The 56584-nt window shown below is 65.1% G+C and carries 55 protein-coding genes and 1 tRNA gene (1 of these 56 cut by a window edge); 33 read left to right on the forward strand and 23 right to left on the reverse strand.

What is annotated here, in order from left to right:
- The first annotated feature begins 178 nt into the window (after positions 1–178).
- The 9 genes from AX729_RS09640 to AX729_RS09680 all read left to right on the forward strand — a co-directional run bounded on the left by AX729_RS09640 (position 179) and on the right by AX729_RS09680 (position 12400).
- Positions 179–1618 carry a sigma-54 interaction domain-containing protein gene (locus tag AX729_RS09640; protein ID WP_061022346.1) on the forward strand — a complete coding sequence of 480 codons (1440 nt, stop codon included), beginning with the start codon at positions 179–181 and terminating at the stop codon, positions 1616–1618.
- Between the two features lie 242 nt (positions 1619–1860).
- Positions 1861–3879: an acyl CoA:acetate/3-ketoacid CoA transferase gene (locus AX729_RS09645; RefSeq protein WP_061022349.1), complete on the forward strand. Its 2019-nt coding sequence runs from the start codon at positions 1861–1863 to the stop codon at positions 3877–3879.
- Positions 3880–3992: 113 nt separating this feature from the next.
- Positions 3993–5177 (forward strand): substrate-binding domain-containing protein, encoded by a 1185-nt coding sequence (locus AX729_RS09650; RefSeq protein ID WP_061022350.1) that lies wholly within the window; start codon positions 3993–3995, stop codon positions 5175–5177.
- Positions 5178–5345: 168 nt separating this feature from the next.
- Complete coding sequence (locus AX729_RS09655; protein WP_061022352.1) at positions 5346–6122, forward strand: ABC transporter ATP-binding protein; 777 nt, start codon at positions 5346–5348, stop codon at positions 6120–6122.
- A complete protein-coding gene (locus AX729_RS09660; RefSeq protein ID WP_061022354.1) occupies positions 6119–6841 on the forward strand; it encodes an ABC transporter ATP-binding protein in 723 nt (240 codons plus the stop codon). The genes AX729_RS09655 and AX729_RS09660 overlap by 4 nt, the downstream gene beginning before the upstream one ends.
- The gene (locus tag AX729_RS09665) at positions 6838–7848 is read left to right on the forward strand and encodes a branched-chain amino acid ABC transporter permease (RefSeq protein ID WP_061022356.1); all 1011 of its coding nucleotides are present in this window, start codon (positions 6838–6840) and stop codon (positions 7846–7848) included. The genes AX729_RS09660 and AX729_RS09665 overlap by 4 nt, the downstream gene beginning before the upstream one ends.
- On the forward strand, positions 7845–8930 hold the full coding sequence (locus tag AX729_RS09670; RefSeq protein WP_197433567.1) for a branched-chain amino acid ABC transporter permease: 1086 nt from the start codon (positions 7845–7847) through the stop codon (positions 8928–8930). Before AX729_RS09665 ends, AX729_RS09670 begins: the two co-directional genes overlap by 4 nt.
- A 147-nt stretch (positions 8931–9077) precedes the next feature.
- Entirely contained in the window at positions 9078–12188 is a 3111-nt protein-coding gene (locus tag AX729_RS09675) for a bifunctional diguanylate cyclase/phosphodiesterase (protein WP_061022360.1), read from the forward strand.
- A gap of 135 nt (positions 12189–12323) precedes the next feature.
- A tRNA-Arg gene (locus AX729_RS09680) sits at positions 12324–12400 on the forward strand.
- Positions 12401–12428: 28 nt separating this feature from the next.
- Here the strand turns inward: AX729_RS09680 and AX729_RS09685 are convergent.
- Positions 12429–12638 carry a hypothetical protein gene (locus AX729_RS09685; protein ID WP_061022362.1) on the reverse strand — a complete coding sequence of 70 codons (210 nt, stop codon included), beginning with the start codon at positions 12636–12638 and terminating at the stop codon, positions 12429–12431.
- A gap of 95 nt (positions 12639–12733) precedes the next feature.
- Positions 12734–13177: a TspO/MBR family protein gene (locus AX729_RS09690; RefSeq protein ID WP_082770398.1), complete on the reverse strand. Its 444-nt coding sequence runs from the start codon at positions 13175–13177 to the stop codon at positions 12734–12736.
- A gap of 44 nt (positions 13178–13221) precedes the next feature.
- On the opposite strand from AX729_RS09690, the gene dinB reads away from it, so the two are divergent.
- On the forward strand, positions 13222–14322 hold the full coding sequence (dinB, locus tag AX729_RS09695; protein WP_061022364.1) for a DNA polymerase IV: 1101 nt from the start codon (positions 13222–13224) through the stop codon (positions 14320–14322).
- Between the two features lie 106 nt (positions 14323–14428).
- Positions 14429–15841 (forward strand): sensor histidine kinase, encoded by a 1413-nt coding sequence (locus tag AX729_RS09700; protein WP_061022366.1) that lies wholly within the window; start codon positions 14429–14431, stop codon positions 15839–15841.
- Positions 15842–15958: 117 nt separating this feature from the next.
- Here the strand turns inward: AX729_RS09700 and AX729_RS09705 are convergent, their stop codons facing one another.
- The 3 genes from AX729_RS09705 to AX729_RS09715 all read right to left on the reverse strand — a co-directional run bounded on the left by AX729_RS09705 (position 15959) and on the right by AX729_RS09715 (position 17463).
- Complete coding sequence (locus tag AX729_RS09705; RefSeq protein WP_061022368.1) at positions 15959–16252, reverse strand: hypothetical protein; 294 nt, start codon at positions 16250–16252, stop codon at positions 15959–15961.
- A gap of 203 nt (positions 16253–16455) precedes the next feature.
- Entirely contained in the window at positions 16456–16749 is a 294-nt protein-coding gene (locus tag AX729_RS09710) for a DUF1330 domain-containing protein (protein WP_061022370.1), read from the reverse strand.
- Positions 16750–16773: 24 nt separating this feature from the next.
- On the reverse strand, positions 16774–17463 hold the full coding sequence (locus AX729_RS09715) for a DNA-3-methyladenine glycosylase I (RefSeq protein ID WP_061022372.1): 690 nt from the start codon (positions 17461–17463) through the stop codon (positions 16774–16776).
- 158 nt (positions 17464–17621) lie between these two features.
- Between AX729_RS09715 and AX729_RS09720 the strand changes: the two genes are divergently transcribed.
- Complete coding sequence (locus AX729_RS09720) at positions 17622–18449, forward strand: metallophosphoesterase family protein (RefSeq protein ID WP_061022374.1); 828 nt, start codon at positions 17622–17624, stop codon at positions 18447–18449.
- Here AX729_RS09720 and AX729_RS09725 read toward each other — a convergent pair.
- From AX729_RS09725 to AX729_RS09740, 4 genes are all read right to left on the reverse strand, one after another.
- A complete protein-coding gene (locus AX729_RS09725; protein ID WP_061022376.1) occupies positions 18388–18873 on the reverse strand; it encodes a Crp/Fnr family transcriptional regulator in 486 nt (161 codons plus the stop codon). The genes AX729_RS09720 and AX729_RS09725 overlap by 62 nt on opposite strands.
- Positions 18874–19045: 172 nt before the next feature.
- Positions 19046–19786, reverse strand: a complete 741-nt coding sequence (locus AX729_RS09730; protein ID WP_061022378.1) for a di-trans,poly-cis-decaprenylcistransferase — start codon at positions 19784–19786, stop codon at positions 19046–19048.
- Between the two features lie 30 nt (positions 19787–19816).
- Positions 19817–20191 carry a transcriptional regulator gene (locus AX729_RS09735; protein WP_061022466.1) on the reverse strand — a complete coding sequence of 125 codons (375 nt, stop codon included), beginning with the start codon at positions 20189–20191 and terminating at the stop codon, positions 19817–19819.
- Positions 20178–20795, reverse strand: a complete 618-nt coding sequence (locus AX729_RS09740) for a hypothetical protein (protein ID WP_061022379.1) — start codon at positions 20793–20795, stop codon at positions 20178–20180. Before AX729_RS09740 ends, AX729_RS09735 begins: the two co-directional genes overlap by 14 nt.
- 198 nt (positions 20796–20993) lie before the next feature.
- Between AX729_RS09740 and AX729_RS09745 the strand changes: the two genes are divergently transcribed.
- Positions 20994–22238 carry a S1C family serine protease gene (locus AX729_RS09745; protein WP_061022381.1) on the forward strand — a complete coding sequence of 415 codons (1245 nt, stop codon included), beginning with the start codon at positions 20994–20996 and terminating at the stop codon, positions 22236–22238.
- 36 nt (positions 22239–22274) lie between these two features.
- Here the strand turns inward: AX729_RS09745 and AX729_RS09750 are convergent, their stop codons facing one another.
- The 3 genes from AX729_RS09750 to AX729_RS09760 form a co-directional block, all read right to left on the reverse strand.
- Positions 22275–22553, reverse strand: a complete 279-nt coding sequence (locus AX729_RS09750) for a DUF3551 domain-containing protein (protein WP_061022384.1) — start codon at positions 22551–22553, stop codon at positions 22275–22277.
- A gap of 90 nt (positions 22554–22643) precedes the next feature.
- A complete protein-coding gene (locus AX729_RS09755) occupies positions 22644–22913 on the reverse strand; it encodes a DUF3551 domain-containing protein (protein WP_061022386.1) in 270 nt (89 codons plus the stop codon).
- Between the two features lie 80 nt (positions 22914–22993).
- Positions 22994–23968 (reverse strand): Bug family tripartite tricarboxylate transporter substrate binding protein, encoded by a 975-nt coding sequence (locus tag AX729_RS09760; RefSeq protein ID WP_061022388.1) that lies wholly within the window; start codon positions 23966–23968, stop codon positions 22994–22996.
- Between the two features lie 122 nt (positions 23969–24090).
- On the opposite strand from AX729_RS09760, the gene AX729_RS09765 reads away from it, so the two are divergent.
- A complete protein-coding gene (locus AX729_RS09765; protein ID WP_061022390.1) occupies positions 24091–24501 on the forward strand; it encodes a VOC family protein in 411 nt (136 codons plus the stop codon).
- Positions 24502–24719: 218 nt separating this feature from the next.
- Positions 24720–26300 carry an AMP-binding protein gene (locus AX729_RS09770; RefSeq protein WP_061022391.1) on the forward strand — a complete coding sequence of 527 codons (1581 nt, stop codon included), beginning with the start codon at positions 24720–24722 and terminating at the stop codon, positions 26298–26300.
- 156 nt (positions 26301–26456) lie between these two features.
- On the opposite strand, the gene AX729_RS09775 is transcribed toward AX729_RS09770, so the two are convergent.
- Positions 26457–27551: an HD-GYP domain-containing protein gene (locus tag AX729_RS09775; protein WP_061022393.1), complete on the reverse strand. Its 1095-nt coding sequence runs from the start codon at positions 27549–27551 to the stop codon at positions 26457–26459.
- A 330-nt stretch (positions 27552–27881) separates the two neighbouring features.
- Between AX729_RS09775 and AX729_RS09780 the strand changes: the two genes are divergently transcribed.
- The 3 genes from AX729_RS09780 to AX729_RS09790 all read left to right on the forward strand — a co-directional run bounded on the left by AX729_RS09780 (position 27882) and on the right by AX729_RS09790 (position 29838).
- Positions 27882–28646 (forward strand): alpha/beta fold hydrolase, encoded by a 765-nt coding sequence (locus AX729_RS09780; protein ID WP_061022395.1) that lies wholly within the window; start codon positions 27882–27884, stop codon positions 28644–28646.
- Between the two features lie 24 nt (positions 28647–28670).
- Positions 28671–29006: a hypothetical protein gene (locus AX729_RS09785; protein WP_061022397.1), complete on the forward strand. Its 336-nt coding sequence runs from the start codon at positions 28671–28673 to the stop codon at positions 29004–29006.
- Positions 29007–29166: 160 nt separating this feature from the next.
- Entirely contained in the window at positions 29167–29838 is a 672-nt protein-coding gene (locus AX729_RS09790; RefSeq protein WP_061022400.1) for a dienelactone hydrolase family protein, read from the forward strand.
- A gap of 147 nt (positions 29839–29985) precedes the next feature.
- On the opposite strand, the gene AX729_RS09795 is transcribed toward AX729_RS09790, so the two are convergent.
- The 3 genes from AX729_RS09795 to AX729_RS09805 all read right to left on the reverse strand — a co-directional run bounded on the left by AX729_RS09795 (position 29986) and on the right by AX729_RS09805 (position 32090).
- Complete coding sequence (locus AX729_RS09795) at positions 29986–30726, reverse strand: polysaccharide biosynthesis/export family protein (RefSeq protein WP_061022401.1); 741 nt, start codon at positions 30724–30726, stop codon at positions 29986–29988.
- 248 nt (positions 30727–30974) lie between these two features.
- Entirely contained in the window at positions 30975–31631 is a 657-nt protein-coding gene (gene msrA / locus AX729_RS09800) for a peptide-methionine (S)-S-oxide reductase MsrA (protein WP_061022403.1), read from the reverse strand.
- A gap of 141 nt (positions 31632–31772) precedes the next feature.
- Positions 31773–32090 carry a hypothetical protein gene (locus tag AX729_RS09805; RefSeq protein WP_061022404.1) on the reverse strand — a complete coding sequence of 106 codons (318 nt, stop codon included), beginning with the start codon at positions 32088–32090 and terminating at the stop codon, positions 31773–31775.
- 421 nt (positions 32091–32511) lie between these two features.
- Between AX729_RS09805 and rpsT the strand changes: the two genes are divergently transcribed.
- The 10 genes from rpsT to murA all read left to right on the forward strand — a co-directional run bounded on the left by rpsT (position 32512) and on the right by murA (position 46703).
- The gene (gene rpsT / locus AX729_RS09810; protein WP_035704405.1) at positions 32512–32778 is read left to right on the forward strand and encodes a 30S ribosomal protein S20; all 267 of its coding nucleotides are present in this window, start codon (positions 32512–32514) and stop codon (positions 32776–32778) included.
- Positions 32779–34008: 1230 nt separating this feature from the next.
- Entirely contained in the window at positions 34009–35418 is a 1410-nt protein-coding gene (gene dnaA, locus AX729_RS09815; protein ID WP_061022406.1) for a chromosomal replication initiator protein DnaA, read from the forward strand.
- Between the two features lie 370 nt (positions 35419–35788).
- A complete protein-coding gene (gene dnaN, locus AX729_RS09820; protein ID WP_061022408.1) occupies positions 35789–36907 on the forward strand; it encodes a DNA polymerase III subunit beta in 1119 nt (372 codons plus the stop codon).
- A gap of 210 nt (positions 36908–37117) precedes the next feature.
- Positions 37118–37483 carry an endonuclease domain-containing protein gene (locus AX729_RS09825; protein WP_061022467.1) on the forward strand — a complete coding sequence of 122 codons (366 nt, stop codon included), beginning with the start codon at positions 37118–37120 and terminating at the stop codon, positions 37481–37483.
- An 85-nt stretch (positions 37484–37568) separates the two neighbouring features.
- A complete protein-coding gene (gene recF, locus AX729_RS09830) occupies positions 37569–38705 on the forward strand; it encodes a DNA replication/repair protein RecF (RefSeq protein WP_061022410.1) in 1137 nt (378 codons plus the stop codon).
- A gap of 109 nt (positions 38706–38814) precedes the next feature.
- Complete coding sequence (locus AX729_RS09835) at positions 38815–39558, forward strand: hypothetical protein (protein ID WP_061022412.1); 744 nt, start codon at positions 38815–38817, stop codon at positions 39556–39558.
- Positions 39559–39694: 136 nt separating this feature from the next.
- Complete coding sequence (locus AX729_RS09840) at positions 39695–41851, forward strand: hypothetical protein (RefSeq protein WP_061022414.1); 2157 nt, start codon at positions 39695–39697, stop codon at positions 41849–41851.
- A gap of 363 nt (positions 41852–42214) precedes the next feature.
- Complete coding sequence (gene gyrB / locus AX729_RS09845) at positions 42215–44650, forward strand: DNA topoisomerase (ATP-hydrolyzing) subunit B (protein WP_061022416.1); 2436 nt, start codon at positions 42215–42217, stop codon at positions 44648–44650.
- 152 nt (positions 44651–44802) lie between these two features.
- Positions 44803–45270, forward strand: a complete 468-nt coding sequence (gene yidI / locus AX729_RS09850; protein WP_061022417.1) for an inner membrane protein YidI — start codon at positions 44803–44805, stop codon at positions 45268–45270.
- A gap of 140 nt (positions 45271–45410) precedes the next feature.
- Positions 45411–46703: a UDP-N-acetylglucosamine 1-carboxyvinyltransferase gene (murA, locus tag AX729_RS09855; protein WP_061022420.1), complete on the forward strand. Its 1293-nt coding sequence runs from the start codon at positions 45411–45413 to the stop codon at positions 46701–46703.
- A gap of 111 nt (positions 46704–46814) precedes the next feature.
- On the opposite strand, the gene AX729_RS09860 is transcribed toward murA, so the two are convergent.
- The 5 genes from AX729_RS09860 to AX729_RS09880 form a co-directional block, all read right to left on the reverse strand.
- Complete coding sequence (locus AX729_RS09860; RefSeq protein ID WP_061022422.1) at positions 46815–47117, reverse strand: hypothetical protein; 303 nt, start codon at positions 47115–47117, stop codon at positions 46815–46817.
- A 78-nt stretch (positions 47118–47195) separates the two neighbouring features.
- Positions 47196–47639: a periplasmic heavy metal sensor gene (locus tag AX729_RS09865; RefSeq protein ID WP_061022424.1), complete on the reverse strand. Its 444-nt coding sequence runs from the start codon at positions 47637–47639 to the stop codon at positions 47196–47198.
- On the reverse strand, positions 47636–48061 hold the full coding sequence (locus AX729_RS09870; protein ID WP_061022425.1) for a hypothetical protein: 426 nt from the start codon (positions 48059–48061) through the stop codon (positions 47636–47638). Before AX729_RS09870 ends, AX729_RS09865 begins: the two co-directional genes overlap by 4 nt.
- The gene (locus tag AX729_RS09875) at positions 48058–48696 is read right to left on the reverse strand and encodes an RNA polymerase sigma factor (protein WP_082770399.1); all 639 of its coding nucleotides are present in this window, start codon (positions 48694–48696) and stop codon (positions 48058–48060) included. The genes AX729_RS09870 and AX729_RS09875 overlap by 4 nt, the downstream gene beginning before the upstream one ends.
- Positions 48697–48757: 61 nt before the next feature.
- Entirely contained in the window at positions 48758–49489 is a 732-nt protein-coding gene (locus AX729_RS09880) for an outer membrane protein (RefSeq protein WP_061022429.1), read from the reverse strand.
- Between the two features lie 159 nt (positions 49490–49648).
- On the opposite strand from AX729_RS09880, the gene AX729_RS09885 reads away from it, so the two are divergent.
- From AX729_RS09885 to AX729_RS09900, 4 genes are all read left to right on the forward strand, one after another.
- Positions 49649–51049 carry an MATE family efflux transporter gene (locus AX729_RS09885; protein ID WP_061022431.1) on the forward strand — a complete coding sequence of 467 codons (1401 nt, stop codon included), beginning with the start codon at positions 49649–49651 and terminating at the stop codon, positions 51047–51049.
- Positions 51046–51534 carry a DUF2867 domain-containing protein gene (locus AX729_RS09890; protein ID WP_061022433.1) on the forward strand — a complete coding sequence of 163 codons (489 nt, stop codon included), beginning with the start codon at positions 51046–51048 and terminating at the stop codon, positions 51532–51534. The genes AX729_RS09885 and AX729_RS09890 overlap by 4 nt, the downstream gene beginning before the upstream one ends.
- A complete protein-coding gene (locus AX729_RS09895) occupies positions 51531–52187 on the forward strand; it encodes a 2-hydroxychromene-2-carboxylate isomerase (RefSeq protein WP_061022437.1) in 657 nt (218 codons plus the stop codon). Before AX729_RS09890 ends, AX729_RS09895 begins: the two co-directional genes overlap by 4 nt.
- A 76-nt stretch (positions 52188–52263) precedes the next feature.
- Entirely contained in the window at positions 52264–53574 is a 1311-nt protein-coding gene (locus tag AX729_RS09900) for an SMI1/KNR4 family protein (protein WP_061022439.1), read from the forward strand.
- 5 nt (positions 53575–53579) lie between these two features.
- Here AX729_RS09900 and AX729_RS09905 read toward each other — a convergent pair whose 3' ends face one another.
- Positions 53580–54695: an FUSC family protein gene (locus tag AX729_RS09905; RefSeq protein ID WP_061022468.1), complete on the reverse strand. Its 1116-nt coding sequence runs from the start codon at positions 54693–54695 to the stop codon at positions 53580–53582.
- 117 nt (positions 54696–54812) lie between these two features.
- Between AX729_RS09905 and AX729_RS09910 the strand changes: the two genes are divergently transcribed.
- Positions 54813–56180, forward strand: a complete 1368-nt coding sequence (locus AX729_RS09910) for an MmgE/PrpD family protein (RefSeq protein WP_061022440.1) — start codon at positions 54813–54815, stop codon at positions 56178–56180.
- 149 nt (positions 56181–56329) lie between these two features.
- On the opposite strand, the gene AX729_RS09915 is transcribed toward AX729_RS09910, so the two are convergent.
- Positions 56330–56584 carry the 3' end of a serine hydrolase domain-containing protein gene (locus AX729_RS09915; RefSeq protein WP_061022441.1) on the reverse strand. It continues 1158 nt past the right edge of the window, so 255 of the gene's 1413 nt are visible here — the last part of the coding sequence; its start codon lies off the right edge, out of view; its stop codon occupies positions 56330–56332.

Consider the following 56584-nt stretch of genomic DNA (forward strand, 5'->3'; position numbering starts at 1 on the left):
CTCGCCATCGCAACCTCCTTCGCTGAAGTGTTGCGACGAACGGTTGAATCCGCCCTGGATGCCCCGGTCAAGCCGGGGCATGACAGTGGCGGGTTTGGCCCGCACCTCAGCCCTCAATTCCCCCTTTGAAATTGCTGACCTTTTGCTAATACACGGGCGGACCTCCCCGAGGCATGTCATGTCCGCTTCCTCCTCGATCAGCGATCCCGCCTATCTCCGCGCCCGCGCGATGGAGACGCTGTTCGAGCGGCTGGAGAAGCTCTGCGAAGGAGCGATTGCGATCGATCGCGGCGGACGCGTCGTGTACGTCAACGAGAAATATCTTGCCGCGCTCGGCCTCGGCCATACCAGCGAGGCGATCGGCCGGCCGATCGAGGAGGTCATCCCGAACAGCCTGATGCGGAAGGTGGCCGAGACCGGCGAGCCGATCCTGCTCGACATCATGGAGCTCGGCGGCGAGCAGCTCGTCGTCACCCGCATGCCGATCGAGGACGAGAACGGGACGGTGATCGGCGCGATCGGATTCGTGCTCTATGATCATCTCGACAGCCTGAAGCCGTTGCTCGCCCGCGTCACCCAGCTCGAGAGCGATCTACGGCTGGCGCGGCGGCAATTGTCCAACGCCCGCGCGGCGCGTTTCACTTTCGCCGATTTCGTCGGCACGACGCCGGCAATCGCGCGGGCCAAGGAGATCGCAAGCCGAGCCGCGCGGCAGAGCGTCACGGTTCTGCTCACCGGCGAGACCGGCACGGGAAAGGAGATGCTGGCCCAGGCGATTCACAACGCCTCCTCCCGTGCGGAGAAGCCGTTCGTCAGCGTCAATGTCGCTGCGATCCCGGACACGCTGATCGAGTCGGAATTCTTCGGCACGGCGCCGGGCGCCTATACCGGCGCCGACCGCAGGGGGCGCGAGGGCAAATTCCGCATTGCCGACGGCGGCACGCTGTTCCTCGACGAGATCGGCGAAATGCCGCTGCAGCTCCAGGCAAAGCTGCTGCGGGTGCTCCAGGAGCGCGAGATCGAGCCGCTCGGCTCGGACAAGGTCACCAGGGTCGACGTCCGCGTCATCGCCGCAACCAATATGGACCTGCGCAAGCGCGTCAGCGACGGCACATTCCGCGCCGATCTCTACTACCGTCTGAACGTGCTTTCAGTCGACCTGCCGCCCCTCCGTCATTGCCTGGACGATCTCCCTGACATCTGCGCCCGGCTGCTCGAGGACATCAGCGCGTCGGGCGACTACGTCAAGGCGAAGATCACGCCGAGCGCACTCAGCGCACTCGCCCGGTATGATTGGCCGGGTAACGTTCGCGAGCTCCGCAACATCCTCGAGCGCGCACTGATCCTCAGCGATTCCGGGCGGCTGACCGGCGAGGATGTCGCGCGCATCCTCCCCGTCGACACCGAGGTCAGGCTCGCACCGCCCGCGCGCCCGGCCGGAATCGTGGTGCCCTATGCCGAAGCCGAGGCCGAGTTCGAGAAGCACACGCTCGAACAGGCGCTCGCCGCCAGCAAGGGCCAGATCACCGAGGCCGCCAGAATGCTGCGGATCTCGCGCGCGACCTTTTACAAGAAGCTTGCCAAGTTCGGCCTCGCTTCGGGATCGGCTCCCGTCTGAGTTTCGAGACATTGGACTGTCCGGAGTCTCGGAATCCGGACACCGCGCCCGGCTGCGCTTCCCGCCGCCGATGCGGTAATTGCCGCGAGTTTCAGCCGCTTTGCGCGATGCGGCGGTATCTGGCGCAGACCTTGCTCTCCGCTGTGCTGTCTTTCATCGCGAGGAGCAGCCTGTTCCGGGACTGCTCCCCGCGCTAAGATCAAGCCCAACAAGGCATCGGTCCAGGGAGCGGGAGGAACGCCGTGAGCCATCACCCAGCTCTGCCCTACCTGCGCAATTCCGAGAAGGGAAAGGTCGTCTCGGCGTCCGAAGCCGTCATGCTGATCCGCGACGGCGACACGGTGGCGACTGGCGGCTTCGTCGGCATCGGCTTTGCCGAGGAGATCGCGATCGCGCTGGAGGAGCTCTATCTGTCCCACGAGGACGATGCGCCCTATACGCAGGGCAAGCCGCGCAATCTGACGCTGGTCTATGCGGCCGGACAAGGCGACGGCAAGCAGCGCGGCCTCAATCATCTCGGTCATGAAGGGCTGGTCCGGCGGGTGATCGGCGGACATTGGGGCCTTGCGCCCAAATTGCAGCAGCTCGCGATCGCGAACCGGATCGAGGCCTACAACCTGCCGCAGGGCGTGATCACGCATCTGTTCCGCGACATTGCCGCGCATCGGCCGGGCCACATCACCCGCGTCGGCCTTGGCACCTTCGTCGACCCCAGGCACGGCGGCGGCAAGCTGAACGCACGCACCACCGAGGACATGGTGGAGCTGATCAAGATCGGCGGCGAAGACTGCCTGCTCTACAAGACATTCCCGATTCAGGTCGGGATCATCCGCGCCACCACGGGCGATCCAGACGGCAATCTCACCATGGAGAAGGAGGCGCTGACGCTGGAGGCGCTCGCCATCGCCATGGCGGCGCATAATTCCGGCGGCATCGTCATCGCGCAGGTCGAACGCGTCGCCGAGGCGGGCAGCCTCAATCCGCGCCAGGTCAAGATTCCCGGCATTCTCGTCGACTGCGTCGTGGTGGCGAGGCCCGAGAACCACTGGCAGACGTTCGGCACGCAATACAATCCGGCCTTCTCGAGCGAGATCCGCGTCCGCGCCGCCTCGCTGCCGGTGATGCCGACCAGCGAGCGGAAGATCATCGCGCGGCGCGCCGCCCTCGAGCTGAAGGCCAACAGCGTCGTCAATCTCGGCATCGGCATGCCCGAGGGCATCGCCTCGGTCGCCAATGAGGAGCGGATCATCGATCTCATCACGCTGACGGCGGAGCCGGGCGTGATCGGCGGCATCCCGGCGAGCGGCATCGATTTCGGCGCGGCGATCAACACGCAGGCGGTGATCGACCAGCCGTACCAGTTCGACTTCTACGATGGCGGCGGCCTGGATGCGGCCTTTCTCGGCCTCGCCCAGGTCGATCGCGCCGGAAATCTCAACGTCAGCAAGTTCGGGCCCAAGCTCGCGGGTGCCGGCGGCTTCATCAACATCAGCCAGAATGCCAAGGAGGTCATCTTCGTCGGCACGTTCGGCGCAGGCAAGCAGCGCATCGCGGTGAACGACGGAAAGCTCGTCATCCTCGACGAGGCGAAGTCCCGCAAATTCGTCGACAGCGTCGAGCACGTCACCTTCAGCGGCCCGTTTGCCGCCGCGCGCAAGCAGCGAACGCTGTATGTCACGGAGCGTTGCGTGTTCGAGCTCAGGTCCGACGGGCTGGAGCTGACGGAGGTCGCGCCCGGCATCGACATCGAGCGCGACATCCTGCGCCTGATGGATTTCAGGCCGCTGATCCCGCGCGATCCTGTCCTGATGGACGCGCGCATCTTCGGCGAGGGCTTGATGGATTTGCGCGAGCGCCTGCTCACCATCCCGCTCGACCAGCGCTTCACGCTGGACGAGCAGCAGAACCTGTTCTTCGTCAACCTGGAACGCTATCCGCTACGCAGCAAGGCCGAGATCGACACGATCGCGTCCCTCGTCGAGGCTCGCCTGGCGCCGCTCGGACGCCGGGTCTACGCCATCGTCAATTATGACAACTTTTCCATCCTGCCGGAGCTGATGGACGATTATTCAGCCATGGTCCGCAGCCTCGTCGACCGCTTCTATTCCGGCGTGTCGCGCTACACCACGTCGGGCTTCCTGCGCATTAAGCTTGGTGAAGCCCTCGAGAAACGCGGCGTCGCGCCGCATATCTTCGAAAGCGCCGAGGAAGCGCAGTCCGACTGGCGCCAGGTCGAGGCCGCCGCAGCGAGGCAGGCCTAAAAATGATGCACGCCCGCAAAGGCCAGCCCGCTCCACCGGAAGGTTCAATTGCAATGTTCGCAAGCTTGTGCAAATCGCTGTTACCGAGAAACTTCAGATCAGGAGGGACCATCGTGCGTCGATCACTCATCATAACAACAACCATCCTCGCGCTCGGCGCAGGCACCTGCGCACAGGCCGACGATCTCAAGATCGCGCTGATCTATGGCAAGACCGGTCCGCTCGAGGCCTATGCCAAGCAGACCGAGACCGGCCTGAAGATGGGCTTTGAATACGCCACCAAGGGCACCATGACTCTCGACGGCCGCAAGATCGTCGTCATCACCAAGGACGACCAGGGCAAGCCGGACCTCGCCAAGGCCGCGCTCGCCGAAGCCTATCAGGACGACAAGGCCGACATCGCGATCGGCACGACCTCGTCGGCCGCGGCGCTCGCCATTCTCCCGGTCGCCGAGGAGAACAAGAAGATCCTGATCGTCGAGCCCGCGGTTGCGGACCAAATTACCGGCGAGAAATGGAATCGCTACATCTTCCGCACCGGGCGCAACTCGTCGCAGGACGCGATCTCCAACGCGGTCGCGATCGGCAAGCAGGGCGTCACCGTGGCGACGCTGGCGCAGGACTACGCATTCGGCCGTGACGGCGTCGCCGCCTTCAAGGAGGCGCTCGCCAAGACCGGCGCAACGCTGGCCGCCGAAGAATATGCCCCGACCTCGACCACCGACTTCACCGCCGTCGGCCAGCGCCTGTTCGACGCGCTGAAGGACAAGCCCGGCCGCAAGGTGATCTGGGTGATCTGGGCCGGCGCCGGCAATCCTCTGGCCAAGCTCCAGGACATGGATCCCAAGCGCTACGGCATCGAGCTCTCCACCGGCGGCAACATCCTGCCGGCGCTCGCCGCCTATAAGAGCCTGCCCGGCATGGAAGGCGCGACCTATTATTTCTACGACATCCCGAAGAACCCGGTGAATGACTGGCTGGTGGCCGAGCACCAGAAGCGTTTCAACGCGCCGCCGGACTTCTTCACCGCGGGCGGCTTTGCCGCCGCAATGTCGGTCGTCGCCGCCGTCACCAAGGCGAAGTCGACCGATACCGAGAAGCTGATCACGGCGATGGAAGGCCTGGAGTTCGACACGCCGAAGGGCAAGATGGTGTTCCGGAAGGAAGACCATCAGGCGCTTCAGAGCATGTATCACTTCAAGGTCAAGGTCGATCCGAACGTCGCCTGGGCCGTGCTCGAGCCGGTGCGCGAGTTGAAGATCGAGGACATGAACGTTCCGATCAAGAACAAGCGCTGATCGTTCTTGCTTCACCTCTCCCGCTTGCGGGAGAGGCCGGGAGAGGGTTTTTCCTCTTGGGGGTTCTCGATTGCTGAAACACCCTCTCCCCAGCCCTCCCCCGCAAGCGGGGGAGGGAGCGCAGCGGTGCCAGCGGTCACACTCTCATCTCATCATTCGCAGACCTCAATGCCCCTCACCCTCGAAACCCGCGACCTGACCATCCGCTTCGGCGGCCATGTCGCGGTCAACAACGTTTCCTGCACGTTCCGCCCGGGCGAGCTCACCGCCATCGTCGGGCCGAACGGCGCCGGCAAGACCACCTATTTCAACTTGATCTCGGGCCAGCTGCGCGCATCGAGCGGCAGCATCCTGTTTGGCGGCGCAGACATCACCGAACAGTCCGCGCCGATGCGCACTCGCGCGGGCCTCGGCCGCGCCTTCCAGCTCACCAACCTTTTCCCGAACCTGTCGGTGGAAGAGAACGTCCGCCTCGCGGTGCAGGCTGCCAGCGGCACCCATTACGACATGCTGCGGCCCTGGATGGTGCGCCGCGACCTGATCGCGCGTGCCGACGCCATCCTCGACCAGGTCGCGCTCGGCAATCGCCGCGGCGTCGCCGCCACCGCGCTGTCCCATGGCGACCAGCGCAAGCTCGAAGTGGCGCTGATGATCGCGCTGGAGCCGAAAGTATTCATGTTCGACGAGCCGACCGCCGGCATGAGCATCGACGAGGTGCCTGTCGTCCTCAACCTGATCGCGCAGCTCAAGCAGGACAGGAGCAAGATCATCCTCCTGGTCGAGCACAAGATGGATGTGGTGCGCTCGCTCGCCGACCGCATCATCGTGCTGCATAACGGCCAGCTCGTCGCCGACGGCCCGCCCGCGGAAGTGATCGCTTCGCCGATCGTGCAGGAAGCCTATCTCGGCATCGCGCCCAAGAACGCTGCAGAGAGTGCCGCATGAGCGATCTCCTCAAACTCTCCGGCGTGCACACCCATATCGGGCGCTATCACATTCTCCAGGGCATCGATCTCGCCGTCCCGCAGGGCCAGGTCACGATGCTGCTCGGCCGCAACGGCGCCGGCAAGACCACGACGCTGCGCACCATCATGGGCCTCTGGCAGGCCTCGCACGGCGAGATCACCCTCGCCGGCGAACGCATCGAGAGCCGCGCCACACCCGACATCGCGCGGCTCGGCGTCGGCTATGTGCCGGAGAGCATGGCGGTGTTCTCCGATCTCACGGTGAAGGAAAACCTGGTGCTCGCGGCCCGCGACGGGCCGCTCGACGACACCCAGCTCGACTGGATCTTCGGATTCTTTCCGGCGCTGCGCCGCTTCTGGCTGTCGCGCGCGGGCAGCCTCTCGGGCGGGCAGAAGCAGATGCTGTCGATCGCGCGCGCCATCATCGAGCCGCGCAAGCTGCTCTTGATCGACGAGCCGACCAAGGGACTCGCGCCGGCGATCGTGATGGCGCTGATCGAATGCCTGAAGGAGATCAAGCGAAAGGGCGCCACGATCCTGATGGTGGAGCAGAATTTCTTTGCCGCCCGCGAGCTCGGCGACAGCGTGCTGGTCATGGACAACGGCACCATCGTCCATCGCGGCGAGATGGCGGCGCTCGCCGCAGACGTGCCGCTGCAGGAGCGGCTGCTCGGCCTCAGTCTGGAGACACATCAGTGAGTGACCTCGCCGCAACCGATCCGCTGCCGAAGCCAAAGCGCGATCTCGCGCCGATCCTGCTGCCGGTCGCGCTCGCCCTTCTCATGATCCCGCTGATCGGATCGACTTCGTCCTGGCTGACGCTGACCGTGGCGAGCCTCGCCATGGGCATGATGATCTTCATCATGGCCTCCGGGCTGACGCTGGTGTTCGGCCTGATGGACGTGCTCAATTTCGGCCACGGCGCCTTCATCGCCGTCGGCGCCTATGTTGCCACTCTCGTGCTGGCGCCGTTCGCGGCCTCGATCCAGGCCGACTCGCTCTGGATGAACCTCGCGGTGCTGGCGCCGGCCGCGCTGCTCTCGATGGCGGTGTCCGGCGCGCTCGGCCTGGTGGTCGAGCGCGTGCTGATCCTGCCCGTCTACGGCCAGCATCTGAAGCAGATCCTGATGACGACCGGCGGCCTGATCGTCGCGGAGCAGACGCTGTACGCGCTGTGGGGGCCGCAGATCATCCCGATGCCGCTGCCGACCTCGCTGCGCGGCTCGTTCATCCTCGGCGACGTCGCGATCGCCAAATACCGCGTGCTGGCGATGTTGATCGGCCTCGCGATATTCGTCGCGATCCAGCTCGTGCTCAATCGCAGCAAGGTCGGTCTGCTGATCCGCGCCGGCGTCGAGAACCGCGAGATGGTCGAGGCGCTCGGCTATCGCATCCGCCGCCTGTTCCTCGGCGTGTTCATGACGGGATCGGCGCTGGCGGGTCTCGGCGGCGTGATGTGGGCGCTCTATCGCGAACAGGTGCACGCTTCCATGAGCGACGACCTTACGGTGCTCATCTTCATCGTCGTCATCATCGGCGGCCTCGGCTCGATCGGCGGCTGCTTCATCGGCGCCATCCTGGTGGCGATGGTCGCCAATTACGGCGGCTTCCTGGTGCCGAAACTCGCTCTCGTCTCCAACATCCTGCTCATGGTCGCCATTCTGATGTGGCGGCCGCGCGGCCTCTATGCGGTGACCAGCCGATGATGATCCTCTCAGGCGATCCGCCGCGGAGCCGCGTGCTCACGCTCGTTCTCGTCGTCATCATCCTGGCGCTGGCGGCGACGCCGTTCCTGTTTCCCGGTGCCAAGGCGCTGAACGTCGCGGCCAAGATCTGCGTCTTCGCCGCGCTGGTCGCCTCCTACGACCTCCTGCTCGGCTATACCGGCTCGGTGTCGTTCGCCCACACCATGTTCTACGGCATCGGCAGCTACGCGATCGCGATCGCGCTGTACGGGATGGGCCCGAACTGGGCGGCGGTCGCGACCGGAATCGTCGTGGGCCTGCCGCTCGCGGCTCTGCTCGCGCTCGCGATCGGGCTGTTCTCACTGCGGGTCGCCGCGATCTTCTTCGCCATGATCACGCTCGCGGTCGCCTCCGCCTTCCAGGTGCTGGCCTCGCAGCTGTCCTGGCTGACCGGCGGCGAGGACGGGCGCAGCTTTCAGCTGCCGGAACTGCTGCGGCCCGGCACGGTGCTGATCTCCAAGGGCGTGTTCGGCTTCGAGATCAACGGCCGCATCCTGACCTACTATCTGGTGTTCGCGATCTCGGCGCTGATGATCCTCGCGCTGCTGCGTGTCGTGAACTCGCCGTTCGGCCGCGTGCTCCAGGCGATCCGCGAGAACCGCTTCCGCGCCGAGGCGCTCGGCTTCCGCACCGTATTCCATCTGACCTACGCCAACTGCCTCGCCGCGCTCGTCGCCGCCAGCGCCGGCATCCTGAACGCGCTGTGGCTGCGCTATGCCGGGCCCGACACCTCGCTCAGCTTCTCGATCATGCTGGACATCCTGCTGATGGTCGTGATCGGCGGCATGGGCACGATCTACGGCGCAGTCATCGGCGCAAGCATCTTCATTCTCGCCCAGAACTATTTGCAGTCGCTGATGGGCGTTGCCTCCAAGGCGGCGGACGAAGCCGGCCTGCCGCTGCTGCCGGGGCTGTTGCATCCCGACCGCTGGCTGCTGTGGCTCGGGCTGCTGTTCATCGCCAGCGTCTATTTCTTCCCGACCGGCGTGGTCGGACGGCTGCGCAATCCGGCCGGCGACAAAAGCGCCGGCAGTTCGCATTAAGCCGCGATTAATGATGCGGTGTAGCGATTGCTGCACGCGCAGCTGCACACGGACGCGATTACGCAACCGGATTAATGCTTAGGTAACTGGTTTTCCTAAGCTTTGCGCCATTTGTGCGGTGTATTCCTGTTCCTTCAGGGAGGGGGAATGCGCCAGGTCTTTTCCACGGTGACCGCCGGAACGTCTCTAGCCGCAAGGAACGGCTGGGAGGCCTTGGCGCGGCGTGGTCCTGTCCTGTGGTTGACCCTGTGCGGCGTGTTGCTGGTCGCGGGAATCTTCATCGTGACGGCCATGGCGGTCGGCGAGTTTCGCGAGCGGACCCTCGCCAACCGCGAACGCGAGCTTGAAAACACGGTGCAGCTGATCGCGCGGCACTTCGATCAGCAGTTCGAGGATTCCGACGTCGTCGCCGCCGATCTGATCGGGCAGATGAACCTGCCCGACATCGCCTCGCCCCAGATGTTCCGCGAGCGCATGTCGGGACCTGCGGCGCACCAGATGCTGCGCGGCAAGATCAGCCCGGTGTCCTATCTCGGCGACATCGCGATCTACGATGCCGAGGGCGACCTGATCAACTGGTCGCGGCCTCAGCCGCTGCCCAAGATCAACGTCTCCTCGCGCGCCTACTTCCAGGCGTTCAAGACGGATCCGCAGTCCGAACCGGTGCAGCTGGAATCCGTCCGCAGCTTCATCATCGGCAAATTGACCACGGTCGTCGCGCGCCGGCTGAACGGAGCGGACGGCGCCTTCCTCGGCGCGATGGTCCGGCGGATCGACCCGGACAGCTACCGGCAATATTTCGCATCGGTCGCGCTGGCCGAGGGCACGGCGATCTCACTGTTCGACCGCGAAGGCAAGATGCTGGCGCGCCATCCGCATCGCGAAGAGCTGATCGGGCGGAATTTCAAGGACGCGCCACTGATGCAGAAGGTGCTGGCCAAGGGCGGTCAGCACACGCTTCGCGGCAAGAGCCCCGTCGACGGTGAGGACCGACTCGGCTCGGCGGCGTCGCTGACGCATTTCCCGCTGGTCATCGTCGCCACCAACACCACGGCGGCAGCCCTTGCGGACTGGCGGCAGCAGACCGGCTTCATGGTCACGACCGCCGCGCTTTCGGCCGCCATCATCGCGCTGATCCTCTATCTGATCATTCGCCAGATCAAGCGACAGAACCGCGACGCCCAGCAGCGGCTCGAAGCCGAAAGACTCCGGCTCGATACTGCCCTCAACAACATGTCGCAAGGGTTGATCCTGTACGACGCTGCCGGATACATCGTCACCTGCAACCGCCGCTATGCGGACATGTTCGGCTTGTCTCACGACGTCATCAAGCCCGGCTGCCACATCCGCGAGGCGATGTACCACCGCAAGGAGCGCGGCGCGTTCGACGGCGATGTCGAGGAGTTTTGCGCCGACGTCATGAGGATCGTCGCCGAAGGCACGGTCTCCACGAGAACTCATCAACTGGCCGACGGCCGCGCCTTCCAGGTCATCAATACCCCGCTCGCGCAGGGTGGATGGGTCGCCACGATCGAAGACATCACCGAGCGCCGCAACCTGGAACAGGAGCGCGACCGCAACCACACCTTCCTGCGCGAGATCATCGACCACATTCCCTCGCGGATCACCGTGAAGGACGCCCGCACGCGGCGTTACCTGCTGGCCAACCGGGTCGCCGAGGACCAGCTCGTGGAATCTGACGGGACGATCGTCGGCAAGACCGCGTTCGAGCTCTATCCGGCGGATGCTGCCGAGGTCATCACCCGGGATGACGACAGGCTACTGCAATCGCCGGACGGGCTGTTCCTGGATGAGCACATCTGGAACACCCCATCCATCGGACGGCGCTACATCACCTCGCGAAGGATCGGCATCCGCGACAAGTCCGGCGAGCCGCGCTACATCATCAACGTCGTCGAGGACGTCACCGAACGACGGCGCGCCGACGAGAAGATCGCGCACTTGGCGCATTACGACGCGCTGACCGACCTGCCGAACCGCACGCTGTTCCGCGAGCAGATCGAACGCGAGCTGGCGAAGGCCGCCGATGGCTGCCAGTTCGCGCTGCTCTACATCGACGTCGACGAGTTCAAGGGCATCAATGACTCGCTTGGCCATCACGTCGGCGACGAGCTGTTGAAGGCGATCGCTGGCCGTCTCCGCGGCTGCCTCGCAGAGGGCGATCTGATCGCGCGGCTTGGCGGCGACGAATTCGCCGTCATCCAGACCGGGATCCAGTCCTCCGCCGACGTGGTCTCGTTCGTGACGCGGATCTACCAGGCGATCCGGCAGCCCTATCACTGTCTCGGCCATCAGCTCTCCACCGACGCCAGCATCGGGATCGCGCTGGCACCGCAAGACGGCTCCGATCTGGATCAGCTCATCAAGAATGCCGACCTCGCGATGTACGGCGCCAAGGCCGAAGGCCGCCGCACCCATCGCTTCTTCGAGCCGGCGATGGATGCCTGCGCCAAGGCGCGCCTCGCCATGGAGCAGGATCTGCGCCAGGCCCTGGTCGACGGCGGCTTCGAGATTCACTACCAGCCCCTGGTCGACCTGCGCTCCGGCGAGGTCTCGGGCTGCGAGGCGCTGCTGCGCTGGCGACATCCCGAGCGCGGCATGGTGTCGCCGGCCGAGTTCATTCCGGTCGCCGAGGACACCGGCCTGATCAACGAGCTCGGCGACTGGGTGCTGCGCATGGCCTGCAACGAGGCCGCGACCTGGCCTGCGCATGTCCGCGTCGCGGTCAACGTTTCGCCGGTGCAGCTCAAATGCGACACGCTGGCCTTGCGGATCGCGGGCGCGCTCGCCGCCTCGGGCCTCGACCCGCGCCGGCTCGAGCTCGAGATCACCGAGGCCGTGCTGATCCGCGACGACGAGGCGGCCCTCTCGATCCTGCACCAGCTCCGTGCGATCGGCGTGCGCATCGCGCTCGATGATTTCGGCACCGGCTACTCCTCGCTCAGCTACCTCAAGCGCTTCCCGTTCGACAAGATCAAGATCGACCGCTGCTTCGTCGTCGACATCGCCGAGGCCAGCGGCTCGCCGGTCATCGTGCAGGCGGTGGTGAACATCGCGGCGGCAAGCAACATGACCACGGTCGCCGAGGGCGTCGAGACCGAGTCGCAACGCGACATGCTGCGCACGCTCGGCTGCACGGAGATGCAGGGCTATCTGTTCAGCGCGCCGAAGCCGGCCAGCGAGGTCCGGAAGCTGTTCGGTCCCGGCTACGCCGCGCCCGTGGCCGCTGTGGCCTGATGGCGAAGCCAGGGGCAGCTCCGGTCGGCCGAAGTTGCGGGGGTTCCGGCCCCTCCCCGGCCCAAACCGGCTCAACGGCGATACGACGAGAAGCGGTTGCCCGGCCCGCGCCAATCAGCTACATGAGGCATCACTGCACCCGTAGCTCAGCTGGATAGAGCGTTGCCCTCCGAAGGCAAAGGTCACACGTTCGAATCGTGTCGGGTGCGCCAGTGCTACCAGCCGTTTTCCAGCCGGCCCTCACGTCAGCATCGCTATGAGCGCCTGGACCTGGTCCGAGGCGGACGCCACCAGTCCGTCATATGACGTCTGGCCGTGCGCGGCGGCCTTCAGGATGCATTCGGCGACGGCCGCTTTCAGGCCGAACACCGATTGATGAGCCGGCACGCTCGTCATCACGGTCTCGAGTGCGTGGCGCATGGTCTGAATGAGCTCGGAGCTGTATTGCATGGGCTGTCCTCCGCGCACTCATATTAGGTCGCGTGCCCATGCCTGCCACTCACAAGCCTGAGACCGCTCTTTGAACTTGATTGAAACTGAACGTCTCAATTCAAGCGCCAGATGGCCGCATTGAGCACGCCGGCAAATGCGACCCAGGCGGCGTAGGGCACGAACAATGCGGCGGCCAGCCTGTCTCGCGACATCTCCAGGCCGATATAGATCACGATCGCGACGAACATGCAGATCAGGATGACGAGCGCAGCGCCGATCTGGTGCATCGTGAACATGACCGGAGACCAGGCGAAGTTGAGAGCCATTTGCGCAGCCCAGGCCAGCATCGCCTTGCCTCTGGGTTCACGGCGGAAGGTCCGCCAACCCGCAATGCCGATCATGATGTAAAGAATGGTCCAGGCGATCGGGAACGCCCAGTTCGGCGGAACGAAGCCCGGTTTGGCGAGGCCGGCATACCACTCTCCCGGGAGATTGGTCGCCCCGATCAGCCAGCCGATGCCGAACACGCCCGCCACGAAGACCAACAACTGGAGCATCCATCACCTCGCACTTCACTTCAGCCGATTGTATCATCTTTTTCATGACCGAATCCGACACGGCGACCGGCGAAGCCTTGCCCGTCCGCAAGATCATCCATATCGACATGGATGCCTTCTATGCGTCGGTGGAACAACGCGACGATCCGGAGCTGCGCGGCAAGCCGGTTGCGGTCGGAGGTTCTTCGGAGCGCGGCGTCGTCGCGGCTGCCAGCTATGAGGCCCGAAAGTTCGGCGTTCGCTCCGCCATGCCATCGGTGACGGCCAAGCGGCAATGTCCCGATCTGATCTTCGTCAAGCCGCGCTTCGAGATCTACAAGGCGATCTCCAGGCAGATCCGCGAGATCTTTGCCGAGCACACGCCCATCATCGAGCCGCTGTCGCTCGACGAGGCCTATCTCGACGTGACGGAAAACCTGCAAGGCATCCCGCTGGCGCGCGACATCGCGCTGCGGATCCGCGAGAAGATCAAGGCCGAGACAGGCCTCAACGCTTCGGCGGGCATCTCCTACAACAAGTTTCTGGCCAAGCTCGCTTCCGATCATCGCAAGCCCAACGGGCAGTTCGTGATCTCGCCGGAGATGGGACCGGCCTTCGTCGAGATGCTTCCGGTCGGCAAGTTCCATGGCGTAGGCCCGGCGACAGCTGCGAAGATGAATGCGCTCGGCCTGTTCACCGGTCTCGACATCCGCAACCAGACGCTTGAGTTCATGAACGCGCACTTCGGCAAGTCGGGCGCGTATTATTACTGGATCTCGCGTGGCGTCGACGAACGGCCGGTCCGCGCCAACCGGATCCGCAAGTCCATCGGCGCGGAGACCACGTTCTCGACCGATCTCACCGAGCTCGACTCGCTGGCCGTCCAGCTCAAGCCGCTGGTCGACAAGGTCTGGCGTCATTGCGAGGCGACCGGCAACCGGGGCCGCACCGTCACCTTGAAGATCAAATTCTTCGACTTCGAGATCATCACGCGCAGCAGGTCCGTCACAGCGCCGGTTGCGGGCCCCGGCGATCTGGAACGGCTGGCCTGCGCCCTGCTCGAGATCGAGATGCCGCTGCCCAAGCCCGTCAGGCTGCTCGGGGTCTCGCTGTCCTCGCTCCAGCTCGGGGACGACGCGGAGCCGCAGCTGACGTTGGGCATTTGAAGGGTGCCGCAGGGCCCCTCCAGCCAGCGCGGCATCTTTGACCGCGACGCGGCGCCAATCCTGTCGTAGAGACACCACACACGCCTTTTTCGCGATTGATGTTGGAATGCTTGCCTTATTGATACGCCTCGGACTGCGCTTTGAAGATCGCATCGAGGAGCGGCGGTTTGTCGACCAGTACGTCCGGGGCAGTCTCGGCTGGACGCAGATCGCGATGCTGCTCGGCGCCGCCACCTATGCCGGCTACACGCTGTGGGACTGGGTTCTCTACCCGGAAGTGGTCCCCACCACGCTGGCGATCCGCGGCGGCACGGCGGTCTTCATCCTGCTTCCGCTGACCGCACTGCTGTCACGTCGCTGGATGAAGCCATGGGCGGAGACGATTTTCCTCATCTATTGCGTCATCCCCGGCTGCATCCTGCCCAGCATCTATCTCGTGCTGCCGTCGGGCTTCACCTTCGCCGCGCCCGGCATGATGATGATCATCCTGTTTGTCTCGACCATGCTGCCGTTGCGGATCGGCTCGCTCGCGATCTTCTGCCTGCTGTCGTGGGTGGCGCTGCTGGTCGCCGAGGCGCTCGCGCCAACGCTGCCGACGGGACTGCGATTCATCAATCATTCTCTCGTCGGCAACGCCTACGCCCTGTCGCTCTATGCCGTGGCTGCGCGCGAGTACCGGGCACGAAAGCAATTTCGCACGTCCGAGGCGCTGCAGCGGGAAAAGGAACGCTCGGAAAGATCGCTGCGCGATCTCCGCGCGACGCAGGAGCAACTCGTGCAGGCGGAGAAGCTCGCCTCACTCGGGCAATTGGTGGCCGGCGTCGCGCACGAGGTCAGCACTCCGCTAGGCCTCGCCCTGACGACCTCGACCACCATGCAGACCGATCTGCAAGCAATGGCGGACGCATTGGGCGGAGCATCGGTCCGGCGGTCAGATCTGACCAAGGGCATCGACAGGCTCAAGCAGGGGCTCAGCCTGACCTCCGACAGTTTGCACCGCGCATCCGAGATGGTGCACAGCTTCAGGCAGGTCGCCGTCCATCAGGCCGATGAGGACCGGCGGACGTTCGAGCTCCAGGAGTGGCTGTCGGAGTTGATGTCCAAGCTCGGGCCATTGCTGGCGCACCATGCCCTGACGGTGGACGTCCAGTGCCCGGCGGGAATCAAGCTGAACAGCTACCCCGGAGCGCTGGCTCAGGTGATCAGCAATCTCGCACTCAATAGCGCGGGGCATGCCTATCCTGACAAGAGAGGCGGCAAGTTTGTCATCACCGTCAGCCAACCCGACCCGAAATCCGTCCGGCTGGTCTGCGCCGATGAAGGCGTCGGGATCCCCGAGGACTTGCAGGCGCATATCTTCGATCCGTTCGTCACGACGAGCCGGGAGAGTGGTCATGCCGGCCTCGGGCTGCACATCGCGTTCAATCTGGTGGCCTCGTCGCTGAACGGGCGCCTGCGACTCGAGAGCACGAGGGGCCCAGGTACCCGTATCGCCATCGAGATCCCGCTCCAAGCATGATTGCTGCGAGCGACCTGTCACCACGTCAGGAAGCGCGACAGCGCGTTGGCTGTGGACGACTGGCGGTGACGGGATTCTCAGATCCCGCCACCGGTGAGGGCGATTTGCGATCGCCGCTCAATGTCTCGCGTGCTCGAACACCACGATCACGCCGGTCGGTTCGGGCTCGTGTGCCATCAGGCGAGTCAGGTCGGAATCGCCCCAATCGGCGAGGCTGACGACCTCGCCGCTCTGGCGATCGGCGCCGGGCGACGGCGTAGGCTCGAGGACCTTGAGGCCCGTTTCATCGACGAAAAAGGTGTGATCGCCGAACATGCTGTTGAGCTGCGGCATGGCGGGATGCTCGTCGGGCAGCACCTGAGCGCCGAGCTGGTTGACGGTCTGCTTCACCTGTTCGGATGTGAGCTTCATGAGCTGCTCCGTTCTATCATTCGGGTTTCATTGAGATGAGCCAGGGCAGGCGTTCCCTGCGCCGGTATGCGCCTCGCTCAAATTCCCGAACAGGTGCTGCGCACAAATGTTCCTCAGGAATCCAATTCGTGACCACGAGTTTCATCCGCCGCGCTTAAGGCGCGGGAGCGCCACAGGATGCACACGATCTGCCGAGTAGCGCGTTATTCGACAGCTTCGACGATCCGAATGTCGCGGTCGGCGCCGTCTCCGAGCAGATCGTGCGCCTTCTGATAGGCTGGACTCGCATACGCCGCCTTGGCGCTCTCGACGCTGTCAAACTCTATGAGAACCACGCGCTCCATCTGGCCGAGTTCGAAGACAGCAGCCGGCATTCCGCGCGCGATGACACGACCTCCCGCCGCTTCGATGGCTTGGCGCGACACGTTGGCATAGGCCGCCATCGCATCGGGATTCTTGATCGCGCGGTAGGTGGCAACCCAATAGGCTTTGGCCATTTTGTTCCCCTGGTTTCACTTGAGCTAATGATCGCTGCGATTTTCGCCGACCGACAGCGCGCAGATGCGCGACAGATAAGTGTAGGGCATGCCGGTCTCCTCGGCCCAGGCGTTGAACTGCGCCTGCACCTGGGCGAGATCGCCCTTCGACTTGACCTCTTCGGCAATGTCGAGGCCTGCGTCGCGGAGACAAGCCACGACGTCCCTGGACGTCACGAAACCGTCCCAGCCGACGAAGCGCAGCAGCATCTGACCTGTGTTGCCGCCGAGACGGCTGCCGCGTTTGTTGAGGAGATCTAGCAGGCCGATCTCGTCCGACGAAGGCCACTTCGCCAGAAACCTGCCGAAGCTGCCGTGCTCCTTCGCAATCTCCTGGACGAAAGCGGCATTGTCGCGCACCGACATGATCTTGGCGCCGTTGCGCACGATGCGCGCGTCGCGCAGCAGGCCGTCCCAGTAATCTTCGGGCTGGAAGGTGAGCTCGGCCGGTTGGAAATTCAGGAAGGCGTCTTCAAAGCCGTCCCATTTCGAATCGATCACGCTCCAGGCAAAGCCGGCGCAGAACACCCGTTTCGTCATCTCGGCGAGGATACGGTCATCGCCGAGCTTGGCCAGCCGCTTGAGGTCCGGCTTTGCCGGCAACAGCTTTTCCAGCGCCTTGGGCCCGCCCTTGCGTTTCTCGGCGCGGGCGCGAATGGTCTTGAAAGGGGTCATATGGACATCCGCATCGGGACGCGCCAAGACATCAGAATTCATTGATCCGGTCCAGCCTCGCGATGATGGCGCGAAGACAGCGACCCATGCTGGTCCGTTTCTTGCTTCATAACGTCCGGAATTCCCAGACATTCTCAGCTCCTGCCAACGGATTTTCGATGCGTTGCCTGGTCGTGGCCGACCTGCACTATTCGCTGCCTCAGCTCGACTGGCTGGTCAGCGCGGCGCCGCAATTCGACCTCGTGATCTTCGCCGGCGATGCGCTCGACATCGGCTCGATCGTGGATTTTCGTGCCCAGATCGTGGTGGTGAAGAAGTACCTCGCGCTGCTTGCGGCGAAGACCCGCGTGATCCTCTGCTCCGGCAATCACGATCTCGACGAGCGCAACACGGAAGGCGAGAAGATCTCGCGCTGGATTTCGGAGGTGCGTGAGCTCGGGATCGCCTGCGACGGCGACAGCCTCACCATCGGCGACACGATGTTCGTGGTATGCCCATGGTGGGACGGGCCGCTGGTGAAGCAGCGCATCGTCGCGCAGCTCGCTGACGCCGCGGCTGGCCGACCGCGGCGCTTGATCTGGGCACATCACGCGCCGCCGGCGGATTCACCGACGAGCTGGGGCGGCAAGCGCTTCTTCGGCGACGTCGAACTGGTGCAATGGATCATGCAGCACCAGCCGTCGATGGTGATCTCCGGCCATGTGCACCAGTCGCCATTCATCACCGGCGGCTCGTGGTTCGACCGGCTGGGGCAGACCTGGGTCTTCAACACCGGCCTGCAACCGGGCCGGCCGCCGGCTTACATCGTGCTGGACCTCGATGCGGACAAGGCGTTCTGGCTCGCGGCCGGCGAGGCGCAGTGGATCGACCTGAATGCACCCCTGAAGCGCCCGGCCGCGCCCATCGAGGCGCCGCCCGACTGGCTCACATTCTTGGATCGGATTCCCGATCCGATCCTGGCGAGACCTCCAACGGCGGAAGGTTGATCATGCTCTGCAAGACCTCGCCGACCATGGCCAGATGCGTGCCGTGGCCGGCATATTGCCGCTTGAGATCGGCGAGATAGGTGTTGGCGACGTTGAGCCGCTGCGCCAGCATCTTTGCGATCAGCAGCGCCACGCCCGGCTCCTTCTGGAGGAACGAGGCAGCATCCTCGAACTCGTAGACGACAGCGTCGGAGCAGGCCCGCACGGTTGCGGTGTGCGGCTGGCCGAGCAGCACGGACATCTCGCCGAGCACAGCGCCCGGCTCGGTGACGGTGGCGACCACCATCTCGCCCTTGAGCACCTCGAGCTTGCCTTGCATCAGCACGTAGAGATGGCCGGTGGTGCCACCCTCTGCGACGATGATCGTGCCGGCGGCAATCTGCCGCTCCGTTCCGCCGGTGCAATAGTCCAGGACCGCGCGCATCGCAGAAAGCTCCCATCGCTGCGGACACCGCATCGTGGGAGATTAGAGCAGGATCCGTGCCAGGCGCAAATCAATGCGCGTATGACGAACATGGCAGTCACTTTGCCAGATGGGGACTTCCTGCCGCCGAGGCCGGGACATGGCTGAGAAAGCTCGCTACTTCATGCTGGCGTCATACCCGTGACAGTGAGGGCACCTCCTCAGGCATGATCGCCTGAAGACCGCCGAACCGGCGCTCGCGGCCGTGGAAGGAGGCGAGCGCCGCGGCAAGGTCGCCCGCGTCGAATTCGGGCCACATCCGCTCGGTGAAGTGAAGCTCGGCATAGGCGCCCTCCCAGAGCAGGAAGTCCGAGAGCCGCTTCTCGCCGGACGTGCGGATGATGAGGTCGACGTCGCGAAGGCCGGCTTCGCCGGTGACGAGTTGCGAGAAGGCCTCGCGGGTCAAGCTGGTCAGCGCGGCCGCCTTCGCCGCGGCATTGAGGATGGCGTCGCGCGCGGAGTAATCGACGGCGATGCGCAAATGCAGCGTGCCGCCATCGGCGGTGGCCTCTTCGGCGCGAGCGATGGCCGTGGCGATGCCTTCGGGCAGACGGTCGCGGCGGCCGATGACGGTCAGGCGTACGCCATTCTTGACCAGGCTCTGCACCTCGTTGGCGAGATAGAAGCGCAGCAAGGTCATCAGTGCGGCAACCTCGGCCTTCGGCCGCCGCCAATTGTCGGCGGAGAAAGCATAGAGCGTGAGCGTGCCGATGCCCTGCTTGGGCGCGGCCTCGACGATGCGCCGGATGGTCTCGACGCCGGCTTCGTGGCCGCGCATACGCGACAGGCCGCGCCGCGTCGCCCATCTGCCGTTGCCGTCCATGATGATGCCGACATGAAGCTTCTCGTTGCGCGAGGCGATGTCACTTTGCATTGCAAAGTCTCCGGTCAAAAAAGTGGAGGATCAGGTCGAGACGATACCGAGGCGGCCGAGCGCCGGCGCCTCGCGGCCGGCGGCTTTCGCCGCGTCGCGCACCAGCCGCTCGAGCACGGCGAGATAGTCGAGGAAGCGGCGGCGGCCGGCCTTGGTCAGGCGGCAGGTCGTGTGCGGGCGGTTGCCCTCGTAGCCCTTGGTCACCTCGACGAGGCCTGCCTCCTGGAGCACCGCCAGGTGCCGGCTGAGATTGCCGTCGGTGAGGCCGCAGAGCTGCTTGAGATCGCCGAATGCCAGCCCCTTGGGATGCGCCATCAGCGAGGTCAGCACCCCGAGTCGCGCCTTCTCGTGGATCACGCGGTCGAGCCCTTCATAGGAGAAGGGCGCGCTGTCAGTCTTCGACATCATTGTCTCCCGATGCGAAATGCAGAATGCCCGCCATCACCAACTGCCCGATCACGAAGGGCAGGCCCATGGTCCATGGCGACAGCGTGTGAGTCCGGCTCGCCAGCGCCACCACGATGAAGCCGGACACGAAATACCAGGCGCCGGCGAGCGCAACGCTGCGCGGCAGCGAGCGGACCGAGGCGAAGATCCCGAGCGACACCAGGATCTGCCAGAGGCCGGGCAACAGCCACAGCGTCTCGGCAGCGAACTTCCACATCACCACCGCCAGCAGCACGCCGGCAACGCCGGCGGGCAGGAACTGCTCGACCGCCTGATGGATCATCGCATCGGCGAGGCCGGAATGATGACGGCGCGAGCGTGCGCGCATCTCGATCCCGATCATCAGGCCCGAGAGCGCGGCGGCAATGAACCAGCCGATGAAGAAGCCGAGCGGCTCGCCGGTGGGATCGTCGAGCAGCCAGACCTGCAGGATCGCAGTAAGCAGCGCGACCGCGCCGGTCGCCGCCATCGTCGCCGGGCCGTAGCCGCGGAACGCGGTGCCGGCCGCAATCTGGCTGCGGATCGCCACGATATCGGCCAGCGCCTTGTCGAGATCGCGCATCGGCAACGCCAAAACCTCGCTTCAGTCGTGTTTCCCGGGATTACGCGCCGTTACTTTGTATTGCAAAGTATATGGCGCTGCAAAGTAAAAGCAAGCCCGAAGTCGCAGGCAACCGGATCGGCCAAGCAGACAACTGGCGGTTGCGCGCCAGACGGCCCCGCGGATAAGATGGCTCCAAAAGCGTCCCGGGGGCTGGGTATGTGGCTTAAGTCGTTTTGCGTTGCGTTTGTTTTCCAGGCGATGCTCGCCGGGCTCGTCCATGCGGCGGGGCCTTTCGGCACCATCCATGTCGGCAACTGGATCGGCGGAGCCTTCAGCAATGACGAAACCGGCGCTTTCTCACATTGCGCGGCGACGACGCCCTATGCGAACGGCGTCATCCTCGTCGTCGGCTATAATGCTGCCGGCATCTGGTCGCTGGGTTTCGCCAGCCCCAATTACCGCTTCAAGCAGGGCGAGAACGCCGCGATCGACGTCATCTTTGACGGGCAGGAGCAGGCGAGGCTGTTCGCCACTGCCAATCAGCCGAACATGCTCACATCCGTGATGCCAGCCAACGTCGTACGTACGTTTCAGAAGGCCAGCCTGATGGTCGCAACGAGCGGCCGCACCGTGCTGAATTTCGACCTGACCTCAACCGGTCCTGTGATCGCGGCGCTGGCCAATTGCGTCACCAAAGTTAAAGCCGACGGGCTCAGCAAGGCCGGTGATTTCACCAAGGTGGCCGCCAAGCCGCAGGCCGCCCCCGACAAGCAGGCGCCGCCGGCAGCCGGCAGCAGGACGGCCAGATCAAAAAGCGGCACTGGCTTCGTGGTCAGCGCGAACGGGCACATCGTCACCAACAACCACGTGATCAGCGGTTGCGCCGACATCAAGGGCAATCTCACCGGCGAGGCCGCGATCACGTTGCGTGTCGTGTCCAGCGACGCCAACAACGATCTCGCCTTGCTGCAGGCGCCTTCGACGACCGCGTTCAAGGACTTTGCTCGAATCCGCGACCGCTCGATCCGCTCCGGTGATTCCGTCGTCGCGATCGGCTTTCCCTACCATGGAATGCTGACCTCGGACTTCACCGTGACGACGGGGATCGTGAGCTCGCTCAGCGGCATGCGCAACGACACCCGCTTCCTTCAGATCAGCGCGCCCGTTCAGCCCGGCAATAGTGGAGGCCCGCTGTTCGATGCCACCGGCCAGATCGTGGGTGTCGTCACCGGAAAGGTCGACGCGCTCCGTATCGCCGTGGCGACCGGCAACATTCCCGAGAACATCAACTTCGCCATCAAGACCGGCGTGCTGCGCGACTTCCTCGACAATTCCGTGGTGCCGTATCAGACCGCCGAACCAAAGGGCGAGCTCAAGACCACCGACATCGCCGCCAACGCCCGGCCGTATACGATGCTGATCTCGTGCAACGCGACCGAGCAGGCGGACGCGAAGCGGTAGCTCCGCCTGCATCCGCGGCACGACATCGGTCAGCTCTCAATACGGCGCCACAGGCCTTGCGCGGCGATGCGGCCGCGGTTGCGGCGACTGCACCTGGCCGTAGGCAAAACGAGGATTGCGGTCGCAGAACAGCAGCCGGCCGGAGACGCTGGCCTGGCATTGTTCATAGGTGCTGTAGGCGCATTCGCCGGGATAGTCGTACTCGCCGCCCTGGGCGCACCAGGGATAGTCGCGGGCCATAGCCGGCGTCATGCCGGCAAAGCCTGCGACCATGGTGGCAGCCAGCGCCGCCAAAACGAGTTGAGTCCTGGTCACGGTCCGTCCTCCACTGCAATGAGGACAGAGCGTCCTTTTAAACCAGGCCCGTCAAGTCACGTTATCCGGTTCGTGAAGCTCCTCGCGTCCCTAGTAGGGCGCGTAGTAGTCATTTCGATACCGCCGCGACGACCGCTGCTGATTATACGCCGCGCGCGGATTGACCCCGCAGGTCAGCAGGCGTCCGGAGACGCTGGCCTGACATTGCTGCAAGGTCCGGTAGGCGCATTCACCGGGGTAGCCGTAGCCCCTGCCCTGCGCACACCAGGGATAATCATAAGCCGCGGCTGGACCGATACCGGCAAAGCTGCCGACACCCAATCCAGCCAACGCGATCATTGCGAGCATTGCCTTGCGCATCTGCGTGCTCCTTGCCGGACGTCTCAAGAGTGAAGTCACCTCCGGAGAACGCCGGCAAGGCCCCAAGGTTGCTATCCTGCCTATTCGACCTTCAGGCCGGCGAACTCGACGACCTTCCTCCACTTCTCGGTCTCGGCCTTGATCTCCTCGCCGAACGCCTCGGGCGTCTGCGCGCGCGGCTCGCCGCCGAGCTCGACCAGACGCTTGGCCATGTCGGGCTCCTTGAGCACCGCGTTCACCTCGGCGTTGAGCTTGGCGATGATTTCCTTGGGCGTGTTCTTGGGCGCGCCCATGCCGAACAGCGCGCTCGCCTCATACCCCTTCACGGTGTCGGCGATCGGCTGCACGTCGGGCAGCTGCGGCGAGCGTTCCGTGGTGGTGACGCCGATCGCGCGAAGCGAGCCGGATCGGATGTGCTGGATGATCGAAGGCATGTTGTCGAAGATCACTTGCACCTGGCCGGCGAGCATGTCGGTGATCGCGGGCGCCGCGCCGCGATAAGGCACGTGCTGCATCTTGCAACCCGTCATGGCCATGAACATCTCGCCGGACAGATGCACCGAGGTGCCGTTGCCGGACGAGGCCATGTTCACCTTGCCGGGATTGGCCTTCACATATTCGATGAACTCGGCGACGTTCTTGGCCGGCACGTCCTTGCTGACGGTCATCACGTTCGGAACGCGCTGGAACGAGGCGACCGGCGCGATGTCGTTCACGAAGTTGAACTTGAGATTCTTGTAGAGCGAGGCGTTGATGTAGTTGGCCGGATTGACCAGCTGCAGCGTGTAGCCGTCGGGCTCGGCATTGATGACCGATTCGGTCGCGATGTTGTTCCCGGCGCCCGGCTTGTTCTCGACCACGAATTGCTGTCCGAGCTTTTCCGAGAGCCGCTGGCCGAGCAGCCGCGCCAGGATGTCGGTGGCCCCGCCCGGCGGATAGCCGACCACCCATTTCACCGGACGCGCCGGATAATCGGCGGCAAGAGCCTTCGACAGCGGGGTGGCTGCAAGCGGACTGGCGGCGAGCAGGCCCAGCGCGGTACGGCGAGTGATCATCTCGAGGGTTCTCCCAGTGTTGTTATTGAAAGCGATAGCTTGAAAGGCACGTCGACGCGGTTGTAACAAAGCTTGCCGCAGGCTGAAAGTGCGTGGGGCATATCACGACGAAAGGATGAGACATGCCGGTCAAGGTTCACGCCCTGGATCATCTCGTGATCAATGTCGCCGACGTCGCGGCGACTGCGGACTGGTACCGCAAGATCCTGGGCATGGAAGTCAAGGTGCTCGATCCCGGCGGCGGCAAAGCGCCGCGGACCTCGCTCGTGTTTGGTAACCAGAAGATCAACGTCCGCCAACGCGACGCCGACAAGGTGGAGTGGTTCACCGCCGACCATCCAACCGCCGGCAGCGACGATCTGTGCTTTCTCACCTCGGCCACACCGGACGAGGTGGTGGCGCATTTGCGGGCACACGGCGTCGCCATTGAGGCAGGCCCCGGCCCGAGGCAGGGCGCCCGCGGCACGCTGCGCTCGGTCTATTGCAGGGATCCCGACGGCAGCCTGATCGAGATATCGTCTTACGAGGATTGAGTCCGATAGGACCGCACCGCCCGCCCCAAACACCGTCATCGCGAGGAGCTCGCGACAAAATTGCGTAGCAATTTTGCGCTGTTGCGACGAAGCAATGACGGCCGAGGGAGCGCGGACAACATACGCCCCCAGATTTGCGCCGCGCGCCATCCGGTGGCAGGAAGACGCAATAAACAAAAGGCAGCCGCCAGCAAGATGCAGGCTGCACGGGAGGACGCATGGCTATCCGAGAAACCGCCGCCGGAATCGTGGGCCCCTTCGACGGGCTCGACGTGCCCTGGCTCCTGAGGATGCGCGCCGAGGTGCGCAGCTCACATCCGTTCCTGATCTGGGCGCCGTTCGACGCACCGGCGCGGCACTGGAGCTACGGCGAGTTTCACGGGCGCGTCGGTTCGCTCGCGGCAGGGTTGGCCCGGCGAGGCGTCAAGCCCGGCGAATACGTGCTCATTCATCTGGACAATTGCATCGAGGCGATGCTGGCCTGGTTCGCCTGCGTCGAGCTCGGCGCGATCGCGGTGACCACCAACACCCGGTCGGCGCCGGCCGAGATCGAATATTTCGCCGATCATTGCGGCGCGGTCGCCGCGATCACCCAGCCGGCCTATGCGGAGATCGTCGCGCAGAACTGCCGCAACATCCGCTGGCTGGCGGTGACCTCACACGATGCCGGCGCGGCGCCGGCGCAGGCGGTCTCGCGCGGCGACAGTTTCGAGTCCCTGTTCGCCGACAGCGCCGATCGTCCCAGGCGCGCCGCCGATCCGCTCGCGCCATGCAGCGTGCAGTACACCTCCGGCACGACGTCGCGGCCGAAGGCGGTGCTGTGGACCCACGCCAACGCGCTGTGGGGTGCCAAGATCAACGCGGCGCATGAAGACCTGCATGCGGGCGACGTGCACCAGACCTATCTGCCGCTGTTCCACACCAACGCGCTGGCCTATTCGATGCTGGCGACGCTATGGGTCGGCGGCTCCTGCGTGATCCAGCCGCGCTTCTCCGCCAGCCGGTTCTGGAGCGTCGCGCGCGAGCACGGCGCGACCTGGACCTCGACCATTCCGTTCTGCATGAAGGCCCTGCTCGAGCAGGAGATCCCGAAGGACCACAAATTCCGCCTGTGGGGCACGGCGATCAACGAGCCGCCGGCCTTCGCCGCCTTCGGCATCAAGATGATCGGCTGGTGGGGCATGACCGAGACCATCACCCACGGCATCGTCGGCGAGGTCGATCAGCCCAACATTCCGATGTCGATCGGCCGCGCCGCGCCGGAATATCAGATCCGCATCACCGACGATGACGGACGGCCGACCGAGGTCGGCGGAACCGGCAATCTCGCGATCAGGGGCATTCCCGGCCTGTCGCTGTTCGCCGAGTATTTGCACAACGAGAAGGCGACGCGCGAGAGCTTCGACGAGCACGGCTTCTTTCTCACCGGCGACCGCGTCGAGCGGCTTGCGAACGGCTACATCAAGTTCGGCGACCGCGCCAAGGACATGCTGAAGGTCGGCGGCGAGAACGTCGCGGCCTCCGAGATCGAGCAGGTGGTCGCCCTCGTGCCCGGCGTGCGCGAGGCGGCGGTGGTGGCGAAGACGCATCCGATGCTGGACGAAGTGCCTGTCGTCTTCATCATCCCGCAGGGCGGCGTCGCCGGCGCCGCCCCCGATCTGCAGGATCGTGTGATGGCCGCCTGCCGCGCCGGCCTCGCCGACTTCAAGGTGCCGCGCGAGGTCAGGCTGGTCGACGACATGCCGCGCTCGACGCTGGAGAAGGTCGCGAAGGCGGAGTTGCGGAAGATGGTGGGTTAGACGCAAACACTATTCGACCCGTCATTGCGAGCGAAGCGAAGCAATCCAATTTTCCTCCGCGGAAGCAGTCTGGATTGCTTCGTCGCTACAGCGCAAAATTGCTACGCAATCTTGTCGCGAGCTCCTCGCAATGGCGAGGTCAGAGCGATCGGCGTCCTAGAAAGATCCCAGAGCCACCGGCCTGAACGCCTGCAGCAGCTGCTGGTCGAGCTTGGCGCCCATGCCTTCCATCATCGTGAACGCACGCGAGTGAGTGAAGGGCATGCGATAGGCGCGCTTCTCCACCAGGGCGGCGTAGATGTCGACGATCGTCGTCAAGCGCACGATGTCGCTGATCTGGTTCGACGACAGGCCGTTCGGATAGCCGGAGCCATCGAGGAATTCGTGGTGATGCAGCACGACGTCGAGCATCTCCGGCGGGAAGCCGCCTTGCTCGGCCAGCGCGTCGTAGCCGCGGCGCGGATGCTCGCGAACTTCGGCCATCTCCTCGTCGGTGAGCTTGCCCGGCTTGTCGAGCAGCGCGACCGGAACGAAGGCCTTGCCGACGTCGTGCAGCAGCGCGGCGCGGGTCAGGCGGCGCTGGTCGTCCTCGCGCATGCCGAGATGCTGCGCGAAGGCGACGGCGAAGCCGGTGACGAACAGGCAGTGCCGATAGCTGCCGACATGGTGGCAGCCGACGGTGGTGAGCCATTCACGCAGCGAGGAATGCTTGATCGCCTTCAGGATCTTGCTCTCGGCCGCAATGACGTCGTCGAAGGTCAGGGGCACGCCGAGCGGCAGCTTCTCGAACATCTTGGCCAGCACCGCGTGCGCCGCCTCGACGCCGCGGTTGAGCGTCTTGCCGCGATCGGTCGCGTCATAGGCGGCAGTGTCCGGGAAGGCGGCGCGGATGCGCTGAAGGATGGCCTCGGGCTGGAGCGGACGCGCGATCGTGTCGGTGGCCCCTAATGCCCAGGCCTGCATGGTGCCGTGATGCAGGGCGTCTGCGAGCACGAACAGCCGCGGCATCGAACGATAGGCATCGCCGCGCAGCTTGTTGCGGACCCGCTGCACGCTCTCGGGCGAACGCAGGTTGATGTCGACCACGAGACCGGAGAGATCGCGCGCCGGCTGATCGGGGATAGCCTCCGTCGTCACCGTCGACACGTCGCCGACCGCCTTCAAGATGCTGGCGAGCTCGCTGCTGCCGTCGCTCCGGTCGGAGGCGAGCAGAAGCCGGCGTTTGGCGGCGGGTTTGGCTGAGGCGTTCATGGCTTCCCCAAAGCACGGGACTGGATTTGGCGTCAGCCTAAGACGGATCCGGTTCTCCGGGCCTTAAGAGGCGTGCTCAATGGAACCTTCGGGAATTACAGACAATTTGACGGAATTCGCTGATGGGCGGTTCGCATCAAAAGTCGAAAACAACCCCATGCACAGTAGGGATGTCATTGATGACAAAAGGAATTTTCTCACTCTCGATCGTGCCGGGAGGGGTGGCGTGAGGCGCGGGATGGGGTATTCCTTTGTCGGCAGATTGAGAGAGTCCGGCGCGCGGAGAACGACGGCCGACGCGGCAATAATAAAACAAGAGGGAAGAAATCCATGCCGAGGATCGAACGTGACGGCGTCGGGATCTATTACGAAGTCCATGGCGAGGGCCCGCCGTTGCTGCTCACCCACGGCTATTCCTCGACCTCGGCGATGTGGCATGGGCAGGTCGATGCGCTCGCGAAGGATCACAAGCTGATCTTGTGGGACATGCGCGGACACGGCCAGTCCGACTATCCCGATGATCCGAGCGCATACAGCGAAGCGCTGACTGTCGGCGACATGGCGGCGATCCTCGATGCGGTCGGCGCCGAGCGCGCCATCATCGGCGGCCTCTCGCTCGGCGGCTACATGTCGCTCGCGTTCTATCGCGCACACCCGGAGCGCGCCCGCGCGCTGTTGATCATCGATACCGGACCGGGCTTCAAGAAGGACGACGCGCGCGAGGCCTGGAACGCGCGGGCGCTTGCGACCGCTGACAGGCTCGACCGCGAAGGCCTCGAGATGCTGAGATCGGCGACGCGCGAGCGCGCCACCGCCAGCCATCGCAACGCCAGAGGGCTGGCGCTTGCCGCGCGCGGCATGCTGACCCAGCGCGATGCGCGCGTCATCGAACTGCTGCCCGACATCACGGTGCCGTCGCTGATCGTGGTCGGCGCCGACGACACGCCGTTCCTCGCCGCGTCCGACTACATGGCGGCAAAGATCCCCGGCGCACAAAAGGTCGTGATCCCCGCGGCCGGACACGCGGTCAACATCGATCAGCCCAAGGCATTTGTTGACGCGGTCGTGCCTTTCCTGAAGAACTTGCCGGCATAGGTCGATCAAGCAAGGACGCAGGCGATGAAGCTGATGATGCTGGCTGGGGGCGCGATGTTGCTGTCGATATCTGCGCAGGCCGAACCGTTCGGCGTGGTTCCGCCACGCCAGCCTTTCGTCGCCACCTTGTCGAACAACACGCCGCTCGCCTTCGGGATGGATGCCGAGCAGACCGCGCGCGCCCTCGGCCAGCCGCTGCAATACGTTCGCGGCCGTCCCGGCAACGAGATCTATCTCGCGCTTCGCAACATCGGCGGCAGCGGCCTGATCCCCTACCGTCACCGCCTGTTCCTGCAATTCCGTCACGGACGGCTGGCAGGATGGAAGGAGGATTACGGCGAGAACTGGATGTGGGAGTGAGTATTGCTCCTCATCCTGAGGAGCTTGCGAAGCAAGCGTCTCGAAGGATGAAGGCCTCGCTGCTGCTTCTCGGCCTTTCATCCTTCGAGACGCGCGCGGGCGCGCTCCTCGGGATGAGGGGAGAGATGAGAGTTCGAAATAGCCAACAAGGACAATTCGCGTGGGACAGGACATCAGGCTGACGGCCTCCGACAATTTCCAATTCGGCGCCTATCGCGCTGATCCCTCGGGCAGCCCCAAGGGCGCGGTGGTGGTGATCCAGGAGATCTTTGGCGTCAATCACCACATCCGGTCGGTCTGCGACCGGCTGGCGAAGGAAGGTTATGTCGCGATCGCGCCGTCGATCTTCGACCGGACGTCACCGAACTTCCAGTCGGGCTATTCGCCCGACGAGATTGCGGAAGCGCGCAAGTTCGTGGCCAGCCCGGATTGGGCCGCGATGCTGCGCGACACGCAAGCCGCGATCGATGCAGCCAGGAGCGTTGGTCCCGTCGGCATCATCGGATTCTGTCTCGGCGGCAGCATCGCCTTCGTCGCGGCGACGCGGCTGTCGGGGCTGAAGGCCGCAATCGGCTATTACGGCGGCGCGGTCGTGCGCTTTGCCGAGGAGACACCGAAGGTGCCGACGCAATTGCATTTCGGCGAGAAGGATGCCGGCATTCCCCTCACCGATGTCGAGACCATCAAGGCGAAACGGCCGGACGTCGAGGTCTTCGTCTATCCGGGCGCCCAGCACGGCTTCCATTGCGACGAGCGGGCGAGCTACGACAAGGCCAGCGCCGACATCGCCTGGCCGCGCAGCATGGAGTTCTTCGCAACGCATTTGGGATAGATAGCGCGACTGTCTCGGGCGTCATTCCGGGATGCGCCGCGAAGCGGTGCAGGCCCGGAATCCATCCGGCGACGGAGTTGGTGGCGCGATGGATTCCGGGCTCGCGCCAAGAGGCGCGCCCCGGAATGACGGAAGTGAGGGAGAGAGCTAGAACCAGCGCTCGCCGACGAACACGGTGTCGCCGGGACTGAGGGGGGTGCCGAGCGGCACCACGGCGCGCATGGCGCCGCCGTTCTCGGTATGCGTGACCGTGACCATGTCGCGCTTGGCGCGCGGCGAGAAGCCGCCGGCGATGGCGACCGCGCTCTCGACCGTCATGTTCGGCACGTAAGGATATTGGCCGGGCGCGAGGACCTCGCCGAGGATGAAGAACGGGCGATACGCCTCGATCTCGACCGCGACCGAGGGCTCACGGATGTAGCCGTTGCGCAAACGTGCGGCGATCTCGCCGGCAAGGCCAGCCGTGGTGCGGCCGCGGGCGGGCACGGCGCCGATCAGCGGCATGGTGATGGAGCCGCCGGCGTCGATCGCATAGCTGTTGGTGAGACCTTCCTGGCCGTAGACAACGACGCGAAGCTTGTCACCGGCGTCAAGATGGTAGGAGGCGCCATTGCGCACCACCATCGGCGCGGCATAGCCGACCGGCATGGGCGCAGGCGAAGGTGCAAAGGAGTTGCGCAGCGCGCCGATGGCGCCGCCACCGTCACTGACGAAGACCGGTTGCGGGGCGCTATAGGGCTGGCCATAGGCCATGGAGTCGAGATCGGCGCGCGGCTGCATCACTGCGACGGGAGCGGCGGTCTGCATGCAGCCGCCAAGGGCAAGCGCGGCGGACGCGGCCAAAGACACAGCTAAGTTCGACCATCGAAACGCGCGTGCAACCGGCACCGGACCTATCCCTCGAAACGAGACAGCTCCAGTGATGCACCGGTTATGGTTAATAAAGCGTTGAGTGGGAAGGCTGCGGCGGTGCGCACCAAGGACACGGCACACTCCCTCCCGCGCTTGAGGACGGGGGAGAGGGTGTCTCGACGTTGGAACATTCACCAGAGGGCAGAACCCTCACCCGCATTGCCTCTGCGATGCAATGCGACCTCTCCCGCAAGCGGGAGAGGTGCAAAGAGTCTGGATCAGGCTTACGCGCTGACGCCGACGCCGATCGGGCAGGACACGCCGGTCCCCCCCAGGCCGCAATAGCCGGCGGGATTCTTCGCCAGATATTGCTGATGGTAGTCCTCGGCGAAATAGAACTCGCCGGCGGGGGCGATCTCGGTGGTGATGGCGCCGAGGCCCCTGGCGGCAAGCGCCTTCTGATAGAGCGCCTTCGACTCCTCGGCCGCCTTCTTCTGCGCGTCGGAATAGGTGTAGATCGCGCTTCGATATTGCGTGCCGACGTCGTTGCCCTGGCGCATTCCCTGCGTCGGGTTATGGCTCTCCCAGAACGTCTTCAAGAGCGTCTCGTAGGAAATCTTCTTGGGATCGAACACCAACAGCACCACTTCGGTGTGGGCCGTGCGGCCCGAGCAGACTTCCTCATAGGTGGGGTTCGGCGTGTGACCGCCGGCGTAGCCGACGGCAGTCACGTGGACGCCATCGCCGAGCTCCCAGAATTTGCGCTCGGCACCCCAGAAGCAGCCGAGCCCGAACACGGCCTGCTCGAGACCGGCGGGATAAGGCGGCTTCAGCCTGGCGCCGTTGACGAAATGGGTGGTCGCGGTCGGGATGGCCTCTGCACGGCCGGGCAGTGCTTCGGCGGCACTCGGCAATGCGGTCGTCTTGCGCATGAACAGCATGATTGGATCTCCGGGACGAGCCATCCGCCGCTCGAGCAAAGCGGGAAACCTGGCGCTCAGGCGGCGTGCTCGCGAACAAGTGGGAATATAGCCATCTACGCGGCAAGGGGCAGCCTTGTTACGCGGCTGCCAGTCCAGGCCTCAATCCCGAGAATAGCCGATCAGCGGCTTGCGGGGGCGGAACAGGATCATCAGCAGGATGCCCAGAATACCGAGCACGGCGAAGACCGGCTGCTCCAGCACCAGGCGGATCACGGAGCTCCAGAGCCAGGGCGCCTTGGCCTCCACCCAGGTGCGGAATGCCGACTGGCTGGCCTGATTGATATCGTTCCAGAACTGGCCGAACCGGGTGAATCTGAGGGTCTGGTCGGCCACCCAGCGGGCGCCGTCATAGACCATGAAGATGAACCCGCCGGCGAGCAGCAACAGCCCTATCATTCGGAAGAAGCCGCGGATCATGCCTCACCTGCGCTGGCCGTCCGACCGGGCGACCTCTGGGAACGTTGCCAGCCAATAGCCGGGCGACGGCAGAAATTCAACCTCCTCAGGGCGTTACGGCACCCCTCCAGGCCGCCAACGCCGGATTCCAGCCCCCTAAAGCGTTGACGGTGCCAAAGACCCTCTCTATAAGGGCGCCAACTGGCGGTGGGCGCAATCCTGCCGCCGCTGTTCTTTGAGCAGTTGCAGGCGCCTTGAGCTTCAAGACTCTCGCGAGCTTGAAGACTCCTTGGAGCCTCAGAGACAGCCGTAAGGCCGTCGCTCATGCTCCGGGAACGGCCCAGCAACCGAACACCCTAAATCCGAGCGTCGATTACGCGGTCAAGCAAGCCGGCGCTACCCGACCAAGACGCGACCGGTACCCGCAAAGGACATTGAGACCATGGCCAATACCACTTCCGCCAAGAAGGCGACGCGCAAGATCGCCCGCCGCACTGCCGTCAACAAATCGCGCCGCACCCAGATGCGCGGCGCCGTGCGCACCGTCGAGGAAGCCATCAAGACCGGCGATCGCGCCGCTGCCGTGAAGGCCCTCGCGACGGCCGAGCCCGCCCTGATGCGCGCCGCCCAGCGCAATATCATTCACAAGAACAACGCCAGCCGCAAAGTCTCGCGCCTCACCGCGCAGATCGCCAAGCTCGCGAAGTAGTTCGCAGCATCATCTGATCGGTCGACCCGATCAGCGCGTCAAACGGCCCGGCATTGCGCCGGGCTTTTTTGTTGCCTGTCACATTGCGCAAGCCGTCGCGCGAAGCTCGATCTTCGCCCGGACGATCTGCATCGTGCGTTATTGTTCGTTCCGTAGTTCCACCTGCCGAAGCTCTGCAACAGTGGAGACTTCACTGCGTTGCAAAAACCCCTGTGCTTCAGGGCTCGAATTAAATCCGAGCCGTCCGGAGAGTTCTGCACACCGTAATTCACCGGAACGTGTGTGGCGGTGGAGTTACCCTTCCAAACGAGTCCCGAAAAGCAGTGACTCAATAATCACTTATCAACATAGCAGCGACAAGCATTTGGAAAATTCGTTCGCGCGTCAGGTGCGTGACGCTTTTGTAAAAAAAAATCGGCCGCGACTGAAAATTGTCACACCAGGCGCGGCGCTCTCGATTCTGTGCACGAATCCAAAAACTTGCTACGGAGCCTGTGAACAAGTCTCGCGCGACGTTAACGCTGGTCAAGTTTTTTGATCGATCGACTGTGAATCAATTTCGTTGCGAGTCTTTCCGCTTAGTGTATTCCTTAAGTCGTCAGCGGCGCCCACGATCTTCAGACCAGCGCGGTTTAGGAAACGGGGCGAGCGTGCAAATCGGCGGCGGTGTGCACGTAGGCGACGCTTCAAAAAGCGATGTCGGTTCAAAACCCATAGCAATATGGGAATGGTAGATTTTTGTCTGAACGTCTCCAAGCGGGATCTTCCCGCCTCGCGCAAGGCGCACAAGAGAGACGTCGCAAACTACCCCGGCACGCAAGGTGGCGAAGTCGAGCGGACGACCAGTACATTGGGCAGACATCCGCGACAGGAGTACGGCGCGGTTGTCTTCAGGACACGCAGGACCTTGTCGTGAGCGATCACGGCAGGACGGGGAGGTATCATGTCTTACGGACTCAACGCGGTATTGAAACACGTTTCCCACTCAATCGATGCCGTTCCAGCTCCGTCGGATCTCCAGCCTCCCGCGTGTGACGGAGCGCCGAGTACGCGCTGACCTCGCGACCCCTCCATCTCTGACATCGCTGATCGGACGCGGCATTCCCGCCGAACGGTCGAGCCATGCCCGACGATGAACTCGCTCGAGGTCGCGCCACGTTAGGGACCGTGGCAGGAACCCTGCTTGGCGCTCACAACGCAACTATATCTCTCAAGAGAAGTTTTCTGACGATGACAATGGAACAGGATCGCTGGTCACGCGTGAAGGGTCGGCTGCGCTCAAGCGTTGGCGAAGACGTCTATACGAGCTGGTTTGCACGCATGGATCTGGAAGGCGTGCAGGATGAGAGCGTGCGGCTCTCGGTGCCGACCCGATTCCTGAAGAGCTGGATCCAGGCCCATTATGCCGAGCGCGTGCTGTCGTGCTGGCAGGCCGAGATGCCGGAAGTGCATCGCATCGATCTCACGGTCCGATCCGCCGTGCGCCCGGCGGTGCAGCCGAAGGAAACGCCCGCGCCGATCGAGGCGCGCCGCGCGCCGGCGCCGGAGCTTCGCTCGACTGCAATCGCGCCGGTCTCGGCCAACCACGACGCGCTCGGCGGCTCGCCGCTCGATCCGCGCCTGACCTTCGCGAGCTTCGTCGTCGGCCGCTCCAACACGCTGGCGCATGCCGCCGCGCGCCAGGTCGCCGAAGGGCGACGCGGCGATCCCGTCATGTTCAATCCGCTCTACATCCATGCGGGCGTCGGCCTCGGCAAGACGCATCTGCTCCAGGCCGTGACCTGGGCCGGCAATTCCGGCAACGAGCGCAAGGTGCTTTATCTCACCGCGGAAAAATTCATGTACGGCTTCGTCGCCGCGCTGAAGACGCAGACGGCGCTCGCCTTCAAGGAAGCACTGCGCGGCATCGACGTGCTCGTGATCGACGATCTTCAATTCCTGCAGGGCAAGTCGACGCAGGCCGAGTTCTGTCACACGCTGAACGCGCTGATCGACGCAGGCCGCCAGGTCGTGATCGCGGCCGACCGTCCGCCGTCCGACCTCGAAAGCCTCGATGACCGCGTGCGCTCGCGGCTGGCCGGGGGCCTCGTGGTCGAGATGGGCTCGCTCGGCGAAGAGCTGCGCCACGGCATCCTCAAGTCGCGCGTCGCCGCCGCCCGCGCCCATCATGCGACGTTCGAAGTGCCCGAGGAGGTGCTGCAATATCTGGCGCGCACCATCACCCATAACGGCCGCGACCTCGAAGGCGCGATCAACCGCCTGCTCGCGCATTCCAAGCTCAACAACCGGCCGGTGACGCTGGAGATGGCGGAGCACGAGGTGCGCGACCTGGTCCGGCCGCAGGAGCCCAAGCGGATCAAGATCGAGGACATCCAGCGCGTGGTGGCACGGCAGTATAATGTCAGCCGCTCGGACCTGCTCTCCTCGCGCCGCACCGCCAACGTGGTCCGCCCGCGGCAGGTGGCGATGTATCTCGCCAAGACGCTGACCCTGCGCTCGCTCCCCGAGATCGGCCGCCGCTTCGGCGGACGCGACCACACCACCGTGCTGCACGCGGTGCGCAAGATCGAGGCGCTGGTCTCCAAGGACACCGCGCTGTCCGAGGAAGTGGAGTCGCTGAAGCGCCAGCTTCAGGAATAAGCGCCTGGGCCACATGGGATATCGTCATGGGATGTCGTCATGCCCGGGCTTTTCCTTTGGCTTGTCCCGGGCATCCCCACGTTCCCGGTCCAGCAGCGCAAGACGTGGGTGGCCGGGACAAGCCCGGCCATGACGCCCGGAGACGGAGTTCGCCGCCAACCGGCACGTCGCGCTTCGGCACGAAACATCGGTAAATCGTGGGGAACTGCCGCCCAATCCCTTGAAACGGATGGCTTTCCGCGCCACCTTGCGCGACCCTGACGGCTTTGGTCATATCGGCGGGATGGCCTCAGCTTTTGGGGCCTTGCGGTGCCGCGGCGGGCTTCTCGGCCGTCCGGCTTTTTCATCTGGGGATCGGGCGAGTAGTGCAATGAAGGTTACGGTCGAACGCGCGCAACTCCTGAAGTCGCTGGGCCATGTCCACCGCGTGGTCGAGCGCCGCAACACGATTCCGATCCTCGGCAACGTGCTGGTCCGCGCCGAAAACGCGAAACTGTCGCTGAAGGCGACCGACCTCGACCTCGAGGTGACGGAGACGCTGCCGGCGGAAACCGCGACCGCCGGCTCCACCACCGTGCCGGCGCACATGTTCTACGACATCGTGCGCAAGCTGCCGGATGGTTCGCAGATCGTGCTGGAGGCCGACGGCGACCGGGCGGTGCTCGCGATCCGCGCCGGCCGCTCGCGCTTCACGCTGCAGACGCTGCCGGAGAACGATTTCCCGGATCTGGCCGCGGGCGACATGTCGCACTCGTTCTCGCTCGCCGCCAAGGACGTCAAGCGGCTGATCGACCGCACCCAGTTCGCGATCTCGACCGAGGAGACGCGCTACTACCTCAACGGCATCTATCTGCACGCCGCCGGCACGGCCAAGGCCGCGACCCTGCGCGGCGTCGCCACCGACGGCCACCGCCTCGCCCAGCTCGACCTGGTGCAGCCCAAGGGCGCCGAGGGCATGCCCGGCGTGATCGTGCCGCGCAAGACCGTCGGCGAGGTGCAGCGTCTGATCGAGGACACCGAGGCCGAGATGACGATCGAGCTGTCGCAGGCCAAGATCCGCTTCACCATCGGGAACGTCGTGCTGACCTCGAAACTGATCGACGGCACCTTCCCCGATTACGGCCGCGTCATCCCGCAGAACAACGACAAGGAGCTCGTCGTCGACAAGAAGGATTTCGAGAACGCGGTCGACCGCGTCTCCACGATCTCCAGCGAGCGCGGGCGGGCGGTCAAGCTGTCGCTCTCGCCGGGCAAGCTGGTGCTGTCGGTGACCAATCCGGATTCCGGCAGCGCGACCGAAGAGCTGGAGGTCGAATACGCCTCCGACGTCCTCGATATCGGCTTCAACTCCCGCTACCTGCTCGACATCGCCGCGCAGATCGAAGGCGACGTCGCGACCTTGAGGCTCGCCGATCCCGGCTCGCCGACCCTGGTGCAGGACCGCGACGACAAGAGCGCGCTGTACGTGCTGATGCCGATGCGGGTGTGAGGGACGTGCTCCTCCTCTCGCGACACCTCGTACGCGGAGAGAACCCCTCACCCGGCTTCGCTCCGCGAAGCCACCCTCTCCCACAAGGGGAGAGGGTGAAGCCGCAGTTCTCCTCGTCGAAACAAGCGCGATGCGCATTGTTGTGCCCTCTCCACTTGTGGGAGAGGGCAGCTCCGCTGGCAGATGCAAGCTCAATCGGGTGAGGGGTTGGTGCCGCAGGATCCGTCCCATCGGCCCGTCCCCAAACCTCTCCGCCAATTTGCGAAGAATATGCGCCGCGAACCGACGGACGCCGAAGCAGCAATGTGGCGCCTGCTGAGAGACCGCCGTCTCTCCACATTCAAATTTCGGCGGCAGGTTCCGTTCAGGAATTACATTCTCGACTTTGTCTGCTTCGAGATGCGCCTTGTGATCGAGATCGACGGCAGTCAGCACGCAGAATCACGACGCGATGTAGCTCGTGACGCCGCCCTCTCCGCTGAAGGCTTTGCCATCGCGCGTTATTGGAACAATGAGGTGCTACAGCAGCCCACTTCTGTGTTGGAAGACGTCCTTGCAAAGCTTGCCGGGCGGTAAGATACCCCTCACCCGTCGCCTCACTTCGTGAGGCGCCACCCTCTCCCACAAGGGGAGAGGGCTCAGAGCGTGCCGCAGCCCAGATATGACCCCGTCCCGCATTCATCGCCTTACGCTGACGCATTTCCGCAATTATCGGGCGGCGGGGCTCGAGACGGAGGCTGACATGGTGGCGCTGGTCGGGCCCAACGGGGCGGGGAAGACCAATTGCATCGAGGCGATCTCGTTCCTGTCGCCGGGCCGCGGCCTGCGCCGCGCGACGCTGGAAGACGTCGCCGACAACCAGGGTGACGGCTCCTGGGCGGTGTCGGCGCAGGTCGAGGGCGCGCTGGGGCTGGCCACGCTCGGCACCGGCATCGACGCGCCGCGCGCCGACAGCTCGGTGAGCCGACGCTGCCGCATCGACCGCGAGCCGGTGGGTTCTGCCAGCGCCTTCGGCGATCACATCCGCATGGTGTGGCTGACGCCGGCGATGGACGGACTGTTCATGGGGGCGGCCTCCGAGCGGCGGCGTTTCTTCGACCGCCTGGTGCTCGCGATCGACAGCGAGCATTCCAGCCGGATCAACGCACTCGAGCGTTCGCTGCGCTCGCGCAACCGTCTGCTGGAGACGCGCAATTACGACGACCATTGGTGCGACGCGATCGAGCGCGAGACGGCGGAGCTTGCGGTCGCGGTCGCGGCAACGCGCGGCCAGACCGCGGCAAGGCTCACCGGCATGCTCAATGCGCGCGCGCAGGCTTCCGCCTTCCCGTCTGCGCAAATCGCGCTCGACGGCTGGATGGAGAACGCGCTGCTCAGCGAGACCGCGACGTCGGTCGAGGACCGCTACCGGCAGATCCTGCGCGACAACCGCCCGCGCGATGCGATTGCCGGCCGCACCACCGACGGCCCGCACCTCACCGACCTCCAGGTCGTCTATGCGCCGAAGAGCATGCCGGCGCGCGATGCCTCCACCGGCGAGCAGAAGGCGCTTCTGATCGGCCTCGTGCTGGCGCATGCGACGCTGGTCGCCGAGATGACCGGCATCGTGCCGCTGCTGCTGCTCGACGAGGTGGTCGCGCATCTCGACCCGAACCGGCGCGCAGCGCTGTTCGACGAGCTGAAGAAGCTCGGCGCGCAGGTCTGGCTGACCGGTGCGGATCCTGCGGCCTTCGCCGAGATCGGCGCGGGCGGCGAAGTCTTTGACGTCGAGAGCGGACGAGTCTCGGCCCGAAGGTAGGCCGCCACATTGAACCCGCCCGTTTCCGGCCGCGACTAGCTGCGTGAGGCTGCAAGATGCGGCCATCGCGCAGGAATTCAGACATGCGCGACATCCTTGGAGCGTGAGCATGGCGACGGTGGGGCGTGGAGCGCAAGCTCCGGCACGATGGCAACTCATTGCGTGCGGCCTCGCGCTCATGGGAAGCTGCCTGCTCGCGGCGAGTGCCGGCGCCTTCGTGTCGAATCTGCCGCCGCTGTTCTCGACCGCGCTCACGCTGGACCCTGCTGCCAGGCTGCCTGCGCCGACCCGCTACAGCTATCGCGGAATCCACACCACGGTGATGCCCGGCATCGAAACGCCGCTCCGGACCAGGCTCGAAGCCCGCGTGCCCGCAATGCTCGGTGACGTCCTGACTTTCTATCGGACCGAGCTTCGAAAGCTCGGTTGGCAGGAACGGCAGGAGGACGCGGTGGTCACCGCCGATCACGCGCGCCTCGCCTTCGTCTCTCCGATCGGGCCGGCCGCACTGCAGCTCGACCGCGATGGCGGCAGCACCTCGGTGCATCTCGTGCAGAAGAATTCGGACGTCGCGGCCCGGGCGAACGTGCTGCCTGAACCCGGCCAGGCGAAGCTGGTGTTCAGCAACATCGGCGAGAACGAGGCCGTGCTCACGATCAACGAGCGGACCATCCCGCGCCCGGCCGGCACCAACGCCGTCGCGCTGGACCTCGTGCCCGGCAAATATTCTTACGGACTGAGCGTGCGGGGTCGTCCGGTCACCACGAACATGCTCGCCGTCGCAGCCGGCGATACCTGGGAGCTCGCGGTCGGGCGCGACGGAGCGGCGTGGCCGCCGCTCCAGCTGTATTGAGCTCCGGCTTCCACCCGCGCCGCCTGTTGAACCTGCCCGGTTCCTGCCGCGACTTCTGGTCTGAGGCCGCGCCGATGTTGCCGCGGCCTGCAATTGCGCGGGCATGAAGCCGCGCCCAAATCCAGGAGTTTTGACGATGCCGATGATCCGGCGCGGGGCGCAAGCCCCGGCAAGATGGCTGTTGCTTGCCTGCGGCATTCTCGCGATGGCGAGCACTTCCCGTCACGCGAGCGCGGCAGACGACGGCATCGTCGACGTCCATACCCTGCCGCGGCCGGACGGCGCGGTGGAGGACACCTCGCGCGCGGACACCCATCGTGTGACATACACCCTGCCGGGCGGGGTTGCCGCCGCGTCGGAGGCCATCAGGAAGCTGATGAGCGCGGACGGCTGGGTGCCCTATGTATACCCGCTGGACGAGAATAGCTCTGCGCTGGCCTTCAAGAAGGGACGGCAGGGGCTCCGTGCCTCCTTCACCCAAGCCCGCGGGCAGTCCGCCGTGTCCTACACGCCGAACCGGATCTATTCCAACGTGCCGTTTCCGGAGGGTGCGACCGAACTCGTGTTCGACGAGACCCGGCCCTATCTCGGCTGCATCGCGCCCGGCGCGCTGGATGCGACCTCCGATTTCTTCGGGAGGGAGATGGCGGCCATGGGATGGCGCAAGCTCACGGCCGAGACGGCGGCCCGCTGGCCGAACGCCGATCTCGGCGAGACCGTCCCAAACGGGGTGCGCGCCTTCTACGACCATCCCGGCGGCGACACGACGCATTTCTACAAGCAGAAGCCGGTGATGCTGACCCTGACGCGCCGCGACGACGGCCGCACCAATGTCGAGATCCGCGTGGCGCCGTTCGCGCTGCCCGAGGCGCTCGAGGCCGACGATGACATGGCCGGCCTGCCGCGGCCCAAGCCGACCAAATCCGCGAGGAGCCTCGGCGGCGCGAGCTCCAACAAGCGCGAGATGTCGGCGGCCGCGATGGCCGAGCTGCCTGCGGTGCTCGCCTTCTATCGTCGCGAGCTCGCTGCGCGCGGCTGGCAGGAGGATGGCAAGGCACCGCTCGCGCCCGGCGACGATGTCGCGATCAATATCTCCTCGGCGGAAGAGACCGGCGTGCTGCGGCTCGGCCGCAAATATGATTTCACCATGATCAGCCTGACCGCGCAGGTGAAGGAATCAGCGCTGGCCGCCCGCGCCAAGGCGAAGAAGGAGGCCGATGCGAGGTTCCTCGGCGATGCCTTGGGTGCGGCTCAGCAGCTCATTGCTGCCGATGAGGCCAGGCGCAAGACGCAGGCGGCTTCCCTGTCCGATGCGCCGCTCAATGTGCTCGCCGACAGCAAGACGCCGGTGCCGCTGCCCGAAAACGCCGAAGCCGTGAGGTTCGAAGGCGCCGATGGCCGGCTGGAATTCTCCTCGGCGTCGAGCGTGAAGGCGCTCAGCACCTTCTATCGTTCCGCGCTGAAGGGCTCCGGCTGGAAGGAGCAGCCCTCCGTCATCAACCAGCCCAACATGGCGGTGATGGCGTTCTCCAGGGGCGGCAAGTCGATCTCGATGACCGTGATGCAGATGGGGCCGAAGGTGAATGTCCGCGCCAATGGCTCGGGCCTGGTGACGGAAGCGGCCAAGCCGGCGGCCAGCGCGGAGGTGGAGGTACAGGCCAAATCCTCCGAGCCGCTCAAGCCCGATCCCGAATCCCAGCTCCCCGTGCCGACGCAGCGTTCGTCGAAATCGTTCGCCACCACGAAGATGCCGGGCAACGAGGCGCCATTCCGCCGCGAGCTGACGGCCAACATCCCGGCCCCGCTCGGCGACGTCCTCGCCTTCTACCGTGCGGAGCTGTCCAAGCTCGGCTGGCAGGAGAAGACCGAGGGCGCGACAGTGTCGGCAGAACGCGCGCAGATCGACTTCACCTCGCCGCAAGGCCCGGCCGTGCTCAAGCTCGGCCGCGCCAGGGGCGAAACCACGGTCACTCTGGCGCAGAAGAATGCGGACGCCGCGGCCAAGGCGGACATCATGCCGAAGGCGGGGCAAGCGAGGCTCATGCTCGGAAACATGGGAGCAGGCGAGGCGTCGCTGACGATCAACAAGCAGACGGTGAAAATCGCGGCCGGCGCCGGCGGTCCGAATTCGCCGAAGGGCCCGATGCTGGACCTGCCGCCCGGCAAGCACCAATACGCGCTGCGCCTGTCCGGACGCCCAGTCCACACCGAGACCCTGACGGTTGCTGCCGGCGAAGCCTGGGGCCTTCTGGTCGGCCCGAGCGGGGACGTGCTGCCGCTTCAAATGTACTGAGCCGCCACGACGCAAGTGTTCTGCCTCTCCCGCAAGCTTGCGGGAGAGGTCGCAGCCAGCCCGCGGCCCGCTCCAGGGCTTTTTGACAAGCGGCCCGGAGCCACCCCCGGGATCCGGAACCCCCTCCTGCCTCCCCGCAAAATCCACGCCTTGCGAGCGCCCGAACCGCCCCTCGAATCGCGCTTTTTGCAGCGCCGAGAATCGGCTTTCCGGAGGCTTGAAAATCGGGCCAAAAACCCTATCTACTCAAAGGGTTGCGGGAAGATACTTTGCGCTAGGCGCAAACACTCTTTCATGGCACAAATAGCCTGCAAATCAGCGCCTTCTGCGCCGCTGATTCGGGCGACATCTCGAAGGCCTCTCATGACAGAACCTGCTCGGCAGCCCGCTGCCGAAAACGAACCCTCCAACGCGAGCGATTACGGCGCGGAATCGATCCGCGTGCTCAAGGGTCTCGATGCCGTCCGCAAGCGCCCCGGCATGTATATCGGCGATACCGACGACGGCTCCGGCCTGCACCACATGGTGTACGAGGTCGTCGACAACGCCATCGACGAGGCGCTCGCGGGCCACGCCACGCGCGTCGAGGTGATCCTGAACGCCGACAATTCCGTCACCGTGCGCGACGACGGCCGCGGCATCCCCGTCGACATCCACAAGGGCGAGGGCATCTCGGCGGCCGAGGTCATCATGACCCAGCTCCATGCCGGCGGAAAATTCGACCAGAACTCCTACAAGGTCTCCGGCGGCCTGCACGGCGTCGGCGTCTCCGTCGTCAACGCGCTGTCGAGCAAGCTCGGCTTGCGGATCTGGCGCGACGACAAGGAGCACTACATCGAGTTCGCCCATGGCGATGCGGTTGCCCCGCTCAAGGTCGTCGGCGACGCGCCGGGCAAGCGCGGCACCGAGGTGACGTTCCTCGCCTCGACCGAGACGTTCAAGAACGTCGAGTATGATTTCGCCACGCTCGAGCATCGCCTGCGCGAGCTCGCCTTCCTCAATTCCGGCGTCAACATCATCCTTTCCGACATGCGTCATGCGGTCGAAAAACGCGAGGAGATGCACTATTCCGGCGGCGTCGAGGAGTTCGTTAAATATCTCGACCGCAACAAGAGCGCGATCGTGCCGGCGCCGATCATGGTGCGCGCCGAGAGCAACGGCATCGGCGTCGAGGCCGCGTTGTGGTGGAACGACAGCTACCACGAAAACGTGCTGTGCTTCACCAACAACATCCCGCAGCGTGACGGCGGCACTCATCTCGCCGGTTTCCGAGGCGCGCTGACGCGCCAGGTCAACGGCTATGCCGAGGCCAATGCGAAGAAGGAAAAGATCGCACTAACCGGCGACGACTGCCGCGAGGGCCTCACCGCCGTCCTGTCGGTGAAAGTGCCCGATCCGAAATTCTCGTCGCAGACCAAGGACAAGCTGGTGTCCTCGGAGGTGCGGCCCGTGGTCGAGAACGTCCTCAACGAGGCGCTCCAGGCCTGGTTCGAGGAGCATCCGGGCGAAGCCAAGATGATCGTCGGCAAGGTGATCCAGGCCGCGGCTGCGCGCGAAGCCGCGCGAAAAGCGCGCGAGCTGACGCGCAAGAGCCCGCTCTCGGTCTCCTCGCTGCCCGGCAAGCTCGCCGACTGCCAGGAGAAGGATCCGGAAAAATCCGAACTGTTCATCGTCGAGGGCGACTCGGCAGGCGGTAGCGCCAAGCAGGGCCGCAACCGCGAATTCCAGGCGGTGCTGCCGCTGCGCGGCAAGATCCTCAATGTGGAACGCGTTCGTCCCGACACGATGCTGAAGAGCGAGCAGATCGGCACGCTGATCACCGCCCTCGGCACCGGCATCGGTGACGAGTTCTCGATCGAGAAGCTGCGCTACCACAAGATCATCGTGATGACGGACGCCGACGTCGACGGCGCCCACATCCGCACGCTGCTGCTCACCTTCTTCTACCGGCAAATGCCCGCCATCATCGACGGCGGCTATCTCTATATCGCCCAGCCGCCGCTCTATAAGGTCGCCAGAGGCAAGTCCGAGCAGTACCTGAAGGACGAGCGGGCGCTGGAAGACTATCTGATCGACACCGGCCTCGACGACTGCGTGTTCCTTCCCGGCGCCGGCGGCGACCGCACCGGGCGCGACCTGCGCTCGCTGGTCGACGATGCGCGCGTCGTTCGCGGCATCCTTCGCAACTTGCACAGCCGCTACAATCGCAAGGTGATCGAGCAGGCCGCGATCACCGGCGTGCTGAACAAGGCGATCTACGGCGATCCGGAGAAAGCTGCTGCGGCCGCGCAATACATCGCCGGCCGCCTCGACAATCAGTCCGAGGAGGTCGAGCGCGGCTGGATCGGCCAGTACGTCGAAGGTCAGGGTTTCCAGTTCGAGCGCACGGTGCGCGGTGTCAAGGAAGCCGCCGTCATCGACGACGCCTTCCTCGGCTCGGTCGAGGCGCGCAAGCTCGACGAGTACACGGTGAAGCTCCAGGACGTTTATGCCCGCCCCGGCAAGCTCAGGCGCAAGGACGTCGAGCACATGGTCTACGGCCCGGTCGACCTTTTCGAAGCGGTCACCGACGCCGGCCGCAAGGGCGTCACGCTCCAGCGCTACAAAGGACTCGGCGAGATGAACCCCGAGCAGCTCTGGGAAACGACGCTGGATACCAATGCGCGCTCGCTGTTGCAGGTGAAGGTCAAGGAGGTCGACGAGGCCGACGACATATTCACCAAGCTGATGGGCGACGTGGTCGAGCCGCGCCGCGACTTCATCCAGGAACATTCGCTCAGCGCGACGATCGACATCTGAGGCCGTTGGCATTGGATGGTCGTCATGCCCGGGTCGAGCCCGCTTGTCCCGGCCATGACGATGTGGGTGCACATCGGCTGAACCTCACCACCCGCCATTGCGACGAAACGGCGTGACCCACAAGGCCAATTCCGGCCGGGAAGCCTCGCGCCATGACCGCCTCTGCAACGACCAGTTCCGCCGCGCCCTCACGCCGCCTCGGCATCATCGGCAGCATTGTCGGCATGCTGGCGCTGATGGCGGCTGTGCTTCCGCATTGGGTCGTGCCGATGGTATTTCCGCCGCCGCCGGCGGACAAGGTGATCGTCGACACCGGACACCGCATCAAGGACCGCATCGTCGCGAAGGTGAAAGGCGTGGAGTATCAGGCTCCGAAGGTCGAGAAGTCGGCTGGACGAAGTTGGAGTGAAACCGGGTCGGTCACAGCGATCTCGCTCGGCCTGCTCGCCATCCTGTTCTCGGTCCTTGCCCTGGTGTTCCGCGAAGAGAGGCTCCTGGCCGGCGTGGCGGCCGCACTCGGGACCGGCGCGATCGCCATCGAGATCTCCTTTCTGGCCATGGGCCTCTTGATGCTGATCGTGATCCTTTATGTGGTGGCCAACATCATCGGCTTGTTCTAAACGCCCGTGTCAGCGGACTGTTCGGGTCCAATGAGCGGCGCTCCGCCGCGACAAGTGCAGAATTGCTACCCTGCTCAATTCTCGGTAGTTTCCGCCTCCGAAGCAGCCCGCCCCACCGCAACAGGACGGAGAGAACCGACGTGGCGCCCATCCAATACATCGTCGAGGGCGGTCACCGGCTCTCGGGCTCGATCGAGCCGTCCGGCAACAAGAACTCGGCGCTGCCGATCATCGCCGCCGCGCTGCTCACCGAGCATCCGGTCACGCTCGAGAACGTGCCGCGCATCCGCGACACCGAGACGCTGGTCGAGCTGATCCGCTCGGTCGGCGCGTCAGCGGAATGGGCGGCCCGCAATACGCTTCACATCCATGCCAAGAGCATCCGCGCAGCCGATCTCGACCCCGAGCTCTGCGTGCGCATCCGCGCCTCCATCCTGCTCGCCGGGCCCCTGCTCGCCCGCTGCGGCGAAGTGATGCTGCCGCCGCCGGGCGGCGACGTCATCGGCCGCCGCCGTCTGGACACGCATGTGCTGGCGCTGGAGCAGTTGGGCGCAAAGGTCACCGCGACCGACCGGCTCGAATTTCGAGCGCCCAAGCTCGCCGGCGCGGACGTGTTCCTGGACGAGCCGAGCGTCACCGCGACGGAGAATGCCCTGGTCGCGGCGGTCGCCGCCGAGGGCGTCACCTATCTGCGCAACGCGGCCTCCGAGCCCCATGTGCAGGACCTCGCCAATTTCCTCGTGGCGCTCGGCGCGAAGATCGAGGGCATAGGCACCAACACCATGATCGTGCATGGGCCGGCGACGCTGGGAGAGGCGACCTACCGAATCCAGCCCGACCACATCGAGGTCGGCTCGCTGATCGGCCTTGCCGCCGTGACACGCTCGCCGCTGCGCATCACCCGCGCCGGCATCGAGCATCTGCGCTCGATCCGCATGGGTTTCGAGCGGCTCGGCATCGTCTGCCGCGTGGAGGGCGACGATCTCATCGTGCCCTCCAATCAAACATTGAAGATCCAGGACGATTTCGGCGGCCATGTGCCCAAGCTGGAGGACCAGCCCTGGCCGGCCTTCCCGGCCGACCTGATGTCGATCGCGATCGTCACCGCCACACAATGCGAGGGCGTGATCCTGATGTTCGAGAAGATGTTCGAATCGCGGATGTTCTTCGTCGACAAGCTGATCGCGATGGGCGCCCGCATCGTGCTGTGCGACCCGCACCGCGCCATCATCGCCGGTCCCAGCCGCCTGCACGGCGCGACGATGACGTCGCCCGACATCCGCGCCGGCATGGCGATGCTGCTCGCCGCCGTCTGCGCCGAGGGCACCTCCACCATCAACAATGCCGATCAGATCGAGCGCGGCTACGAGCGGATCGAGGAACGGCTGAACGCGCTCGGCGCGAGGATCACGCGCGTGCCGGCACGTACCTGAAGCGCGATGCGATCGGGATGAATCGTCATCGCGCTTTGGGTTGTCGGTGAAGCACGATCCTCTCCGAAAAGCCGCTGCGGACTTTTCCGGATCATGCTTTGGCCCACCATCCTATTTTGGCGGGTTCGCGTCGAAAGCCTGTTTGCAGGCCGCGGACAAGCTCGCGTAATTGTCGCCGAGGCATTTGCGAATGCGGCCGCCCCCGGGCATCGTTCCCGCGCAGAAGCGCGAATAGTCCGCCTTGCAGGCCTGCTTCGCCTCGGTCCGCGCGTCCTGCGCGGAAGCTTGCGACAGAAACAGCACCAGAAGCGCGATCAAGCTCGCGGCCGCAAGAGCCGCACGCACATAGACGGGAGCACGCCGCGAGAAACTCACCGCCGGTCCGCTCGCCGCCCTGCCAAATCGTTGCACCATATCATCTCCACCAATTCGCAGACATCGATGTAGGTGATACGCCTGGACGGACCGAATCCCTCGTTCACTCTGCGCGGCTCAGCGAAAATAGCCGCCGACGAGTTGGCGGCGTCCTTTCGGTGAAATTCGCTCCAGCATCTCGACGAAGGTCGCAACGACGACGTCGCCTATCTTCAACCGCTTGTCGCGGGCATCCGCCACGGCCGCCTGCAGCTCAGCCTTGTCCAGATTCGTCTGCGCCGCCGCCTTCATGGCCTTGATCAGCGCATGCCGGTACTCGGTCTGAAGAGGCAGCAGCTCGGCCTCCTTGCCGTGATAGATGGTCCACAGGATCTCCGCATCGTCCTTCGGCAATCTATCCGCGACGCGCTCGATCATCCGAAGCGGCAGACCCGCGCCCGGCACGAGCCCGCCGGGCGCCAGCCATTGCACCGTGACGTAGGTGAACAGGACGACATTGGCGCAGAGCGACAGCAACATCAGCGCCCGCAGGCCGGATGACGATTCTCGCCAGAACTTCATTGGACCGATCCATAACCGATTGCGTAGACGTCGAAGACGCCGCTCAAGACCGACAAGGGGTCCGATGCCGGACGAACATAGGGTGCCGCGCCCGCGAGCCACGCGCCCACCATCACCGAGCAGGCGAGACTTGCGGCTGGCACGAGCGCCCGCGAGAGCAGGAAGCGATGCCATGGCTGCGACCGCCGCGGCTGGATGGCGGCAATTCTTTGCAGGACGAGGAAGCTGGAACGCTCGGCGCGGGCGGCCTCAATCTCCGGAGCCGCGGCAAAGAGACGATCGAGGCGCGCCTGCTCATCAAGGACGCGCTCGCCTTCCAAGGTCGCCGCGAACTGCCGCGCGGCATCGCGCGTTGCGGCGGGCCAGCGCTCGATGTCGCCGCCCCACGTCTCCGCCAACCGTCTGAACTGATCGAGCGTCATGCGAAACTCCCCGTGTCTTGTATTTTCTGAACGCTTTCCTTGAGTGCGGCGCGGGCGCGGCCGAGCAGCGATTCGAACGCCTTCGCGCTGAGATTCATCGCCTCTGCCGCTTCCTGGCCGCTCAGCCCTTCCATATGGAAGAGCGCGATCGCGCCACGTTGACGGTCCGACAAGCTCGCCATCGCGCGCTGGAGCAGGCGGCTTTCCTCCGCCGCGATCATGCTTTCGACCGCGTGCGGCGCCGTATCGGGCACGTCGCCCGCCTCATCGAGGGGCTGGAAGCTGCGCCGTCTCGTGCGGTCGAACGTCAGGTTGAGCACGATCCGGTAGAGCCAGGTCGTGAACTTCGCGACCTGCGGATCGAATGAAGCCGCGTGGGACCAGACACGCAGGAACGCCTCCTGGCCGATATCGTCGGCCTCGACCGGATCGCGGACGATCCGCTGCGCGACCCGCAGCGCCCGCGGCATGTGGCGCCGCATCAGGATGCGAAACGCATGCTGCTGCCGCGCCGAAACCTCCACCATCAAGGCCTCGTCCGATGGCTCTTCCGTCATCTCGACCTGTTGCCCTGGCCTGCGGTCATCGTTGCTGCGGAGTGCGTCCCGGTCCCGGCCAGGGGAGATATGCCGCATGGCCGGCACGCAGCGCCGCTTCAATTGAGGCACCTGCGGCAACAAGCCGCGACCGCCCGTGTCAAAAACGCCAATACACGCCGGCTCGAACGGTATGCGTATCGAGCCTGGATTCGCGCTCACCGAAAGCGGTCACCCCGACCGTCTGCGCTCCGAGCATCTTTGATCCATAATTGTCATAGAGGTATTCGAGGCGAACCGATCCCTGAGGTGCGACCCGAAACTCCGCTCCCGCTCCGATCGACCAGCCAATTCGGGTATCGCTCCAGTTCGCAACAGTGCCGCTCGCATTGTCGAAGGCCTTGCTCTCGACGCCTGCAATCGCAAGGCCGCCGCTGGCGAACAGCAACGTCCGGGGGAAAGCGTAGCCGATGCGCCCACGCAGATGGCTATTCCAGTTGACGGCCGATTGCAGCTGCGTGACGGATGGCACGGGCGCGAATCCGGTATCGATCGTCGCTCGCGCATCGACGAAGTTCACGTCGCCCTCGAGGCCGGCGACGATCCGGCCCCATTGCGCCGAGAAGCCCGCCGTCGCACCCACGGTCGCTCCCTTGGGATCGACGAAGTGAAACTCACCGGTGGCGGGAAACGAGACTTCGGAGCGGCCCGACAGATAGCCGCCCTGCACGCCGAGATAGGGCCCGGCCCAGCTCAAGAGCGCCGCTGACGCGGCCAGGGCTTGCGGCGGGGGAGAGGCAGGCAGCCTCAGATCGGCCGCCGCGACGTGGCCGGCACCCAGGACAGGACAGAGGATCAGCGCGGCGAGCGTCAGTCCAAATCTCGTTATCATGCAAAACTTCCCAATCTGAGACCGGCGGCGGCTCGCCGCACATGACGAATACGGCGCAGGCCACACTTTCCTTCGCTCAGCGCGCGCTTTTTTTGGCGGGACCGACCCGCCTCGTTTCTTTGCCGTTACTTCGCCAATCGAGGCTGCTATGCCCCTGCCATGACTGATCTCGTAGATACCAAACAGCCGTACCGAGCACGCTCGGCTGCGCCGTCGAACCAACTCACCCGGGAATTCGTCGAGACGCTGCGCCTCGCCGTGCCGTTAATGCTGACGCAGCTCGGGCAGATCGCGATGATCACCACTGATCTCGCGATGATCGGGCGGCTCGGCGAGGATGCGGTGGCCGCGGCGGCGCTGGCCCATACGGTCTATTTCGTCAGCTTCACCTTCGGGCTCGGATTGACGTCCGCGGTGTCGCCGCTGGCGGCACAGGCGTTCGGAGCCGGCGATGTCAGGCTGATCCGCCGCTCCTTGCGCGTCGGGCTTTGGGTCGCGCTGCTGATATCGCTGCCGATGATGGCCTCGCCGCTCTATGGCGAGCAGATCCTGCTCGCGCTCGGGCAGGCGCCGCATTCAGCCAGCCTCGCCCAACACTACCTGAACGGACTTGCCTGGGGCATTGCACCGGCGCTCGGCTTCATCGCGCTGCGCGGCATGATGAGCGCGGTGAACCGGCCGCAGGCACCATTGTGGATCACGGTCGCGGCGATCCCCCTCAATGCCGCGCTGGTCTATGCCCTGATCCACGGCCTGTTCGGCCTGCCGGAGCTCGGCCTGTTCGGCGCGGGGCTGGCGACCTCGCTGGTCAATCTCGGCACCTTCATCGCGGCACTCGCCATCGCCGGGCTGCGCAGGCCGTTTGCAGACTACCGCCCGCTCGCCCGGCTGTGGCGGATCGACTGGCCCTTGATGCGCCAGCTCATTGCGATCGGCGCACCGATCTCGTTTTCGCTGCTGCTGGAATATGGCCTGTTCTCCTCGGCGGCACTGCTGATGGGACTGATCTCGACCGCCGCGATTGCCGCGCACCAGATCGCGCTCCAGGTCACGGCCGTGCTGTTCATGGTACCGCTCGGCATCGGCATGGCGGCGACGGTGCGGGTCGGCCATGCCTTCGGCCGCGGCGATGCCGCCGCGGTGAAGCGCGCAGGGCTGGCCGCGGCCGTGCTCGGCATCGTCCTGGTCTTCGTGCTGACCATCGCGATCATCCTCGGGCGCTACCAGCTCGGGCGGTTGTTCTTCGGCGGCGGCAGCGAAAGCGCGGCCACCGTCGAACTGACCGCGACACTGCTGGTGGTCGGCGCCACCTTCTTCATCGCCGACGGCCTCCAGACCATCATGGGCGGCGCGCTGCGCGGCATCAACGACACCAGGATGACGCTGCTGTTCGCGGCGATCGGCTATTGGGGCGTCGCCTTTCCCATCGCCTGGGTGCTGGCGTTCAATGCCGGGCTCGGCGCGGTCGGAGTCTGGATCGGGTTCTCGGTCGGGACCTTCGTCTATGCCGGGCTGCTGATCTTGCGCTTCCGGATGCTGACGCGCAGATTGGCGGGATGATCGGGACCGTCCGCGAAGTCACGCCTGAGGTCGACGCCAATGCCCTGCTGGCCGGCGCCCAGTTCATCGACGCGTTTCGCGTGGAAGTCGGTGCGACGGCAGTGAATGCCCGCGAGGCCTGCACGAGGATGGTCTTGAACGGGCCACGCTGGGTCGATGCGCTGCTGCGCCTGCGCAACATCCTGGTGAGGCCGTTCGGGCTGAAGACATCGGGCGAAGGCGCGCCGGCGCCGGGCGGGCTGATCGGCCTGTTTCCGGTGCTGAGTGAGACGCCCGAGCGGCTCGTCGCCGGGTTCGACGATTCTCATCTCGACTTTCGCATCGTGGTCGATGTTTCAGGCAATGGCGCGAGCCGCCAGGTGACCTCGACGACGCTGGTGCGAACGCATAACCTGCTCGGCAGAACCTATCTCACCCTTATCATGCCCTTCCACAAGCTGGTGGTCCGCAACATGATGGGACGGATCGTGGAGCCGGCGCGATGACCTTGTCAGTTGATCTCTTCTTCTCCTTTCGCAGCCCTTACAGCTATCTCGCGCTGCCCAAGACGCTGAAACTCGTCGAAGACTACGATCTCGCGGTGAACCTGCGTCCCGTCTATCCGCTCGCGGTGCGCGTTCCCGGCTTCTTCAAGAAGGCCAACCCGCAGTTCGCGCGCTACGTTGTCCGCGATTCCACCCGCGTGGCGGAATACGAGGGCATTCCGTTCCGCTTTCCCCGGCCCGACCCGATCGTGCAGGACATGACGACGCTGGAGGTCGCGGCCGAGCAGCCCCACATCCACCGCCTGACCCGGCTGGGCGCCATGGCGCAGCTCGAGGGACGCTCGCTCGTATTCACCTCTGCGATCGCACGCGTGCTGTGGGACGGTTCGGTCACCGGATGGAACGAAGGCGACCACCTCGCGCGCGCTGCGGAGAGGGCCGGCTTCGATCTTGCCGCCATGGACGCCGCGATCACCGCCGACCCGGATCGCTACGAGCAGGTGATCGCGGAGAACGAGAAGGACCACGCGGCATCCGGCCATTGGGGCGTGCCGACTTTCGTGTTCGAGAACGAGCCGTTCTTCGGCCAGGACCGCATCGATCTGCTGGTCTGGCGCATGCAGGGCAAGGGTCTCGCGCGCCGCCAGCCCTGACGGCATGAACCGATTTCCCTGAGATCGCGACTGAGACGTGGCGCGCCCCGATGTAAGCGGCGCGTTCGGAGGTCGCATGTATCTGGCAAAGTTCTTCCATCGCGCACCCGGCGACGACGACCGCGAGCTGATGCTGATCCCGGGCAGCGAGCCCATGGTGATGGGCGTTCACATGAACTGGAATGGCGAGCCCGGCGAGGATCAATATCTGCGCGAGGAATTTTCCGGCATTGCCGACGCCGCCGCGGCCTTCCGCCGCCATGTCGCCGAACTTGTCGGGGCCGGCTATGTCGAGACGGATCATACCAAGCACTCGCTGCGCGACCTCGGCCCAGATCCGCAGGCCAAGCCGGACTGGCAGAAAGGGCTGGATGAGCTGATGATCCTGGCACTGAGCGCGCCGATGGCCGAGCAGGCAAAGCAGATCGAGGCGCTCAAGGGCACGCCGGCCGAGCGAGAGCCACTCTATCTCTGGCACGCTGCTCGCCGCGATTACGCGGAAGACGATCCGGCCCAGGCGGTGCGTTTTGCCGAACAGGCGCGCGACACGATGCGCGCACGTCGCGCTGCCGGACAGCCGCATTATGCGTGGTCGCTCTACGAGAACGATCTCGAAGGACGTATCCTGGAATTGTTGAGCGATGCCTATCTCGCGGCCGATGATCCCGAGGCCGCGTTGAAGACGATCGAGCATCTGTGCAAGAACGCCCCGAACCATGATCGTATTCTCAAGCGCGCCGAGCTTCTCTGCGGCTTCTTTCCGGAGCGGCGGGAAGAAGCCTTCGACGACGCCTATCAATGGTCCCGCTTCGGCGGCTATGACGATATCTTGGCGTTTCCGGGCTACGAGGAATACGAGGCGCGGCGCAAGGCGGGAACGTCCGCAAAAGGCTGGCGCTGGAAACCGGGCTCCCCCGCGAGCGAGGCCGAATTGAGCGCGGCGGAACAGGCCCTGGGCGCCCGCCTGCCCGATGACTATCGCAATTTCCTGCTGACGCGCGGCGAAACCGAGCTGCTGGTGCGGCTGCCCAAATCATCCTCCGAACTCCGCTTCTACGCGCCGGCCGAGCTGACCACGCAGCTTCGCAACGTCCTCGATTTCATCGCGCATTCCGACGACGAGCTCGAGGAGGCCTGCGCTTATTTCCGAAAAGAGTACGGCGTCTCGCTGAGGCATCTCGTGCCGATCGCCGAACCGTCGCAGCTCAGCCGGTGCCTGCTGCTCCATGTCGAGCCCGGGAAGCGCTATGGCAAGTGTTTTCAGTGGGACCATGACGGTGCGTGGGAGCTCGAACACGAGCAGTCGAGCTTTGACGTCGCGCTGAAGGCGCTGACGGATGGCATCGAGCAGCGCGATGCGACGACGCTCGCCTTCTTCGACCTCTGAAGACTCTATTCCGCCACCCGCGCGGATTTTTCGCTCGACGCTTCCGACCATTCACCGACGACACGGTCGAGGTCGCAAAGATTCTGGTGCATCTGCTCCAGGGAGAAGCCGAGCGCAAAGAAGCGCTCGGCGGTGTCGGCGGGCTGGCCGCGAATCAAGCCGTCGTGACGGACGGCGGCGACCGCCTCGGCGTAATGCTGGAGCGCGACGTGGACGGGATGGATCGGCGGGGCACCGGCGCCTTCGCGCAAGGCCACGGCGGCCGAACGCAGGAAACGCGCGATCACCGTCGAGACTTCCGTCAGCGGAGCTGCGAGCCGCGTCTGCACGTCGGCGGGCAGCGGCACCACGGTGGCGCGACCGATCATCACGACGTCATGGCGCAGCCTCAGGACGGTCCGCAGCAAGGGGCCGGTATCCGGCCCACTCGACAGGCGTGCGGCGCGCTCGCGTTCGGCCTCGGCGCCGATCGCGTTGAGGTTGACCATGGCGGTGCCGATGCCGTCCTGGATCCGGTGCAGCGCGTCGTTGTCCCGGCCGCGCGTGAGAGCCGCGAGCAGCTCTGTGAAGGCATCCGCGATCAATTCGAGCAGCGTCGCCGCGCTGGCGCGGATCTGCCGCACCGCGCGCGAGGGCAACACCAGGAACGAGACCAGCAACCCCGTGACGGCGCCGACCGCGACCTCGCTGACCCGGTCGATCGCCGAGGTCAGGGGATCGGCGTGATGCATGGTCGGAACCAGGAGCACGATCACGGCCGTGACCGTGGCCGCGCTGAGGCTCGGATTGATCGCGGCGATGAAGGCGAGCGGGGCGACGGAGAGCACCAGGAGGCCCAACAGGCCGGCTTCGCTGGAATAAGGGATCAGGATCGCGATGGCGCCGCCATAGACGGCGCCGCCGATGGTGCCGAGCATGTAGTCGCGCGTCGCCTTCAGCGAGCGGCCGACGCTCATCTGGGTCACGATCAGCGAGGTCAGCACGGCCCAGAGCGGCAGCAGCAGGTGCAGCGCGCTGGCGATGGCATAGGCCGCCGTCGCCGCCACGGTGACCCGGATCGCCAGCCCCAGCTGCGTCCGCCGCGACCGGATGTGGTCGAACAGCTCTCTTGCGCCTGTCATGATCAACCTTCCGGTCCTCTCGAGCCAGGCAAAAGCATGGCTGGTGCCCGCCCCCGCAAGGCCGCTTGAAAGGCGAAATCAGCCCGCCTAATTTGCCCGCCAAAACGAGGAAACACGATGGCCCACGAAACCGCAACGCTCGCCGCCTATGTCTTCAATCTGAAATACCAGGATATTCCGGCGGAAGTGCTGGATCGCGCCAAAGTGCTGACGCTGGACTTCCTCGGCAGCGCCATCCGCGCCCGCAGCGAGGCGGAATCGACTCCGTCGATCCTGAAGATGCTGGAGGCGCTCGCGCTCGACACCAAGGGCGAATCCACCGTGTTCGGCGACAGCAAGACCTGGACGCCGGCAGTCGCCGCTCTCCTCAACGGCGCGCTCGGCCATTCCCTCGACTTCGACGACACCCACGCCGATTCCTCGCTGCATCCGAGCGCGCCGGTGGTTCCGGCCGCCTTCGCCGTCGGCGAGATGGTCGGCGCGTCCGGCCGTGACGTGCTGACCGCGATCGTTGCGGGCTATGAGGTCTGCTGCCGGCTCGGCAACGCGCTCGACCCGACCTCGCATTATGCGCGCGGCTTCCACCCGACCGCGACTGCCGGCACCTATGGCGCGGCTGCGGCGGCCGGCAAGCTGTTCGGCCTCAGCGAGAAACAGCTCATCGCCGCCTTCGGCGTCTCCGGCAGCCAAGCCGCGGGTTCGCTGCAATTCTTGGTCAACGGCGCCTGGAACAAGCGCTACCAGGTCGGCGCCGCCGCGATGAACGGCGTGATCGCCGCGACGCTAGCGCGCAACGATTTCGTCGGCGCGACGGAATCGGTCGAGGGCAAGCACGGCCTGCTCGCCGGCTATACCGACGACGCGCATCCGGAGAAGGCGGTCGCCGAGCTCGGCAAGACCTATGAGACGATGAAGATCGGCGTAAAGCCCTATCCGAGCTGCCGCTACACTCATGCCGCGATCGACGCGCTGATCGCGATGCGGCGCGAGCACAATCTGACGCCCGACCAGGTCAAGCGCGTCGAGATCGGGCTGCATCGGAACGGCATTACCCTGACCGGAGATGCCGCGACCAAGCGCCACCCGCGCTCGATCGTCGGCGGCCAGTTCTCGATGTTCTTCACCGGCGCGCTCGCGCTCGACCAGGGCTCGTTCGGCTGGGACGATTACAACCGGCTCGGCGATGCCGCGATCGACGCGCTGGCCGACAAGTTCGACGTGGTGCAGGACGACCGCCTCGAGATCGGCCGCACCCATCCGTTCGGCGCCCGCGTCAGCATCACCACCGACGACGGCGTGCATGAGCGGCTCTATGCCGATCCCTCGGGCGAGCCGACATCCTTCCCGGACACGCAGGCCATGCAGCAGAAATTCCTGACGCTGGCGCGGCCGGTGCTGAACGCGCGGGCGGAGAAATTCGCGGATGCGATCATGACTCTGGAGCGTTTCGACCGCGTGGCCAAGGCTACGGAGCTGGGGCGGTAGGCGATCCATCTTCTCCCCCTCCCGTCCTTACGGGGAGAGGGTTGGGGTGAGGGGCCTCTCTTCGCGGATGAGATCGTCGAGGGACCTGTACCCCCTCACCCGGATTGCTTCGCAATCCGACCTCTCCCCGCAAGCGGGGAGAGGTTGAGCTAATTCACTCCCACCACCTTCCCCTGCTCGCGCGTCGCAGCCACCACATCGCGCACCAGATCGAACACGCCGTCTGCTTCCGGCGGCGCGTTCGGCGAGCGGCCGAGACGAACGATGACCAGCCGCTCCGACGGAATCACGATCGTGTACTGCCCGATGGTGCCCTTGGCGAAGAAGGCATCGCGGGGCCAGCCGTGCTTCACGCGAAAATTTGCGCCAAAACTATCGCCATGGTTGGTCCAGAAGCCTGCGCC

The sequence above is a fragment of the Bradyrhizobium sp. CCH5-F6 genome (assembly GCF_001556045.1).
GTDB lineage: Bacteria > Pseudomonadota > Alphaproteobacteria > Rhizobiales > Xanthobacteraceae > Bradyrhizobium.

Coding starts and splice junctions, on each gene's coding strand:
- AX729_RS09640 (WP_061022346.1), top strand. CDS start 179: ATGTCCGCTTCCTCCTCGATCAGCGATCCCGCCTATCTCCGCGCCCGC.
- AX729_RS09655 (WP_061022352.1), top strand. CDS start 5,346: ATGCCCCTCACCCTCGAAACCCGCGACCTGACCATCCGCTTCGGCGGC.
- AX729_RS09660 (WP_061022354.1), top strand. CDS start 6,119: ATGAGCGATCTCCTCAAACTCTCCGGCGTGCACACCCATATCGGGCGC.
- AX729_RS09670 (WP_197433567.1), top strand. CDS start 7,845: ATGATGATCCTCTCAGGCGATCCGCCGCGGAGCCGCGTGCTCACGCTC.
- AX729_RS09675 (WP_061022360.1), top strand. CDS start 9,078: ATGCGCCAGGTCTTTTCCACGGTGACCGCCGGAACGTCTCTAGCCGCA.
- AX729_RS09685 (WP_061022362.1), bottom strand. CDS start 12,638: ATGCAATACAGCTCCGAGCTCATTCAGACCATGCGCCACGCACTCGAG.
- AX729_RS09690 (WP_082770398.1), bottom strand. CDS start 13,177: ATGCTCCAGTTGTTGGTCTTCGTGGCGGGCGTGTTCGGCATCGGCTGG.
- dinB (WP_061022364.1), top strand. CDS start 13,222: ATGACCGAATCCGACACGGCGACCGGCGAAGCCTTGCCCGTCCGCAAG.
- AX729_RS09700 (WP_061022366.1), top strand. CDS start 14,429: ATGCTTGCCTTATTGATACGCCTCGGACTGCGCTTTGAAGATCGCATC.
- AX729_RS09705 (WP_061022368.1), bottom strand. CDS start 16,252: ATGAAGCTCACATCCGAACAGGTGAAGCAGACCGTCAACCAGCTCGGC.
- AX729_RS09710 (WP_061022370.1), bottom strand. CDS start 16,749: ATGGCCAAAGCCTATTGGGTTGCCACCTACCGCGCGATCAAGAATCCC.
- AX729_RS09715 (WP_061022372.1), bottom strand. CDS start 17,463: ATGACCCCTTTCAAGACCATTCGCGCCCGCGCCGAGAAACGCAAGGGC.
- AX729_RS09720 (WP_061022374.1), top strand. CDS start 17,622: ATGCGTTGCCTGGTCGTGGCCGACCTGCACTATTCGCTGCCTCAGCTC.
- AX729_RS09725 (WP_061022376.1), bottom strand. CDS start 18,873: ATGCGCGCGGTCCTGGACTATTGCACCGGCGGAACGGAGCGGCAGATT.
- AX729_RS09730 (WP_061022378.1), bottom strand. CDS start 19,786: ATGCAAAGTGACATCGCCTCGCGCAACGAGAAGCTTCATGTCGGCATC.
- AX729_RS09735 (WP_061022466.1), bottom strand. CDS start 20,191: ATGTCGAAGACTGACAGCGCGCCCTTCTCCTATGAAGGGCTCGACCGC.
- AX729_RS09740 (WP_061022379.1), bottom strand. CDS start 20,795: ATGCGCGATCTCGACAAGGCGCTGGCCGATATCGTGGCGATCCGCAGC.
- AX729_RS09745 (WP_061022381.1), top strand. CDS start 20,994: ATGTGGCTTAAGTCGTTTTGCGTTGCGTTTGTTTTCCAGGCGATGCTC.
- AX729_RS09755 (WP_061022386.1), bottom strand. CDS start 22,913: ATGCGCAAGGCAATGCTCGCAATGATCGCGTTGGCTGGATTGGGTGTC.
- AX729_RS09760 (WP_061022388.1), bottom strand. CDS start 23,968: ATGATCACTCGCCGTACCGCGCTGGGCCTGCTCGCCGCCAGTCCGCTT.
- AX729_RS09765 (WP_061022390.1), top strand. CDS start 24,091: ATGCCGGTCAAGGTTCACGCCCTGGATCATCTCGTGATCAATGTCGCC.
- AX729_RS09770 (WP_061022391.1), top strand. CDS start 24,720: ATGGCTATCCGAGAAACCGCCGCCGGAATCGTGGGCCCCTTCGACGGG.
- AX729_RS09775 (WP_061022393.1), bottom strand. CDS start 27,551: ATGAACGCCTCAGCCAAACCCGCCGCCAAACGCCGGCTTCTGCTCGCC.
- AX729_RS09780 (WP_061022395.1), top strand. CDS start 27,882: ATGCCGAGGATCGAACGTGACGGCGTCGGGATCTATTACGAAGTCCAT.
- AX729_RS09785 (WP_061022397.1), top strand. CDS start 28,671: ATGAAGCTGATGATGCTGGCTGGGGGCGCGATGTTGCTGTCGATATCT.
- msrA (WP_061022403.1), bottom strand. CDS start 31,631: ATGCTGTTCATGCGCAAGACGACCGCATTGCCGAGTGCCGCCGAAGCA.
- AX729_RS09805 (WP_061022404.1), bottom strand. CDS start 32,090: ATGATCCGCGGCTTCTTCCGAATGATAGGGCTGTTGCTGCTCGCCGGC.
- rpsT (WP_035704405.1), top strand. CDS start 32,512: ATGGCCAATACCACTTCCGCCAAGAAGGCGACGCGCAAGATCGCCCGC.
- dnaA (WP_061022406.1), top strand. CDS start 34,009: ATGACAATGGAACAGGATCGCTGGTCACGCGTGAAGGGTCGGCTGCGC.
- dnaN (WP_061022408.1), top strand. CDS start 35,789: ATGAAGGTTACGGTCGAACGCGCGCAACTCCTGAAGTCGCTGGGCCAT.
- recF (WP_061022410.1), top strand. CDS start 37,569: ATGACCCCGTCCCGCATTCATCGCCTTACGCTGACGCATTTCCGCAAT.
- AX729_RS09835 (WP_061022412.1), top strand. CDS start 38,815: ATGGCGACGGTGGGGCGTGGAGCGCAAGCTCCGGCACGATGGCAACTC.
- AX729_RS09840 (WP_061022414.1), top strand. CDS start 39,695: ATGCCGATGATCCGGCGCGGGGCGCAAGCCCCGGCAAGATGGCTGTTG.
- gyrB (WP_061022416.1), top strand. CDS start 42,215: ATGACAGAACCTGCTCGGCAGCCCGCTGCCGAAAACGAACCCTCCAAC.
- yidI (WP_061022417.1), top strand. CDS start 44,803: ATGACCGCCTCTGCAACGACCAGTTCCGCCGCGCCCTCACGCCGCCTC.
- AX729_RS09860 (WP_061022422.1), bottom strand. CDS start 47,117: ATGGTGCAACGATTTGGCAGGGCGGCGAGCGGACCGGCGGTGAGTTTC.
- AX729_RS09865 (WP_061022424.1), bottom strand. CDS start 47,639: ATGAAGTTCTGGCGAGAATCGTCATCCGGCCTGCGGGCGCTGATGTTG.
- AX729_RS09870 (WP_061022425.1), bottom strand. CDS start 48,061: ATGACGCTCGATCAGTTCAGACGGTTGGCGGAGACGTGGGGCGGCGAC.
- AX729_RS09875 (WP_082770399.1), bottom strand. CDS start 48,696: ATGCGGCATATCTCCCCTGGCCGGGACCGGGACGCACTCCGCAGCAAC.
- AX729_RS09880 (WP_061022429.1), bottom strand. CDS start 49,489: ATGATAACGAGATTTGGACTGACGCTCGCCGCGCTGATCCTCTGTCCT.
- AX729_RS09885 (WP_061022431.1), top strand. CDS start 49,649: ATGACTGATCTCGTAGATACCAAACAGCCGTACCGAGCACGCTCGGCT.
- AX729_RS09890 (WP_061022433.1), top strand. CDS start 51,046: ATGATCGGGACCGTCCGCGAAGTCACGCCTGAGGTCGACGCCAATGCC.
- AX729_RS09895 (WP_061022437.1), top strand. CDS start 51,531: ATGACCTTGTCAGTTGATCTCTTCTTCTCCTTTCGCAGCCCTTACAGC.
- AX729_RS09900 (WP_061022439.1), top strand. CDS start 52,264: ATGTATCTGGCAAAGTTCTTCCATCGCGCACCCGGCGACGACGACCGC.
- AX729_RS09905 (WP_061022468.1), bottom strand. CDS start 54,695: ATGACAGGCGCAAGAGAGCTGTTCGACCACATCCGGTCGCGGCGGACG.
- AX729_RS09910 (WP_061022440.1), top strand. CDS start 54,813: ATGGCCCACGAAACCGCAACGCTCGCCGCCTATGTCTTCAATCTGAAA.